Origin of the sequence: Amycolatopsis sp. lyj-23 (assembly GCF_046549135.1) — a bacterium.
Taxonomy (GTDB): Bacteria; Actinomycetota; Actinomycetes; order Mycobacteriales; family Pseudonocardiaceae; genus Amycolatopsis.
On sequence record NZ_JAJPWN010000004.1, the window covers coordinates 112,812 to 167,795 of the forward strand.

A 54,984-nucleotide genomic window follows, 5' to 3' on the forward strand; every position below is an offset into this window, starting at 1 on the left:
GGGTGAGGACCTGCTGTCGGCGCTGGTCGCGGTGTCCGACGCGGGCGACGTGCTGAGCGAGGGCGAACTGCTGGTGACGCTCACGCTCCTGCTCATCGCCGGCCACGAGACGACGACGAACCTGATCGGCAACGGCGCACTGGCGCTGCTGCGCGGCCCGGACGGCCTGAAGCCGCTGGGCACGGACGGCGAGAACGCGGCGCGGGTCGTGGAAGAGGTGCTGCGCTACGACTCACCGGCCCAGCTGACGGCCCGCACGGCCCTGCACGACACGGCGCTGGGCGAGCTGGCGGTGCCATCGGGCAGCCAGGTGATCGTGCTGCTCGGAGCGGCCAACCGCGACCCGGCAACGGGCCCGGCCCCGGACACGTTCGACCCGGCCCGCGAGCCGGGCCGCCACCTGGCGTTCGGCCAGGGCATCCACTTCTGCCTGGGCGCGCCGCTGGCGAGGCTGGAGGCCCGGATCGCGTTCCGCGAACTGGCCCGCCGCCGCCCGGACCTGTCCTTGGCGGGAACCCCGGAGTGGAACCCGACGACAACGCTGCGCGGCCTGTCGACGCTCCCGGTGACAAGCGGCGCGTAGACCCACCGACCTGCGGCGACGCGTCGAGGGGTGGGCGCGCCGGGGTCGGGCAGCGGCTTACCGCCATGCGAGAGCTGCCCCAGTTGACCGCGCACGCGCGGTCAACTGGGCCCCTGCAGCCCGGCGGCGCACGCGACCCGCGTCCGGCCTTCATGCCGCCCGCCCGGCCGACCAGCCGCGGGGCCGCCCGGAGCGAGCTGTGCGGGGGAGCCCGGCCCGCGGCAACGCACCGAGGGGTAGCTGCGGCCCGCCGCCCCGGCGAGTGCCGCCTCAGGGACCGCGCACCTGCCAGCCCAGGTGGGGCACGCGACCCGCGTCCCGCCTTCACGCCGCCCGCCGGTTCGGTTTCGCCGGCTGCTGTGGCTTCAACAGCGCGAACCGCTCGCACCGCCACCCCGTCGGCGTGCGGGTGAACCGGGCCGCCAGTGCGAACGAGCGGCCGTCCGCTTCCACCCGGGCGCACGCCTCCACCACCTCCGGTGCCGGCGTGCACGTGTGGACCGTTTGCGTCCGGTGCCGGGGCCGTGGCCGGCGGGGGCCGGCGAGACCCGCGTACACCTCCGGTGCCACCAGCGCCCGGATCTGCGCCGCCGGGCGGCGGCCGTCGTACGCCTCCAGGAGCGTGTTCAACAGGTGGCCCACCTCGTCCGCGTCCAGCTGCCTCGGCGCCGGGCAGCGCGACGCGCGGTGCTCGCGGGGTGTCCCCGCTTCCGGACGGTCCGCCGGGCGCGGCGTCTCCGCGTGGGCCAGCGTCCGCAACCGATGTTCCTCGATCAATTTCCCTTCCCTCCCTGACTCGGCTTTCGCTTAGAGGGGGGACGGGCCGAAAAGGACACCGGAATCGCACGATCCGGGGGACAACCACGGAATCCGTGGATTCCCGCCGTCGGATGCGGTACGCCGACCGTCTCATCGCCCGCACCGAGAGACGCCGTGTTGCCCTCCCGGCTATGGTGTGCCGGGTGCTGAAAGGGCTATTGGTCGATTTCGCCGGAGTTCTCACCGATCCCGACGCCGGGCGGCTCTACGATTACCTGGCAGCCGTGCGTGAGCGAGGCATCCGCACCGCGCTGCTGTCCGACGCCCCCGGGGCATCGGACGAGGTCAAGAACACCATGTTCGACTATTTCGACGCTCTGGTGTTTTCCGGTGAGGTCGGCGTGGCCAAACCGGACCCGGCGGTCTACTTGATCACCGCCGACCGGCTCGGGCTGTCCGCCGCGGTCTGCGCGTTCGTCGACGACTCGGCGACGAACATCCGCGGCGCCGTCCAGGCGGGCATGGTCGGGGTGCACCACCGGTCGGTGAGCGAAACCCTGGACGAGCTCGCCGTCCTGTTCCCGGCCGTGTGAGGGTCAGCGCCCGCGGCGGACCAGCTCGAACGACAGCACCGCGGCGGCGGCCGAGACGTTCAGCGATTCGACGTCACCCGGCATCGGGATCGACAGCCACTCGGTGACGAGCTCGCCGACCTCCGCGCCGACGCCGTCGGTCTCGCCGCCGAGGACGAACCCCGCGCGCTGCGGCAGGTCGACGTCGAACAGCGTCGTGCCCGCCGACGCGCCCAGCGCGTAGAGGCCGTAGCCGGCTTCGGTCAGCATCTCCGCGGCTTCGCGCGCCGAGCCGCAGCGCAGCACCGGTGCGCGGAACGCCACCCCGGCCGACGCCTTGACGACCAGCGGGTCCAGCGCCGCGACCCCGCGGCGGGGCACGATCACGCCGTCGAGGCCGGCCGCCGTCGCCGTCCGCAGGATCATGCCGACGTTCGCGGGCGTGGTGATGCCGTCCAGCAGCAGCACCCGCGACGGCGGGCGCCGGTCGGCCAGCGCCGCGGAAAGCGCTCGCATCCGCGGGGCGACGACGTCGGCGAGCACGCCCTGGTCCTGCTTGCCGTTGCCGGCGAGCACCTTGACCCGGTGCTCGCTGGCGCGCTGCACCGGCACGCCGGCGGCCTTCGCGGCGCGCAGGATCTCGGCGGCGCCCGGACCGCGGGCGGTGTCGGCGAGGATCACCTTGTCCACCCGCAGGCCGTCGTCCGCCAGTGCTTCGAGCACCGGCTTCCGGCCGTACACGGTCAGGAAGCGGTCCTTCGGCGAGATCGTCGACTCATCACCCACACCCCGCAGTCTCGCATCATGAAAGGATCGGCCCATGCCCGACCGCCTTTCCGCGCTGGACGCCTCGTTCCTCTACCTCGAGGACCACGCGACGCCGATGCACGTCGGCGGGGTGGCGATCTTCGAGCGGCCGCGGTCGGGGTTCGGGTACGCGCAGCTGGTCGACCTCATCGGCGGGCGGCTGGCGTTCCTGCCGCGGTACCGCCAGCGCGTGCTGGAGGTGCCGGGGCACCTGGCGCGGCCGGTGTGGGTGGACGACGCCGACTTCGACCTCAACTACCACGTCCGGCGCTCGGCGCTGCCCCAGCCGGGCAGCGACGAGCAGCTGTTCGACCTGGTCGCGCGGCTGATGTCGCGGCGGCTGGCGCCGGAACGGCCGCTCTGGGAGGCGTACTTCATCGAGGGGCTGGCCGGCGACCGGGTGGCGCTGGTGACGAAGACGCACCAGTCCGTTGTGGACGGTGTCGGCACGATCGACCTCGGCCAGCTGATCCTCGACCCGTCGCCGGCCGAGCCGGAGCCGTTCGAGGACACCTGGACGCCGCGCCGCGAGCCGAGCCGCGCGCAGCTGGTCATGGACGCGATCAGCGAGGGCGTCCAGCGGCCGGGCGAGGTCGTGGAGAACGTCCGGTCCGCGGCCAACGACGCGTTCGCGGCGGCGGGCAAGTTCGCCGAGACGGTCGGCGGGGTGGCCTCGACGCTGCGCACGCTGGTGAGCCCGGCCCCGCCGGGGCCGCTCAACGTCCGGGTGTCCGGCGGCCGCGTGTTCTCCGTGGTCCGCACGCGGCTGGAGGACTTCCGGAAGATCCGCGCGGCGCACGGCGGCACGGTCAACGACGTCGTCCTCGCGGCCATCACCGGCGCCCTGCGCGAATGGCTGCTTTCGCGCGAGGTGCAGCTGACGCCGGTCACGACGATCCGCGCGCTGGTGCCGCTGGCGGTCGGCGACGCCGAGACGCCCGGGTACTCGACTCCGGGGCTGGTCGGCAACCAGGTGGCGGCGTACCTGGTGGACCTGCCGGTCGGCGAGCCGAACCCGGTCCTGCGGCTGCAGCACATCGGGCACGCGATGGCCGAGCACCTGGATTCGGGCCGTTCGGTGGCGGCGCGCGGCCTGCTCAAGGTCGGCGGCTTCGCCCCGGCTACCCTGCATTCCCTCGGCGCGCGAGCGGCCGGGTCGTTGTCCGGGCGCATCTTCAACGTCATGGTGACCAATTCACCGGGCCCCCAGGTGCCGATGTACGCGGGAGAGGCCAAACTGGTCGAGATGTTCCCGGTGATGCCGTTGATGCGCACCCAGGCGCTGGCGATCGGGGTGACGTCCTACCACGGCGGCGTCTACTTCGGACTCAACGGCGACCGCAAGGCCGCGTTCGACGTCGATCTGGTGGCCGGGATGATCGAAGAGTCCTTGGAAGAGCTGAAGGGTGCGCACTGGTGAGGGTCTATCTGCCTGCGACCATCGCGATGCTTCGCGACCTCGAGTCATCGGGGGAGTTCCGCGCCCGCAGCGGGACGGCGTTCGCGCTGACACCGGCGTTGCGCGAGGCGTACGTGAGCGGGTCCGACGAGGAGCTGGAGTACGCGGCGCTGCTGGACGCGGCCCGTGCGTCGTTGAGGTTGATCGCGGCGGAGGAGAAGGGCGAGCCCCGCCGGGTGGTCGTGTCGGCGGACGTCGAGGGCGTGACCCTGCGCCCGGACCTCGACGCCCCGGTGGTCCGCATCGGCGGCCCGATCCCGCTGTCGGCGGTGGCGGCGATCCACGTGGACGCCCCGGAGGCGGCCGAGGCGGTAGCCGCGGCGGCCGCGGTGATCGACGCGGCCGACTTGGGTGACCCGGACGCGGAGTTCACGCTGGGCGACGCCGAGGACCACGAGCTGGCTTGGTACGCGCCGCAGGAGCTGCCGTTCCTGCTGGAGCTGCTCTGAGCGGTTTGCCGCTCTTGCTGCCGTGAGTGGCTTGGTGCGCGGCGCTTCGGGTGACTTGTCGCAGCGGCTGAAGTTGGTCTGAACGGCTTGGTGTGCGGCGCAGGAATTGGCGCTCGTGCTGGGGATGCTTTGAGTTGTCCTCAATGGCGGTCGCCTGTGGACAACCGGCCTTGAGCAGCGGTTTTGTCGGTGGGGGCCGGTAGACTGGACTCGGGGACGCCCCCCAGGGATGGGCGGGGGTTGGTTGTGAGGTGGGGTAGTGCCCACAGGTGCTCGCTGGGCGCGACCGGCACGTCGAAGCACGACCGGCGGCCCCACCCATACCTCCCCGGCCACCCCGATACGAAGCCAGAAACACGGACGGTGGTGCCGGGTCAAGGCACGCTTTCCCGCCTTGACCCGGTACCACCGTCCGTTGTCACAATCAGACTTCGGGGAGGCGACTCCGGCAACTACCCGACCTCACCAGCAGGCGGCGGTTGCACATCGACCGGGGAGCCCCACTCCGTGTACCGGGTCGTGATCCGCGCCTCCCCCTGCAGGATCGGCGACAGGTCCAACCCGATCTGCACCGGCCGATGCCCCTCGTCCAGCCACAGCTCCACCGGGAACTTCCCGCCCACCCGCCCCGCCGCGTCCGCGGGCAGCCCGGCCGGCAGGTCCGTGCCCAACCTCGCCAGGTCGAGGTCGACCCGGTAGTGCTCCGCCGCCACGCCGTTCAGCTGCCCGCGCTCCGCCGAGACGATCGTGCCCGCTGTGCGGATCTCGCCCAGTGTGTGCGCAGGGTCGTTCTGTGCCGCCAGCTGCGTCAAACTGCCGCCGAGGACCTGGGAAAACGGGTCCGTTCCGGCCGCCGTGACCACCACCCACGGCTTTCCGGTGCCGACCTCGTCGCGCGAGCCTTCCGGCACCTTCGCGTACAGCTTGCCGGCCACCTGCCGCAGCTCCAGCGGCTCGCCGAGGAAGTCCGTCGTCATCACCTGGGCCGTCCCGCCCGGGCCGAACCGCGCCGCGCCGTGGCCCTTCGAACGGACCGAGCCGACGGCGACGTCCGTGGTGAACTTCGCCGAGCCGCCGCTCGCTGTGGCCGTTGTGGCCGCGTCCGCCAGCGCGCGGGCGTCGTCGAACGACGGTCGCGGCGGTGGGGCGGAGCAAGCTCCGGCGAGCAGGGCGAACAGCAGCACCACGGCGGCTTTGCGCATGGCGCCAACAAAAACACAGCGGCTCCCCCGACCTCGTTCGGGGGAGCCGCTGCTACTCAGCGTCGTGCGGTCAGCGACCGGCCTTCTTCATCAGCTCGCCGAGGTCGACGACCTGGTCGGCCGCCGGGGCCGTCACGTCGACCTGCGTGCCCCAGTCGCTGTACTTCATCGTGAACTTCGCGTCGCCGGCCGGGGCACCCAGCGCCTGCATCAGCGGGCCCTGGTCCATCGTCATCTGCACCGGCAGGTTGTCCTTGTCCAGCCACAGCTCGACCGGGATCTTGACGTCCTTGCCCTTGAGCTTGTCGGTGACCTGGGCGCGCGCCGCGGCCGGGATCTGACCGGTGAACTGGTCGATGGCCTTGGCGATGTCGAGCTCGAGCTTGTAGTGGTTGACCTTCTGGCCGTTCAGCTCGGTCTGGTCGGACGAAACGATCCGGCCCGCCTTGGAGATCTGGTCGAGCGACTTGCTCGGGTCGCTCTGCTCCGCCGACTGCGACAGCGAGCTACCGAGCGCCTGCGACAGCGGGTCGTTGCCGTCGGCCGAGATCTTGGCCCACGACTTGTCCGTGCCCATCTGCTTCTGCTCGTCGGCGGGCAGCTTGATGTACATGACCTTGTCGACCATGCGCATCTCGGTGGTCTGGCCGGCCGCGGTCATCGTCATCGAGAACTTGGTGGCCGCGCCGTCGAACGCCATCGCGCCGTTCGCGGTCATCGTCTGGCCGCCGGCGGAGCCTTCCATAGTGAACTTCGCCGACTTCGACTTCTCGGTGCCCTGCTTGGACACCGACGCCAGCTGGACCGCGTCGGTGAACGGCGAAGCGAGGCCGTCGGACTGGCTCTGCCCGCTCGCGGCGGCCGGTTCGGCGGTGCCGGTGGCGGAGTTGCCGCTGCACGCGGTCAGCGTGAGCACCAGCGCGACGCCCGCGGCGACCAGAGTGGTCTTGCGCATTGAGTTCCCCTCGAAGTCGGATCTTCCGCTCGGCATATCGCCTGATCGGGTGATTGGTTACCGATATGACGGTGACGAACGGCGATCGGTTCCCGGTTGTCTCACGACTCTGTGACGCGGGTCACTTCGTGGCCGCCGCGGGAGGCGAGCAGGCGCCGCAGTGACGTCAGCCGCTCGGCGCTCGCCCGGCCTTCGGTGACGACGTCGTCGAGCGCGCAGTCCGGGTCCTCGGGGGCGCCCAGGTGCCCGCAGCCCGACGGGCACTCCTCGGCGGCTTCGGCGAACTCCTCGAAGGCGTCGACGATGTCGTCCGCGGTGACGTGGGCCAGCCCGAACGAGCGCACACCGGGCGTGTCGATCACCCAGCCGCCGCCCGGCAGCGGCAGCGCGGCCGCCGCGACGGACGTGTGGCGGCCCTTGCCGACCGCGCTCACCACGCCGGTGGCCAGCGCGGCGTCCGGGACCAGCCGGTTGACCAATGTCGACTTGCCGACCCCGGAGTGGCCGACCAGCGCCGTCACGCGATCCTTCAGCAGCTCGTCGAGGCCTTCGGGCTGTTCGTCGAAGCGGCTGACGATCACCGGGATGTCGAGGCCCGCGTACCCCGCCAGCAGCTCGTCCGGGCTGGCCAGGTCGGCCTTCGTCAGGCACAGGACCGGCTCGACGCCGCCGGCGTAGCAGGCGACCAGGCAGCGGTCGATGAAGCCGGTGCGCGGCGGCGGGTCGGCCAGCGCGGTGACGATCAGCAGGCGCTCGGCGTTGGCGACGACCAGGCGTTCGTACGGGTCGGTGTCGTCGGCCGTGCGCAGCAGGGAGCTGGTGCGGTCGTCGACCCGGACGATCCGGGCGAGGGTGTCCGGCTTGCCCGACACGTCGCCGACCACGGCGACGAGGTCGCCGACGACCACCGGTGTCCGGCCCATTTCGCGCGCCCGCATGGCGGTGATCACCCGAGCGGGGTCGGCGTCGATCGCGCACGTCCAGCGGCCGCGGTCCTTGCCGATGACCATGGCGGTGACGGCGTCGGCGTGCTCGGGACGGCGCTTGCTGCGGGGCCGGGTGCCCTTGCCCGGACGCACGCGGACGTCGGACTCGTCCAGCTTGCTCCAGTCGTTGCGCGCCAAACCCTCGTCCTCCCGTGCGCCGGTGCCCACCCGAATGATCCCACGCCGCTCGCCAGGGCCCTGGCCTGCGTGTAACGATGGCGTTCCCCGGCACGAGGAGGTTGGTCATGTGCGGCCGCTACGCCGCCACGAAGGACCCGGCGAAGCTGATCGAGGAGTTCGACGCGATCGACCTCACCGAGGGCCACGCGCGCGCCGACCACAACGTGGCGCCGACGAAGAACGTGGTCACGGTCGTGCAGCGGCACCCGCGTGACGAAGACGGCCAGGTCATCGAGGACGAGCCCGCCGAGCGTTCGCTGCGGATGATGAAGTGGGGCCTGGTGCCGTTCTGGGCCAAGGACCCGTCGGTCGGCTCGCGGATGATCAACACGCGCGCCGAGACGGCCGCGGAGAAGCCCGCCTTCCGCCGCGCGCTCGTGTCGCGCCGCTGCCTGGTGCCTGCCGACGGCTGGTTCGAGTGGCGCCGCACCGGCAAGGAGAAGGAACCGTTCTACATGACCCCGCCCGACGGTTCGTCGATCGCGTTCGGCGGGATCTGGGAGAGCTGGCGGCCGAAGGACGACGACAAGGCGTCGCCGCTGATCACGTTCTCGATCATCACGACCGACGCGTCCGGGCAGCTCACCGACGTCCACCACCGGATGCCGCTGATCGTGCCCCGCTCGCACTGGGACGGCTGGCTGGACCCGGACCGCGAAGACGTCACCGACCTGCTGGTGCCGACGCCGGAGGAGATCGTGGAGTCGCTGGAGCTGCGGCCGATCTCGACCCGGGTCAACAACGTCCGCAACAACGGGCCGGAACTGCTGGAGCGCGTCGACCCGGCCCACGAGGACACCCTCTTCTCATGACGGCCCTGGAGATCGACACCGCCTACGGCCCGGCGCGGGTGTACCTGCACTGCGCGGAGGAGGGCGCGGCGGTGCTCATGCTCGGCCACGGCGCCGGCGGCGGCCTCGGGGCGAAGGACCTCGTGGAGGTGACGCGCGCGGCACGGGCGGCGGGCGTGCACGTGGCGCTGGTGGAGCAGCCGTACCGGGTGGCGGGCCGCCGGGCCCCGGCCCCGGCGAACCAGCTGGACACGGCGTGGCTGACGGTGGCGGACGAGCTGTCCGAGCGGTTCGACGGCCTGCCGTTCGTCTTCGGCGGCCGCTCATCGGGTGCCCGGGTGGCTTGCCGGACGGCGGCGGCCGGGCAGGCGGTGGCGGTGCTGTGCCTGGCGTTCCCGGAGCACCCACCGGGCAAGCCGGAGAAGACGCGCCAGCCGGAGTTCGACGCGGTGGAGGTGCCGGTGCTGGCGATCCAGGGTGCGCGTGACCCGTTCGGGCGACCTTCGGCGGGACCGCACCACGAGGTGGTCGTGGTGGAGGGGGACCACAGCCTGTCGGCGGATTTGGAATCGGTGTCCCGGGCGGCGACGGAGTGGCTGTCGCGGGTGCTGCGGCCGCTGGCCTGAGTTGTCCACATGCGGGTCGGCTGTCCACAGATTTGCTGGGGGCCCGTTTTTTGCCCCTGCCGCCGATAGACTGGGACTGGGGACGCCCCCCGGAGAGGGTGGGGGCTGGATGGGTGTGGGCGTTGGTGGTTGGGCCTTGAAGATCCACCACCCCGAAGCCTGATTGTGACTACGGACGGTGGCGCCGCGTCAAGGCGGGAAAGCGTGCCTTGACCCGGCGCCACCGTCCGTGTTTTTGGCTTCGTATCGGGGTGGCGGGGGAGGGCTGGGTGGGGGTGCCGATCATGCTCTCGCGTCCCGTTTTCGCTGGTGAGCCACCTGCGGAAGGACCTCCGGGACTTCGGCCGGGATCATTTCCGAGACGGGTAAGCCCTCTGGGCGGGCCCTCTCGCGAGTACCGAGGCGATGTTGCCGGGCCATCCATGCTGGTCAGCGCCTTCGGCTCGCTGCTCCGTCGAGACCCGCAGACAGCTCAGGCCGCGATCCCCGCCACCACGGCCCCGGTCAGCCGGATCAGCTCACCCGGTGCCAGCTCCACCTCCAGCCCTCGCCGTCCGGCCGAGCAGAACACCGTCTCGAACCCTTCCGCCGACGCGTCGATCACCACCGGCAGTCGGCTCCGGTGGCCCAGCGGGGAGATCCCGCCCAGCACGTACCCCGTCGCCCGCTGAGCCGCCGCCGGGTCCGCCATCTTCGCCTTCTTGCCGCCCGCCGCGGCCGCCAACGCCTTCAGGTCCAGCTGGCCCGTGACCGGGACCACCCCCACCACCAGGCGGCCGTCCACCTCCGCCACCAGCGTCTTGAACACGCGCGCCCGGTCCAGGCCCAGTGCCTCCACCGCCTCCAGGCCGTACGACTCCGCGCGCGGGTCGTGGTCGTACGCGTGCAGCTCGTGGGTCACCTTCTGCTTCACCAGCAACGCCGTCGCCGGGGTGCCTTTGCCAGCCATGGCGGAAGTCTAGGGAATGCCCGATCCCCCCGATCGGTTGTACGGGACGTGACAACAACGCTCGCCACCACACGCTCACGCAGCCGCCGCAGTTCCCAGGCACCGGCGAACCGCGGCGTGCCCGGTCCCCGCGTAAACTCGGGTCCGCCGTATGCGCGCACGCGCATCGACGCCGAGCGGGAAGGGAACGGTTTGCCGAGCACGCAGAACTCAGCGCCGGAAGAAGCGACCGAGGCCGAGCGCGCCGAGCGTTTCGAGCGGGACGCGATGCCGCTGCTCGACCAGCTGTACTCGGCCGCGATGCGGATGACGCGCAACCCCGCCGATGCCGAGGACCTGGTCCAGGAGACCTACCTCAAGGCGTACGCCGCCTTCGCGTCCTTCAAGGCCGGCACCAACCTCAAGGCCTGGATGTACCGCATCCTGACCAACACCTACATCAACGGCTACCGCAAGCGCCAGCGGCAGCCGGTGCAGGCGCCCACCGAGGAGATCACCGACTGGCAGATCGCCAAGGCGGAGAGCCACACCTCCAGCGGGCTGCGGTCGGCCGAGGTCGAGGCGATGGACAACCTGCCCGACACCGACGTCAAGGCCGCCCTGCAGAAGCTGCCCGAGGAGTTCCGGCTGGCCGTCTACCTGGCCGACGTCGAGGGCTTCGCGTACAAGGAGATCGCCGAGATCATGGACACGCCCATCGGCACCGTGATGTCCCGTCTGCACCGCGGCCGCGCCCAGCTGCGCGACCTGCTCGCCGACGTGGCGCGGGAGCGCGGCTTCATCCGGGGTGCCCAGGAAGAGGTGGCGGGGCGATGAACGACATGTGCGAGGGCGCGTCGGACAAGGTGCGCTGCGAAGAGGCGCTCGCCGACATCTACCTGCTGCTCGACCGCGAGTGCAGCCCCGAGCGTGACGCGGCGTTGCGCGCCCACATCGAGGACTGCCCGCCGTGCCTCGAGGAGTACGGCATCGACGAGCACATCAAGCGGCTGCTGGCCCGCAAGTGCGGCGGCGACCACGCCCCGGCCGAGCTGAAGAGCCGGCTGCGCGCGTCGATCCGCCAGACCGTCGCCACGCGCGGCGGCGTCACCGTGGAGCGCACCGAGATCACCCTCGAGCAGCGCTCCGAATAACGCGTCCGAGCACGACAAAGGCCCCCGCACGATCGTGTGGGGGCCTTTTGCGTGCCGGCGCCGGCCTCAGGAGTTGGGCTTACCGCCGTGGTTCGCGGCGTTCTTCTTCCGGCTGCGACGCTTGCGGGCGCGCTTCGACATGTTCACTCCTCGTCGTCAAAGCTGGTCAACCTCTCAAGTGTGTCATGACGTCCCGCTCTGGTTGGATGGGGTGCGTGTCCACGCTCGCCGAACTGCTCGCCGACAACACCGGCCTCCCCGGGGAGGCCGCGGACCACCTGCAGACCGTCGTCGCCGAATGGCAGCTGCTGGCCGACCTGTCCTTCGCCGACTTCCTGCTCTGGGTCCCGGTGACCGAGGACCTGCAGCCGGACGGCGGCGACTTCGTCTGCGTCGCGCACGCGCGCCCGACGACGGCGCCCACCGCGCACCCCGAAGACGTCGTCGGCACGCGGTTCACGGTGGAGGAGCACCCGCAGCTGGCGAAGGCCATGCGCGAGGTGCGGATCTGCCGCGAAGAGGACCCGCACTGGTACCGCGACCTGCCGATGCGCCGCGAGGCGATCCCGGTGCGGTTCCACGACGAGGTCATCGCCGTGATGAGCCGCGAGACGAACCTGGCCGCGCCGCGCGTGCCGTCGCCGCTGGAGATCGCGTACCTGGGCAGCGCGGGCGACCTGTGCCAGATGATCGTGGACGGCACGTTCCCGCCGAGCGGCAGCAACGCGACCGACACGCACACGTCCCCGCGGGTCGGGGACGGGCTGATCCGGCTCGACTCGAGCGGCACGGTCGTGTTCGCCAGCCCGAACGGCCTGTCCGCCTACCACCGGATGGGGCACGAATCCGACCTGGTCGGGACGCGGCTGGCGCCCCTGACGCGGTCGCTGATCCGCGACCCGTTCGACGCGACCGAGGTGTCCCACCGGATCATCGAGGCCCTCGACGGGAAGCCGTCGAGCCGCACGGAGGCCGATTCGCGGCGGGGCGCCGTCGTGCTGTTCCGCGCGCTGCCGCTGCGGCCGGCCGGACAGGCGGCGGGCGCGTTGGTGCTGGTCCGCGACGTCACCGAGGTGAAGCGGCGGGACCGGGCGTTGCTGTCGAAGGACGCGACGATCCGGGAGATCCACCACCGGGTGAAGAACAACCTGCAGACGGTGGCGGCGCTGCTGCGGCTGCAGTCGCGGCGGACGACGTCGGAGGAGGCGCGGCTCGCCCTGGCGGAGTCCGTGCGCCGGGTGACGTCGATCGCGCTGGTGCACGAAGCGCTGTCGATTTCGGTGGACGAGCGCGTCGACCTCGACAAGCTGCTCGACAACGTGCTGCCGATGGTCGGCGAGGTCGCCACGGCGGAGTCGCAGGTCGGGCTGTCGCGGAAGGGCTCGTTCGGGGTGGTCGTCGCGGAGATCGCGACGCCGCTGGTGATGGTGCTGGCCGAGCTGGTGCAGAACGCCGTCGAGCACGCCTTCCCGGCCGGCCGGTCGGGGAAGGTCGAGCTGATCGTGGAGCGTTCGGCGCGCTGGCTGGACGTCGTGATCCGCGACAACGGGCGCGGCCTGCCGTCGGGCTTCTCGCTGGAGCGTTCGGACGGCCTGGGGCTGCAGATCGTGCGGACGCTGGTGGAGTCCGAGCTGCGGGGCTCGCTGTCGCTGCGGAAGGTGCGGCCGGAGACGGCCTCGACCCGCGCGTCGGGAACGGAAGCCGCGCTGCGCATCCCGCTGTCGCGCCGGCTCTGACCCGCCGGGGGTACCTCGACGGACGGCACGCGTACCCGGAGGGTCGGCGTGCGTATCTGGAGGGTCGGCTTGCGTGCCTGGGAGGGTCGGTTGGTGTGCGCGAACAGGCATTACGCGTGATTGAGCGGGCATCACGCGTGATTGGGGAGGCATCTCGCGTGATTGGTAGGGCATCACGTGGGATTGGTGGGGTGACACGTTGAAGGCCCGGCACCAGGTGCGTGGTGCCGGGCCGTTCAACGCTTCGCGGGAGGACTTGAAGTCCTCGTGAGGTTTCAGCGCACCCGTTGCCAGGTGGTTTCGCCTCGGTTGTTAAGCTCAGACCGGGTAGGTATCACCCCAGACGGCGTGGGCACGACAAATGCCCGCCGGGTGAAATTCCTGCCTGGCCTGGGTGGATCTCGAGAAACTTAGGCGTTGGTACGCGTGCCGATGTGCGTACGGCGGCGCTTGAGCGCGCGTCGCTCGTCCTCGCTCATGCCGCCCCACACGCCGGCGTCCTGACCGCTGGCCAAAGCCCAGGCCAAGCAGTCGGAAGCGGAGGGGCAGCGGTGGCACACGGCCTTCGCCTGAGCTACCTGCGACAGAGCAGGACCGCTGGTTCCCACCGGGAAGAACAGCTCGGGGTCCTCGTCTCGGCAGGCCGCGTCGTGGCGCCAGTCCATGTTCGTGAGCTCCTTCATATGGCGCGGGAAGGCCGCGCCATAGTCGTCAATGGCGGTCGTGTTCTTGGGTGCTTGTGAATGCTTTCACGAAGCACCGCTTTCGACAAGGGTTTCCGGAAGATCGGTGAGTCAGGTCACCCGGCCGAGCGACGCCTCTGACCTGCAGTTTCTCTCCGAAACAGCCACCGGCTGGGAAGCCCGATGCGCTGAGTGGAGCTTCTCCGTCGACGAACGGCACCTGGCACTTTGCCGCAGGCGATCAGCGGCGCCGGCATCACGTGATTACGGTGAGTGCGTTCGGGACGCTGAAGAATTCGACTCGGGTCCGCTGGCCGACGAGGTCGCCGTCCACCTGGAAGTTTACCGGTTCAGCTGCGTCGATGCGGATCATCGGCAGGTCATCGTGACGTACGAGACGCCGTCCCCGCTGGTTGCTCTTCGTAGCCAAAGCTTGGCGTACATGCTTGAACACGGTGGGCAACCCCAGACCGTTCAGCGCGAACAAACCCAATCCCGTCTCGAACGAGCAACCCGGGTTGAGGTGGACCGCGCGCTCGCCCAGGTAGCTCCACGGATCGGTGTTGGACACGAAAGCGGTCAACGCCTCGGCGGGTTCGTGGCCCGGGATGCGGATCGTGAGGGCCGGGCGGCCCAGCGGCGGCCGGAAGTAGGAGCGGACGGCGGCCCGCATGTACAGGCCGGCGGTCGTCTGCTTGCCGCGGCGCTTGGCGACCCGGCCGACGACGTCGGCGTCCCAGCCGAGGCCGGAGTTGAAGGTGAACCAGTGCCCGTCGGCCAGCCCGAGCCCGACGCGGCGCGAGCGGTCGTTCTCCAGCGCGTTGAGCAGCTGGTGGGTGGCCTCGAAGGAATCGGCGGAGATGCCGAGGGCGCGTGCGAAGACGTTGGCCGAGCCGCCGGGGACGACGCCCAGGGCGGGGACGTGGCCGAGTTCGGCCGGGTCGCTGTCGGCGTCGGCCAGCAGGCCGTTGACCACCTCGTTGACCGTGCCGTCGCCGCCGTGCGCCACGACCAGGTCGATGCCGTCCCGCGCGGCCGAGCGCGCGACGGCCATGGCGTGGCCGCGGTAGTCCGTCTCGACCACGTCCAGCTTGACCTGGCTGGCGAGCGCGTGCGCCAGCACGTCCCGGCCACCCGCGGTGGTCGAGGTGGCCTGGGGGTTCACGACGAGGATTGCGCGCATCACCGCAGGGTAAGTGACATCCGGCGGCCCGAGAACCTTCCGGCGCCGCATGGTGACGGGCGCAACCCCGGGGAACAGCACCTGCGAGACCCTGTGCCGGGCGGTCCTCCTTCGTGCGCGAGTGTCCGCTCGTCGTGACAAGTGCACCCGGGCCGACCGCCCGCTCATCGACGACACCTTGATTTTCGACGCGCGGGCGGCCCGGGGAAAACGGCCGACCGGGTGGCATACGATCGAAAGAGCTCACGCACGGTGACTCGCCCTGGTGGAGTCCACTGTGCTCCCGCAAAGGACCCCGGAAGGCCGCCGCAGTGAAGCTCTCGCCCGCTCCCCGTGAGGTCCGGCTGGCCGGTGCGGTCACCGCGGTGCCGTCGCTCGCCCTGCTGGTGTTCGGGGTGGTCGTGCTGGTGAACGGACTGGGTGCGCCCGCGCAGCCGGGCAACAACGTCTTCGTCGAGTCGGGCACGTTCATCGTGGTGGCGCTGGCGTTCCTGGCCGCGTCGGCGGGCCTGGTCCTCGGCCGGACGTGGGCGCGCTCGCCCGGCGTGGTGATCGCGCTGATCGTGATCGGCCTCGGCTGGTACCTGCTCGGCCCGTCCGGCGAGCCGGTGTGGGGCGTGCCGGTCGCGCTGCTGGGCATCGCGGCGCTGGTCCTGCTGTTCCGGCGGCCGTCCCGGGCCTGGGCGCTGGACCTGCGCGAAGGCGAGACGGAGACCGAGGCCGCCGAACGCGGCGGCCTGGCGGGCCGCCGCGCCGAGCGCGAAGGCCCCGAAGAAGACTGACGCGGGATCCGCGGGATCCGGGTTCGAGCACGCGGGTTAGGCCTGGGCGGCCAGGGCTTTCAGGGGCTTGTCGGTCAGGCGGTTGACCGTCCACTCGTCCATCGCCTCCGCGCCCAGGGCCTTGTAGAACTCCGTGGCCGGGTTCCAGTCCAGGACCGACCACTCGAGCCGGGCGTAGCCGTTCGCGACGCACTCGGCCGCCAGGGTCGCCAGGAGGGCCTTGCCGAGGCCGGAACCGCGGTGGGAGGCCCGCACGTACAGGTCCTCCAGGTAGATCCCGTGCACCCCGCGCCAGGTGGAGAAGTTCAGGAACCAGACCGCGAAGCCGACGACCTCGCCGTCCACTTCGGCCACGTGCCCGAACAGCTTCGGCGCCTCGCCGAACAGCGCCTCGTGCAGCTGCTCCGCAGTCAGGTGGCACTCGTCCGGCGCGCGCTCGTACTCGGCCAGGTCGTGCACCAGGCCGACCGCTGCTTCGACGTCCGAAGGGCGGATCCGGCGGATGCGGTCGTCGGGCACGTCAGTCCTCCGCGGGCAGCAGGTTGAGGTGTTCGATCTGGGGTTCGCCGCGCTCGTCGCCGAGCACCGCGATGCCGGCCGCGTCCAGTCCGAAGTGGACGCCGGCGGTGGCGGGCAGGCCGAGCCAGCGGGCCACCAGCACCCGGCTGAAGTGGCCGTGGCCCACCAGGATCACGTCGCCGGCTTCGATGTCGCGGCGGGCCCGGTCGAGCACGCGGTCCGCGCGGGCGGAGACGTCCGAAGCGCTTTCGCCGCCGGGACTCGGGTGGGTCCAGACCGTCCAGCCCGGCACGGTCTCGCGGATCTTCGGCGTGGTGACGCCTTCGTAGTCGCCGTAGTCCCATTCGGCGAGGTCCTCGGTGACTTCGTCGACGCGCAGCCCGGCCAGCGCGGCCGTGCGCAGCGCCCGGGCGCGCGGGCTCGAGAGCACCAGCGACGGGCCGCCCACCAGGCTGCGGAGGGTGCCGCCGGCGGCGCGCGCCTGGCCCTCGCCCGCCGGCGTCAGCGGGATGTCCGTGCGGCCGGTGTGCCGTCCGTTCAGCGACCATTCGGTCTGCCCGTGCCGGAGGAGGAAGAGACGGTTCGTCACGGGCCCGAATATATCCGGCGGTTTGCGCGGCGGCTGGCCGTCTGCTTAGCTACTGAACGGTAGCTTAGCTCGAGGAGAAACCATGTCCGAGACGCCGACGTTCGCGCTGTGGCACAAGCTGGCCGGGAAGCCGGGCGGGAAACAGCTGTTCAGCGCCGCGATGTGCGTGCGGGTGCCGTACTTCCGCACGGTGCTGCCGTCGGTGCGCGAGCTGCGCCCGGGTCACTGCGAGGTGACCGCCCCGAAGTGGTGGGGTGTTTACAACCACATCCGCACCTTCCACGCGATCGCGGCCTGCAACCTCGCCGAAATCGCGATGGGCATGCTCGCCGAGGCCACCGTCCCGACGACGCACCGCTGGCTGCCCAAGGGCATGAACGTCCAGTACGTCGCGAAGGCCGAGACGGGCCTGCGCGCGGTGGCCGCGCTGCCCGAACTGCCGGAGTTCGGCGCCGAGGGCTTCGACCTCGAAGTCCCGGTGACCATTTCGGACGCGAACGGCAAGCCCGTGGTCACCGGGATCATCACCACCTGGGTGACGCCGAAGAAGCGTTAAAGCTGCTTGTACTGCACGTACGTCGTCTGGTGGAACGCGTTCGCGCCGGACGGCGACGGCAGGCCGAGCCGCCGGTCGACGAGCGGGCCGAGCACGCCGCAGCCGTGCGTGGCCGGCAACGCGAGATCCGGGTCCACCACGCCGAAGTGCATGGTGGGCGGGTTCTTCGAAAGCACCGTCGGCGGCACCGCCGGGTCGTCGTGGACGACCGTGTGCAGCACGCCGAGCGTGCAGCCCTTGCGCAGCAACGGGTGCCGCAGTGTGGCGTAGACGTCCAGCTCGCCGCGCCGCTCGGCGTCGCTCTGGAAGTCCGAGTAGCCGCCGTAGTGCAGCTGGAGTGTCGTGCCCGCCAGGTCCGGGACGGTCACCGGCGCGTGCCGCAGCGCGCCGAACACCTGCGCGTACTGGCCGTTCACCTTGCCTTCGCTGAACGTCAGCCGGCTCTCGCCCAGCGGGACCTCGCGGCCGTCGATGGTCAGTTTTCCTTGTGAGACAAAGGCTTCGCAGCGCCAAGTACCCGGGTCGGCGTTCGTGGGCGGCGCCGGGCAGCCGGTGAAGTCGAACGCCGGGAGGTCGTCCGCGGACGCGGTTCCGGACGTCAGCGCCAGCGCCGCCACGGCGACCGCGGCCGCCCCCAGTGCGAGAAGTTTCATGGCGGTGAGCCTGCTCGGCCCGCGCATTCCGGACATCCGGGATCACCCCCAGGGGAGGCCCGGGATTTCCTCACGGGCCGAGCCGGGCCAGCGCGTCGACGAAGCCGTCGTCGGTGGCCGCGAAGAACTCGGCGTCCGCGGCCTCGACGTCCTTGAGCGCCTTCGCGACCAGCTCCAGGCCGGCCGGGGTGACTTCGAGGCGCTTCGCGCGGGCGTCGGCCGGGTCGTCGGCGCGCGCGAGCAGGCCGCGGTCGGCCAGCTTCCGGACGACCTGGCTGGTCATCATCGTGTCGGTGCCCGCCTGGTCCGCCAGCTGCCGCTGGGTGGGTGGCTCACCTGAGCGGGTGAGCCACCACGTCGTCGTCAGCAGCACGAACTGGACGTGCGTGAGGTCGTGCGGGGCCAGTGCGGCCCGCATCGCCCGCTGCCAGGCCAGTGTCACGCGCCACAGCAGGAAGCCGGGGCTGCGGTCGGGGCCGGGCAGGCGGGACTCCGGGGACGTCATACGCGCGAGCTTGCCTCAGCGAGCCTCGCCAGCGCGCGCATCGCGTCCGGGGTGTCCGAAGTGACCTGCGGGCCGAATCCCTCCGGGCCGTCGATGCTGACGCGGTACGTGATCCGCGTGCCGCCGTCGACGTCGGTGAGCACGTGCTCGAACCGCAGGTGCGCGTCCGGGAGCACGGTCTCGTCGGTGAAGCTGCGGCCCTCGGTGACCTCGGTGAGGGTGAACGGGATCGGCGGCATGCCGTCCATGGTCATCGTGCCGCTGGTCCCGACGGTGAACGGGCCTTCGATGACGACCGACCGGACGCCTTCGTCCCACTCCGGCCAGCGGGCGGTGTCGGCCCAGAGCGGCCAGATCGCGGCGGCGGGCGCGGTGGAGGTTTCGCTGTGTTCGTACTCGTAAAGTGCCATGCGAGCAGACTATATGCGCGCTTACTAAAAGCGCAAGCGGCTCGGCGGCCGGAGTGCGGGTCAGTTCGCCGAGCGCAGCTTGTCGTAGTAGGCGACGCAGTCCGCGTACGCCGGGAGAAGGCCCTGCTCGAGGGCTTCGGCCAGGGTCGGCGCCTCGCGGTCCTTCTCGGACAGGACCTGCTCGATGTCCGCGGGCCAGGGCAGGTCCAGCGCGGGGTCGAGCGGGGTGATGCCGTGCTCGCCCGCCGGGTTGTACGGCTCCGAGCAGAAGTACGTCATCACCGTGTCGTCTTCGAGGGCGACGAAACCGTGGCCGAGACCTTCGGCGAGGTACATCGCGCGGAACTCCCGGGAGTCCAGCACCACCGCGTCCCACCGGCCGAAGGTGGGCGATCCGACGCGGATGTCGATGACGACGTCGAGCAGCGACCCGCGCGGGCAGTAGATGTACTTGGCCTGGCCCGGCGGGGTGTCGGCGAAGTGGACGCCGCGGATGGTGCCGCGCCGGGACACGCTGTGGTTGGACTGGCCGAGCCGCAGCGGGTGGCCGACCGCTTCCAGGAAGACGTCTTCCTGGAAGGGGGCGACGAACAGGCCCCGGTCGTCGGGGAACGCCCGGGGCGAGAACTCGTAGGCGTCCGGGACGCTCAGCCGGCGGAATTGCATGGCGTCACCTTATCGGGCGCCCAACAAAACCGGACGGACGTCTTGGGAATTGCCGGGAAATCGCGTCCGGTGTGACATCAACCGCACCGAGGGGTCCTCGGCGGCGGGGTACCTGTCACAATGAACGGACCGCCGCGTCCGCGGCCATCGCCAGACCCACGGCACCGATGGCCGACGTGACGCCTCGCCGACAGGCCGGCGCTACCGCGCTGGGCTGCCGTGCCGGGATCCCCCACGGTTTCCCCTTGCCGACCGTGGTCCCAGCCGCATGCCCAGGAGAAATTCCAGTGACCCAAGTCCGATCCGCGAGTTCCGTCATTCCCACTGGGGGAATGACGGAAACGACGACAGGAAACCCCATGACCGACCCCACCGGCACCGTCGCGCCGGTCACCGACGAAGAGATCTTCACCGGGCACGAGGGCGGCAAGCTCTCGGTGGCGGCCACCCGCCCGATTTCCAGCCCGCGTGACCTTTCGATCGCCTACACCCCCGGTGTGGCGAAGGTGAGCCGGGCGATCGCCGAGGATGCCGCCAAGGCCAAGCGCTTCACGTGGGCGGACCGGCTGGTCGTCGTGGTCAGCGACGGGACGGCGGTGCTCGGCCTCGGCGACATCGGGGCCAGCGCGTCGCTGCCGGTCATGGAGGGCAAGTCGGTGCTCTTCAAGACCTTCGGCGGCCTCGACTCGATCCCGCTGGTGCTCGACACCACCGACGTCGACGAGATCGTCGAGACGCTGGTGCGGCTGCGGCCGTCGTTCGGGGCCGTCAACCTCGAGGACGTCTCCGCGCCGCGGTGCTTCGAGCTGGAGGACAAGCTCAAGGAAGCGCTGGACTGCCCGGTCATGCACGACGACCAGCACGGCACGGCGATCGTGACGCTGGCCGCGCTGCGCGGCGCCAACCTGGTGCTGGACCGCGCGATCGCCGACCAGCGCGTGGTCGTCTCCGGTGCCGGGGCGGCGGGCGTGGCCTGCGCGAAGATCCTCCAGGAAGCCGGCATCGGCGACGTCACGGTGCTCGACTCGCGCGGCATCATCCACTCCGGCCGCGAGGGCCTGAACCCGGTCAAGGAGCGGCTGGCCGCGACGACGAACAAGGCCGGCCTGAAGGGCGGGCTGGCGGAGGCGCTGGAAGGCGCCGACGTGTTCCTCGGCCTGTCCGGCGCGACGATCGACGAGTCGCTGCTCGGCCGGATGGCGGGCGGCGGCATCGTGTTCGCACTGTCCAACCCGGACCCCGAAGTCCACCCGGCTGCGGCCGCGCGGTACGCGTCCATCGTGGCCACCGGGCGGAGCGACTTCCCGAACCAGATCAACAACGTCCTGGCGTTCCCGGGCGTCTTCCGCGGTGCGCTGGACTCCGGCGCGCGGGCGATCACGGAGAACATGAAGCTGGCGGCGGCCGAGGCGATCGTCTCGGTGGCGATGGACGACCTGGGTCCGGACCGGATCGTCCCGTCGCCGCTCGACCCGCGCGTGGCCCCGGAGGTCGCGGCCGCGGTCGCCAAGGCGGCGGAAGCCGACGGCGTCACGGCCTGACTTCTCGGCACCAAAGCGGCACTTTCACGTGAAAGTGCCGCTTTGTGCTGCAAAGCGTAGCTTTCACGTGAAAGTGGCGGGTTCAGCCGAGGAGGTCGGGGAGGCGGTGGCGGGGGACGTCGACCAGGCGCAGGTCCTGCAGGTCTTCGGGGACGTCGAGGGCGACGTTCGCCAGGCGGGCGTGGGCGCGGGTCAGGACCTCGTCCTGGTGCGCCACCGCCTCCGCGACCACCACCGCGTGGCGGTTGTCCGGGGTGCTCCGCAGGTACCGCAGCGCGTACTTCCCCCGGACGAGTGACGCCAGCGCCTCCTGGGACGCCTGATCCGCGAGGTCCGGGTGGGCGTTCGGCAGCAGCAGCGCCAAGCGTCGAGCGTTCGTGCCCAGGAGCGTCCGCAGCAGCCACGGGCCCGGGTCGGCCGAGAGGTCCATCGCGACCGCGTCGCCCTCGGGGCCGGAGATCGACCAGTCCACCGGCCGCGACTCCAGCGCCAGACCGCCCGCGCCGGCGATCTCCTTCAGCTTCTCCAGCAGGGCCGGTTTCGTCCCCGCCGCCTCGACCGACTGCGGCCCGTGCGTGTAGATCGCCTTGCCGCTGCGCATCTTCTTGGCCTTCGCCGTCGGCTGGCAGACGTACAGGTCCGCCGCGCTGCCGATCGCCTGCGCCCCGAAGTACCGGTTGAAGCCCGGCAGGATCGCCTCGAACGTCAGCCCGAGCGTCGCCAGCGACCGCTGCACCTGCGCGCCCAGCGCCGGGTGGCGCGGGCTGTAGCCGTACGCCAGCAGCAGCCGTCCCTCGCTCGGCTCCCGCAGCGCCTGCACCCCGCGCGCCGCGAACAGCCCCATGCCTTCGGGCGTGTACGGCGGATCGCTGAACACGAGGTCGAACCGGCCCGAGAGCGCCGGCGGCAGGCCGACGCGCAGGTCCGCGTGCGCGGTCCGGATCTCGCGGCCGCTGCGGTCGTCGAGGTGCGCCAGCACGCGTTCGTCCAGGTCGACGACGGTCAGCGCCGCCGACGGGCAAACCGCCCGCACGGCCAGCGACGTCAGGTCGTGGTCGCCGAGGAACAGCAGGCGCGCCGACGCGAGGTCGTACTGGGCGGCCAGCCAGAGCGCGCGGCGCAGCACCGTCTCCGGCGTCGCCTGCACGTGGTCGAGCGCGGCCAGCGGCGACGGCACCTCGGCCACCCACTCCGCGACCTTCGGCAGCAGCTCGTGCGTCGCGACGGCCTCGTCGAGCGGGTCGGCGTAGCGGGGCGCGCGGTACTGCAGGTACGACGCCGCGACGCCGGGGGCGAGGCGCAGGCGGTCACCGCTGCGGTCCAGGTCGTCGCCGAGGGCGGCGAGGACGGCCTCCACGCTGCGCCGCGGCGCCGCCGACAGCCGCACCAGCTCGCCGAGGTCGTGGTCGCCGGTGCGCAGCAGGTCCAGGACGCGGTACAGCGGGCGGACGCCGACGCCGTGCGCGGCGAGGACGTCGTCGAGGGCGGTCACGGTGCCACAGCGTAGTGGCCACCTGCCGGAACACCGTGCCAACCGCCGCCGACTCGGCTACGGTCGGTGGCACCGGACATGGGGAGTGGCAGTGACCATCGAATTCCGCGACGTGACCAAGCAGTATCCGGATGGGACGGTCGCCGTCGACGAGCTGAACCTGACGGTCGAGGACGGCACGATCACCGTGTTCGTCGGCCCGTCCGGCTGCGGCAAGACGACGTCGCTGCGGATGATCAACCGGATGGTCGAGCCGACCGCCGGGCAGGTGCTGCTGGACGGCAAGGACGTCGCCGAGGGCGACCCGGCCCTGCTGCGCCGCGGCATCGGGTACGTCATCCAGCACGCCGGGCTCTTTCCACATCGGACGGTGCTGGACAACATCGCCACCGTGCCGCTGCTTTCCGGCTGGGACAAGGCGAAGGCGCGCAAGCGGGCCGCCGAGCTGCTGGAGATCATCGGCCTGCCGGTCGAGCTCGGCAAGCGGTACCCGGCCCAGCTCTCCGGCGGCCAGCAGCAGCGCGTCGGCGTCGCCCGCGCGCTCGCCGCGGACTCGCCGGTGCTGCTGATGGACGAGCCGTTCTCCGCGGTCGACCCCGTGGTCCGCGAAGGCCTGCAGGACGAGCTGCTGCGGCTGCAGTCGCAGCTGGGCAAGACGATCGTGTTCGTCACGCACGACATCGACGAGGCCGTCCGGCTCGGCGACAAGGTCGCGGTGATGCGGGTCGGCGGCAAGCTCGCCCAGTACGGCACGCCCGCCGACGTCCTGCGGCACCCGGTGGACGACTTCGTCGCCTCGTTCGTCGGCCGGGACCGCGGCTACCGCGGCCTGTCGTTCCTCTCCGCCGATGGCGTCGAGGTCAAGGAGCTCGAGCTGGTCGAGATCGGCTCCGCCGTCTCCCCGGGCGACGGCTGGCGGCTCGCGGTCAACGCCGACAAGCAGCCCCGCGGCTGGCTGCCCCCGAATTCCACTGTGGATGGACAGCTGAGCGAAGACGACCTGGTCGCCGGTGGCTCGCTCTGGGTGCGGGGGACGCCCATCCGGGGCGCGCTGGACGCGGCGCTGTCCTCGCCCGCCAGCCTCGGCGTGGTCGTCGACGAGGAGCACCGGGTGCTGGGCGCCGTGGTCGCGCGGCAGGTGCTGGATGTGATCGAGGCGACCCCGCAGGCGTCATGAGCTTCTTCGACGAGCTCGGCCGCTACCTCGGCAGCGCGAACAACCGCGGCCAGATCCTCGGTGATTTGGGCGACCACGTCTACCTCGCGCTGCTCCCGCTGGTGCTCGGCGTCGTGCTGGCGATCGCGGCGGGCTGGCTCGGCTACCGCTGGGCACCCGCCCGGCAGGTGCTGATGGTGCTGGCCAACCTGCTCTACACGATCCCGTCGCTCGCGCTGTTCGTCGTCATCCCGGGCCTGATCGGCACGAAGATCCTGGACAGCGTCAACGTCGTCGTCGCGCTGACCGTCTACACCACCGCGCTGCTGGTCCGCCCGGTGCTCGACGCCCTCGATGCGGTGCCACCGCCGGTCATCGCCGCCGCGACCGCCGTCGGGTACAAGCCGGTGCGGCGCTTCTTCGCCGTCGAGCTGCCGCTTTCGGTGCCGGTGCTGGCGGCCGGCGTGCGGGTCGCGTCGGTCAGCAACATCAGCCTGGTCAGCGTGGGCGCGCTGATCGGCACCGGCGGCCTCGGCGTGCTGTTCACCGACGGCTTCCAGCGCGAGTACTTCTCGCCGATCGTGGTCGGCATCGTGCTGACGCTGGTGCTGGCGCTGGTCGTCGACCTCGTGCTGGTGGGCGCGCGAAACCTGCTGACACCGTGGACCCGGGTGGGGGCGCCGTGATCACCGATCTCGTCCGCTGGTTCGGCGACCCGGCGCACTGGTCCGGGCCGGACGGCGTCCCGCAGCGGCTGCTGGAACACCTGGGGTACACCGCGTTGTCGCTGGTGATCGCGCTGTTCATCGCGGTGCCGCTGGGACTGTTCGTCGGCCACACCGGCCGCGGCGGCGTCGCGCTGGTGAGCGCCGGCAACGCCATCCGCGCGCTGCCGACACTGGGTCTGGTCACGTTCCTGTTCCTGCTCTTCACCGAGAGCGTCACCTCGACGATCATCGGGCTCGTCGTGCTGGCTGTGCCGCCGATCTTGGCCGGCACCTACGCCGGGCTGCAGGCGACCGACCACGGCGTGGTCGACGCCGCCGAAGGAGTGGGGATGACCGGCTGGCAGCGGCTGTGGCAGGTGGAAGTGCCGATCTCGCTGCCGCTGGTGCTCGGCGGCATCCGCAACGCCGTGCTCCAGCTGGTGGCGACCGCCGCGGTGGCCGCTTACGTCGGACTCGGTGGCCTGGGCCGCTTCCTGCTCGACGGACTGGCCATTTTGGACTACTCCGAGGTGATCGCGGGTGCGCTGCTGACGACGTTGCTCGCCATCGTCCTGGACGTGGTCTTCGCCCTGCTGAACCGGGCGCTGGTACCCCGGGGCGTCCGGCTCGCCGCGGCCACGAAGAAGGTGGCGGCGTGAAGCGGCTGGTTTCGCTGGTGGCCGTGCTGGTGCTGGCGGCCGGCTGCGGGAACCCCCTCTCCGGCGGCGGCGAGGGCGGCGCGTCGGGCGACATCATCATCGGCGCGTCCGACGTCGGGGAAAGCCTGCTGCTGGCCCAGATCTACGCCGGGGCGCTGCGGAACGCCGGCGCTTCGAACGTGACCGTCCGGCCGCCGGTCGGCAGCCGCGAGGTCGTCGTCAAGGCGCTGCAGGACAAGTCGCTGTCGGTGGTGCCCGACTACAGCGGGAACCTGTTGCGGTACTTCGACAAGGGCGCGACCGCGACGACGTCCCAGGACGTCTACGCGCAGCTGAAGCAGAAGATCCCGCCCGGCTTCGAGGTGCTGGACCAGGCGCCGGCCGAAGACAAGGACCTGCTCGTCGTCGGCCCGCAGCTGGCGTCCTCGGGGGTCAAGACGTTCTCGGACCTGGGGAAGCGCTGCCGCGAGCTCGTGTTCGGCGGCCCGGGCCAGTGGAGCAGCCGCTGGAAGGACAAGATCAAGGCGCTGTACGGCTGCGAGTTCAAGGAGATCCGCACGACGGACACGGGCGGCCCGGTGACGGTGGCGGCGCTGAAGTCCGGGGACGTGCAAGTGGCGGACCTGTTCAGCACGTCATCGACGATCGCGGCGAACGGGTTCGTGCCGCTGGTGGACGACAAGAACATGTTCCCGGCGCAGAACATCGTGCCGCTGGTCGCCCGGGGCACGCTCTCCCCGGCCGAAGTGGCCGCGCTGAACCGCGTCTCGGCGGCGCTGACCACCTCGGCCCTCACCCGGCTCAACGTCGAGTTCACCGAGGAGAAGCGGAACCCCCTGGACATCGCGGAGGAGTTCCTCGCGCGGGCTTAGCCCTGCCGGGTGGGCCGGATGGTGAGGTCGCCGATCTCGACGTCGTCCGGCTGCTCGATGGCGAAGGCGATCGCCCGCGCGACGGCATCGGGGCTGATGCCGAGCGCCGCCATCGCCTGCTGCGCCTGCTCGCGCTGCGCGGGGTCCTGGACGTAGTCGACCAGCTCGGTGCGCACGAACCCCGGTGAGATCGACGTCGTGCGCAGGACGCCGTCGGTCGACTCCTGCCGCAGCGCCTCCATCAGCGTGCGCACGGCGTTCTTGGTCCCGGCGTAGACGGCCTGCGTCGGCACGATCTTCAGCCCCGACGTCGAGACGGTCGTGACGAAGTGCCCGCGGCCCTGCGCGCGGAACACCGGCAGCGCGGCGGCGATGCCGTGCAGCACCCCGCGGAGGTTCACGTCGATCATCGCGTCCCAGTCGTCGACGTCGAGAGCGCTGATCGGCGCGATCCGGGCGACGCCGGCGTTGGCCACCAGGACGTCGAGGCGGCCGAAGCGGTCGACGGCGTGGGCGACGAGCCGCTCGAGATCGGCCCGGCGGGTCACGTCGACGTCCAGCAGTTCCGCGCGGCCGCCGTCGTCGCGGATCTTCCGCGCGAGCACTTCCAGCCGGTCGGTGCGCCGCGCGCCGAGCACGACGGCCGCGCCGCGGCTCGCCAGCTCCACGGCCGTCGCCTCGCCGATCCCGCTGCTCGCCCCCGTGATCGCGACGACCTTGTCCAGTTCGTTCGTCATGGCCTCTCCCGCTAAGCTGACAACTGTCCGTTTGAGTCTACCGGACACTTGTCCACTTATGCGAGGAGCAGGTCGTGCCCCGTTCGGATGCCGTCGCCAACCGCGACCGGATCGTCGAGGCCGCCCGGGCGGAGCTGAGCGAGTCCAACGGCGCGACCGACGAGCTGAAGCTGCACCGGGTCGCCAAGGCCGCGGGTGTCGGGCAGGGCACGCTCTACCGGCACTTCCCGACGCGCGAGCACCTGCTGGCGGAGGTGTACCGGGCCGAGCTGACCCAGCTCGTCGGCACGGTGGCGCCGCTGCTGGCGGAGCACTCCCCGCTGGCGGCACTGTCCCGCTGGCTGGACCGGCTGGTCGAGTACGCGCGCGTCAAACGCGGCGTCATGGCGGCGATCGAAGTGCCGACGTGGCAGGAGCTCTACTCCGGCCAGCACCACCGGCTCGACGAAGCGCTCGAAACGCTGCTGGACCGGGGGAAGGCAGCCGGGGAAATCCGCACCGGGGTCGACGCCGCCGACGTCATCCTGCTCCTCGGGGCGCTGTCGCGGATCCCGGAGGCCGAGTGGGACGAGCGTGCGCCCCGGATCGTGGCGGTGATCGTCGACGGCCTGCGTGCTTAGTCGAGGGCGAGCTTCACGCCGAGGCCGATGAAGATCCCGCCGGTGGCGACCTCGATGCGGCGCTGGTTCTTCCTCTTCCGGACCCACCCGCCGATGCGGCCGGCGAGGACGCCGACGGTGCCGTCGACGAGGAACTCGAACAGGATCATGATCGCGCCGAGGACGGCGAACTGCAGCCAGACGTGCCCGCGGGCCGGGTCGATGAACTGCGGCAGGAAGGCGATGGTGAAGGTCACCATCTTCGGGTTGAGCAGGTTCGTGAGCAGCCCGGACAGGTAGGCGCGGTCACTCCTGCGCTCGACGAGCGGCTTGCGGTTCCGGATGGCCTGGACGCCCAGGTAGACGAGGTAGGCGGCGCCCGCGATCCGCACCACGGTGAAGGCGACCGGAACGGCGGCGAAGAGCGCGGCCAGCCCGGCCGCGGCCACGGCGACGTGGATGGCCTCGCTGGTGGCGACCCCGGCGGTGGCGAGCAGACCGGCCTTCGGGCCGCCGCGCATGCCGCAGCCGAGGATGAAGAGCATGTCCGGACCCGGCGTCACCATCGCGATGGCCGTGGTGACGAGGAAGGCCAGGAGGAGGTGCTGGTCGACCGGCATGAGGCGATCCTGGCACGCCGGCCGTCCGGCACGAACTCCTTTTCGCTGCCGTCGTCAGCCGCGGACGGCCGCCGCCACGCGGCCGGCGTCTTCGATGCCCCGCTCCGGCGGCTCCTCCGGCAGCGGCAGCAGCACCACCGAGCCGCTGCCGGTTTCGTGGAGCGAGCGGACCGCGGCCGCGCAGGTGCCGAGGTCGCCGCAGATGGCCAGGCGGTCGATCCACTCCGGGCGCAGGCCGGCCGCCAGTTCGTCCACTGTGGACGTCGAATCCATTAGTGCCAGCAGTTCGGCGGCGAACGGCAGGCCTTCCACCTGCACGCGCGAGCCGGGGGTCAGGGACTCCGCAACCGTCGTGCGCGCCCGCTCGCGGTCGCCGAGGGCCAGCCAGTTGTACGTCACCACGGCGTGCGGGCCGGTCGCCGCGATGCCGGCCAGCGCGGTCCGGACGAACTCGGGCGGGGACGGCTCGGCCAGGATCGTCCCGTCCGCCGAGGATCCGGCCACGGCCAGCGACTTCGGCCGGCGGACGCCCGCCAGGACCGGCGGGACGGTCTTCGGCGGGAACACCAGCTCGACCTCGTCCAGGTGGACGTGCCGGCCGTCCAGCGAGACGCGCTCGCCCGCCAGCAGCCGCCGCACCGCCACCAGCGTTTCGTCCAGCGCCGCGACCGGCGACTGCGGGTACGCGCCGATCTGGCGCATCCACGACGCCACGCCGTGCCCGATCCCGCCGATCAGGCGGCCCGGGTGCAACTCGGCGAGCGCAGCCAGTTCCATCGCCGCGATCGCCGGGTTGCGCGCCACCGCCGGCAGGACGCCGATGCCGACCTTGATCGTCGACGTCACCGCCAGCGCGGTGGCGACCGTGGCGATGCCCGCCGCCCAGAAGCAGTCCTCGACCAGCCAGAGTTCGTCGAGTCCCGCGGCTTCGGCCTGCCGCGCGAGGTCGACCAGCTTGGCCGGCGGCTGTTCGCGGTTGATCCGGACGCCGACGGAGGAGGTCGGTGCGTACATGCCAGGCTCCTGTTCAGATGCGGGAGAACGCCGGCGCGTACTCGAACGCGCCCGCCTGTGCCGGGTGGTAGCGGGTGAGCGTGCGCGCCTGGAAGTGCGGGCCCCACGCCGGGTCGGGTGCGGTGATCGAGAGCGTGTCCGCGAGGACGAAGCCGAACCGGGAGTAGTAGGCCGGGTTGCCGAGCAGGACGACCAGTCCGTGGCCGAGGGCGTCGGCGGCACCGAGGACGGTGTGCACGAGGGCGGAGCCGACGCCGCTGCGCTGGTGCGCGGGGAGCACCCCGAGCGGCCCGAGCCCGACGGCTGCGGTGGTGTCCTCGCCGACTCGGGCCCGGCTGCAGCAGACGTGCCCGACGACTTCGCCGTCGCGGACGGCCACCAGGGAGAGGGCGTCGACCAGGTCGCCTTCGGCGCGGAGTTCGTCGACCAGCGGGGCTTCGACCGGGGGTTCGTTCCCTTCGCGCCGGAACGCTGCGCTGTGGACGGCGTGGATCGCCGCTCGGTCGGCGGGGGTTTCCCGGCGGATCAGCATGATCGCCACCTTGCCCCGAACCGGCTGCGGAGGGCAAACGGGTTTGGGCTGCGCCCCCGGTTGCCACGCTACCGGAGGGCACCGACAGTTTCGGGGCCCGGAACGGCGAAGGCCCCCGCACCAGGAGCGCGGGGGCCTTCGTCGTGGTCAGGCGGTCAGTCGAACGCCTTCGAGATCAGGGCCTTCTGCTCGACCTCGTGCACCTTCGACGAACCCGCCGACGGGGCCGCCATCGGGCGGCGCGAGACGACCTGCAGGCCCGAGAGCACCTCCGGGAACTTCCGGGGCAGGTTCAGGCCGAAGAACGGCCACGCACCCTGGTTCTCCGGCTCCTCCTGGACCCAGGCGACCTGCGACGCGTTCGTGTACCGCTCCAGCGCCGCCAGCAGCTTCTTCTTCGGCAGCGGGTAGTACTGCTCGATCCGCACGATCGCGACGTCGTCGGCCTCGCGCTTCGTCCGCTCCGCCACCAGCTCCCAGTACAGCTTCCCGGAGGTCAGCAGCACCTTGCGGATCTTCGCCGGGTCCGGCGTGACGTCGTCGATGACGGACATGAACCGGCTCTCGCCCGTGAAGTCCCCGACCGCCGAGGTCGCCGCCTTGTTGCGCAGCATCGACTTCGGCGTGAAGACCACCAGCGGGCGCTGGATGCCGTCGAGGGCGTGGCGGCGCAGCAGGTGGAAGTAGTTCGCCGGGGTGGACGGGACCGCCACCGTCATCGAGCCCTCCGCGCACAGCGAGAGGAACCGCTCGATGCGGCCGGACGTGTGGTCCGGGCCCTGACCCTCGTGGCCGTGCGGCAGCAGCAGCACGACGTCCGAACGCTGGCCCCACTTGGCCTCGCCCGAGGAGATGTACTCGTCGATGACGGTCTGCGCGCCGTTGACGAAGTCACCGAACTGCGCTTCCCACATCACCAGCGACTCGGGGTTGGCCACCGAGTAGCCGTACTCGAAGCCGACGGCCGCGTATTCCGACAGCGCCGAGTCGTAGATCATCACGCGGCCCTGGCCGTCGGCCAGGTTTTGCAGCGGCGCGTACTCCTGGCCGGTCTTGCGGTCGATGAACACCGAGTGCCGCTGGGTGAACGTGCCGCGCCGCGAGTCCTGGCCGGACAGCCGGACCAGCCGGCCCTCCATCGCCAGCGACCCGAAGGCCAGCAGCTCGCCGAACGCCCAGTCGATGTCGCCTTCGCGCGACATCTTGTGGCGGCGCTCCATCACCGGCTTGACGCGCGGGTGCGGCGTGAAGCCGTCGGGGACCTGGACGAACGCGTCGCCGATCCGCTCGATGACCTCGGTGGCGACCGACGTCTTCACCTTGGCCGGCACCTGCTGCTCCTCCTCGACGGAGGGGCTGGCCTTCGCCGGGTGCTTCTCCAGCTCGCGGACCTCGTTGAAGACGTGCTCCAGCTGGCTCGAGAAGTCGCGCAGCGCGGCCTCGGCCTCCTCGACGGAGATGTCGCCGCGGCCGATCAGCGACTCGGTGTAGGTCTTCCGGACCGAGCGCTTCGTGTCGATGATGTCGTACATCGCCGGCTGGGTCATCGACGGGTCGTCGCCCTCGTTGTGCCCGCGGCGGCGGTAGCAGATGAGGTCGATGACGACGTCCTTGTGGAACGCCTGGCGGTACTCGACGGCCAGCTTGGCCACCCAGTGCGCGGCCTCCGGGTCGTCGCCGTTGACGTGGAAGATCGGCGAGCCGATCATCTTCGCGACGTCGGTGGCGTACTGGCTCGAGCGCGAGTGCTCCGGCGCGGTGGTGAAGCCGACCTGGTTGTTGACGATGACGTGCACGGTGCCGCCGGTGCGGTAGCCGCGCAGCAGCGCGAGGTTCAGCGTCTCGGCCACGACGCCCTGGCCCGCGAAGGCCGCGTCGCCGTGCATCAGGACCGGCAGCACGGTGTAGCCCTCGCCGCCCTTGTCCAGGAGGTCCTGCTTCGCGCGGACGATGCCCTCGAGCACCGGGTCCACGGTCTCCAGGTGCGACGGGTTCGCCGTCAGCGACACCTTCGTCTCGCCGTCGCCGAACATGCGGAAGTACTTGCCCTCGGCGCCGAGGTGGTACTTCACGTCACCGGAGCCGTGCGCCTGGCCCGGGTCGAGGTTGCCCTCGAACTCCTGGAAGATCTGGCTGATCGGCTTGCCGACGATGTTGGCCAGCACGTTCAGCCGGCCGCGGTGCGGCATGCCGATGACGACCTCGTCGAGCTCGTGCTCGGCGGCCTTGTCCAGCAGCGTGTCGAGCAGCGGGATCGCCGTCTCGCCGCCTTCCAGCGAGAACCGCTTCTGGCCGACGTACTTGGTCTGCAGGAACGTCTCGAACGCCTCGGCGGCGTTGAGCTTCGAGAGCACGTACTTCTGGACCGCGGGGTCCGGCTTCTCGTGCGGGATCTCGACGCGCTCCTGGATCCAGCGGCGCTCCTCGGGGTCGAGGATGTGGGTGTACTCGATCCCGACCGTGCGGCAGTAGGAGTTGCGCAGCACGCCCAGGATGTCGCGCAGCTTCATCCGCTCCTGGCCGGCGAAGCCGCCGACCGGGAACTCGCGGTCGAGGTCCCAGAGCGTCAGGCCGTGGGACAGGACGTCCAGGTCGGCGTGGCTGCGCTGGCGGTAGTTCAGCGGGTCGGTGTCGGCCATCAGGTGGCCGCGCATCCGGAACGCGTCGATCAGCTCGATCACGCGGGCGGTCTTGTCGACCGGGCCGTCCGGGATGTCGGCGACCCAGCGGATCGGCTCGTACGGCAGGCGCAGGCTGGTGAAGACGTCGTCGTAGAAGCCGTCTTCGCCGAGCAGCAGCTGGTGGATGCGCTTGAGGAACTCGCCGGACTCCGCGCCCTGGATGATGCGGTGGTCGTAGGTCGAGGTCAGCGTCATGATCTTGCTGATGCCGAGGTCGACCAGGGTCTTCTCGCTGGTGCCCTCGAACGCGGCCGGGTACTGCATGGCGCCGACGCCGATGATGGCGCCCTGGCCGGCCTGCAGGCGCGGGACCGAGTGGTTGGTGCCGATGCCGCCCGGGTTGGTCAGCGAGATCGTGGTGCCGGAGAAGTCGTCCGCGGTGAGCTTGTTGTTGCGGGCCTTCTTGACGATGTCCTCGTAGGCCTGCCAGAACTGCAGGAACGTCATGTCTTCGACGTTCTTGACCGAGGCCACGACGAGGTTGCGCGACCCGTCCTTGCCCTTCATGTCGATGGCGAGCCCGAAGTTGACGTGCTCCGGCGTGATCGCGAACGGCTTGCCGTCGATCTGCTGGTAGTGCCGGTTCATGTTCGGGTAGTCCTTCAGCGCCCGCACCATGGCGTAGCCGATGAGGTGCGTGAAGGAGATCTTGCCGCCGCGGGTGCGCTTGAGGTGGTTGTTGATGACGATGCGGTTGTCCGCCATCAGCTTCGCCGGGACCGCGCGCACGCTGGTCGCGGTGGGGACGCTCAGCGAGGCGTCCATGTTCTTGGCGATGGCCGCCGCGGCGCCGCGCAGCTGCTTCGACTCCGGCTCTTCCTTCTTCGCCTCGGCCTTGGGCTCGGCCTTGGCCGCCGGCTTCGGGGCCGCCTTCGGCTCCGGCTTGGGGGCCGCCGCCTTCGCGGGGGCGGCCTGCTTGGCCGCCGACTCCGCGTTCTGCTTCGCCTTGGCCGACGGCTGGGCGGCCTGGCCGTTGGTGGCGGGCTTGACGTCGGCCTGCTGCCGGGCGGTGTCCGCCTTGGCCTGCGCGCTCTGCGTCGGCTTGAAGTCCGCGAAGAAGTCGTGCCATGCGGCATCGACTGAGGAAGGGTCTGCGAGGAACTGGTCGTACATCTCTTCGACCAGCCACTCGTTGGGGCCGAACTGTGACGCAGGGCTGCTGCTGGACACGGCTGGGGCTCGCCTCTATCCGTCTCGATCTCGATCTTGAATCCGCTGATGCGCCTACCAGGCTAACCCCCTCGGTGACCGCGATGTGATGGAACCGGCCTGTGTGAGGCGTGGCGCACTAGGGTATCGGTCACTGACTCGATCAAGATGTGCTAAGGGAACCTTAAGCGCTGGACCCGGTACAGGGTTCCCGGCGTCTTCCGCCCCGGTTCTCCTGGGCGGATGTGGCTGGTCGAATGTCCTTCGTTCTGGGACCAGGGCCTGGTGCGGCCGCTGGTGAGCCCGAGGAGCAGGATTGGCTGGTCGGGGCCGGGGTCCACGTCCGGCCGGGGACGGTCCGGTGGGCCTCGCGCCCCGACGTCGAGGCGGCCGGGCTGGGCGGGTTGGGCCGGCGGGCGCTGCCTTAGCCGGTCGCGTCGATCGCCCGGGCGAGGCCTTCGGGCAGCTCGTACGGCGGCTCGTGCGGCACCAGCTTGACCGCCAGGTGCAGCTGGTCGGTGGCGAGCAGCCCGGAGATGTCGCGCATCACGGGTGTGACGTCGGTGATGGCGGTGATCCACTCGTCGACGTAGTGGTCGACGGCTTCGCCGCTCAGGCCGATCTGGATGGCGCGGAAGTTCAGCGCGGTGTGGTCGAGGTCTCGCTCGGGATCCCACTGGATCCGGACCGGGCTGGTCTCGAGCTGCTGCTTCCACGCGGCCGTGTCCTGGTCGCGGCGCGGCGTGCTGAGCGCGGCGTGGCCGAGGGCCCACTCGAAGCCCGCACGGGTGATGTCGATCGCGAGGATGCGCTCCTGGCCCGGCTTGCGCCCGTAGCCGCAGCGGTAGGCCATCCACCGGAACGACGGTTTGATCCACGTCATCCGGTCCCGCTTGAACGGCGCGACGAAGGTCTGCTTCTCGAGCGCGGCGTCGGCGATCTGGGGCGAATAGGCCTGGTAGACGCGGACGGTGGTCTCGGTCTGCGCGGCCCGGATCTGCCGGTCAGGCACCCGGTTTTCTTCGAACATGCCCGTCATGCTCCCAGCGCGGGCCCGCCCCGGCCACGGACTTTCGTGCGCAAGGAGGCATCACCCGTGATTGGCGGGGCATCACGCGTGATTGGCGGGGCATCTCGCGTACCTGGAGGGTCGGCTTGCGTACCCAGGGGGTCGGCTTGCGTACCCAGGGGGTCGGCTTGCGTTCCTGGAGGGTCGGCTTGCCATCCGACCCTGTAGGTACGCGAACCGACCGTGCAGGTACGCGGGCCGACCGGTCCGGTACGTCAGCCGAGGGCCCAGAGGCGGGCGTAGAGGCCGTTGGCGGCCAGGAGTTCTTCGTGGGTTCCGGTTTCGGCGATGCGGCCGTGGTCCAGGACCACGATGCGGTCCGCGCGGGCCGCCGTGGCCAGGCGGTGGGCGACCACGAACGTCGTGCGGCGGCGGGCCACCGTCTCCGTCGCCCGCAGGACCGCGGCCTCCGTCGAGGGGTCCAGGGCCGCCGTGGCCTCGTCGAGCAGCAGGACGTCCGGGTCCACCAGCTCCGCCCGGGCCAGGGCCACCAGCTGGCGCTGGCCCGCCGACAGCGAGCGGCCGCGCTCGCCGACCGGCTGCAGGAAACCCGAGGGCAGGGCCGCGACGCCGTCGAGCGCGCCCACCGCACGGACCGCCGCCTCGACCTCCGCGTCGGTGGCCGACGGGCGGCCGTAGCGGACGTTGTCGGCCACCGTGCCCGAGAACAGGTGCGCCTCCTGCGGGACCACGCCCATCCGGCGGCGCAGCCCGGCGAGGTCGTACTCGCGGACGTCCGTGCCGTCGATCCGCAGCTCACCGCCGGTGACGTCGTAGTAGCGGGCCACCAGCTTCACCGCCGTCGACTTGCCCGCCCCGGTGGCGCCGACCAGCGCGATCGTCTCGCCGGCCGCGACGTCCAGCGAGAACTCCGCCAGCGCCGGGGCCTCGGTGCCGGCGTAGGCGAACTCGACCTCCTTGAACGAGACTTCGCCGCGCAGCCGGGCGGGCACCGCCACGGCGTTCTCCGCCGCCGGCACCGACGTCGGCGTCTTCAGCAGGTCGCCGATGCGGTTCAGGCCGACGCTCGCCTGCTGGTATCCGTCGAACACCGCCGACAGCTGCTGGATCGGCGAGAAGAACTGCTGCAGGTACAGCAGGAACGCCAGCAGCACCCCGGCCGACAGCGTGCCCGCCGAGACCCGGTTCGCGCCCGCCACCAGCACCGTCGTCGTCGCCAGGTCCGACAGCAGCGCTACCAGCGGGAAGTACGTCGCCACGTACCGCTGGGCCCGCAGCCGCGAGCGCCGGTAGTCGTCACTGCGCGAAGCGAACGCTTCGGCGGAGCGGTCTTCGCGCGTGTACGCCTGGGCAACGCGCAGCCCGCTGACGTTCTCCTGCATGTCCGCGTTCACGACGCTGACGCGCTCGCGGGCCTCGTTGTACGCCTTCGACGCCGACCGCCGGAAGATCACCGTGGCCACCGCCAGCACCGGCACCATCGCCAGCGCGTACAGCGCCAGCCCCGCGTCGGTGATCAGCAGCGCGGCCGTGATCCCCGCCAGCGTCAGCGCGCTGACCACCGCGGTGGCCAGGCCGGTCTGCAGGAACGTCGAGAGCGCGTCGACGTCCGTCGTCATCCGGGTCATGATCTTCCCGGACAGCTCCCGCTCGTAGTAGTCGAGCCCGAGCCGCTGCAGGTGCGCGTAGCTGCGGACGCGCAGCGCGTACAGGACCGTTTCGCCCACCCGGGACGTCAGCCGCGTCTGCGCGAACACCACCAGCCAGTCGGCCGCGATCACCACGGCGCCGATGCCGGCGGCCAGCCAGATCAGCCACTCGACGCCCGCGCGGACGCCGTGGTCGACGCCGAACTGGTACAGCCCCGGCAGCGCGATCGACGCCAGCGCGTCCGCCGCCACCAGCCCGATCACCAGGGCCAGCGGCCCGCGGACCGGCCGCAGCAGCGCGGCCAGCCGGAACTTCGGATCGGGCGCGGTGACGTCGACGCCGGGCAGCCGTGGCTCGTCGACGACGGCCGGCAGCCTGCGCACGCCCTCGATCAGCTCCGGGGTCGGCGGGACGTCGACGCTGCCGCCTCCGCCGGCGAACCCGCTGCTGTTCGGGTTGCCGCCGCGCATCCGCGCGGCTTCGGCCAGCTCGTCGACTTCGTCGCGGCTCTCGTCGCGCGGCCACAGCGACGGCGTGACGCCGTCCTGGCCGCGGTCGAGGCCCTCGCAGCGGTGCTTCTCTTCGACGTCGTCGCCCGGGCCCGCGACCAGCTCGCGGAACAGCGGGCAGCGCGCCATCAGCTCGTCCTCGGTGCCGACGTCGACGACGCGGCCTTCGTCCAGCACCGCGATCCGGTCGGCCAGCGCGAGGGTGGACCGCCGGTGCGCGATCAGCAGCGTGGTGCGGCTCGCGGTGACCGACCGCAGCGTGTCGTGGATCGCCGCTTCGGTGACGGTGTCGATGGCCGAGGTGGCGTCGTCGAGGACGAGGATCCGCGGGTCGGTGATCAGCGCCCTGGCCAGCCCGAGCCGCTGCCGCTGCCCGCCCGAAAGCGTGAGCCCGCGCTCGCCGACCAGCGTTTCGTAGCCATCCGGCAGCGCGCGGATGAAGCCGTCCGCCTCCGCCGCCTTGGCCGCCGCGACGACTTCTTCGTTGCTCGCGTCGGGGCGGCCGTAGGCGATGTTGTCCCGGATCGACGAGGAGAAGAGGAACGCCTCCTCGAACACCACGCCGATGGCCTGCCGCAGCTGCCGCAGCGGGACGTCGCGGACGTCGAGGCCGCCGACCCGCACCGCGCCCTCGTGGACGTCGTAGAACCGGGGCAGCAGCAACGAGATCGTCGACTTCCCCGAGCCCGCGGTGCCGACCAGCGCGAGGGTTTCGCCCGGGTTCGCGGTCACCGAAAGGCCGGCCAGCACCGGTTCGCTGCGGGTGTAGCCGAAGCGGACGGCGTCGAGCTCCACACCGAGGGGCCCCTCCGGCAGCGGCCGCGCGTCCGGCGCGTCGACGACGTCGGTCTGCGCGTCGATCAGCTCGTACACGCGCTCGGCGCCCGCGCGGGTCAGCTGGGCCTGCACCACCAGCCCGGACAGCATCCGGGCCGGGCCGATCAGCGTCGCGAGGTAGGTGGCGAAGGCCAGGAACGTGCCGAGGGTGATGGACCCGTTCAGCGCGAGGACACCGCCGATGCCGAGCACGGCGACCTGGCCTGCGGCGGGCAGGGCGGCGGTCGTCGCCGTCGGGACCGCCGAGAGCTTCGCCGCGCGGAGCCGCTCGCCGAACAGCTTGCGCGCGGTCGCCTCCAGCTTCGAGACTTCCCGCGTCTCCTGGCCGAACCCCTTGACCACCCGGACGCCGGTGACGGTCTCTTCGACCTGCTGTGCGACGTCCGCCGCGCGCTGCTGCGCCGACCACGTCGCCGGGAAGAGCCGCTTGCGGCTGCGCGCCACGATGACGCCGACGGCCGGCGTGACGACCAGCGCGATCAGCGTCAGCACCGGGGACAGCCACAGCATCGCGACGAACGACAGCACCGCGAAGACCACCGAACCGAACGACAGCGGGACCTGCATCAGGATTCCGGTCACCAGCTGCAGGTCGGAGATCGCGCGCGAGGCGACCTGGCCGGTGCGCAGGGCGTCCTGCTTGCCGCCGTCCAGCCGCGAAACGGCGTTGAAGACGCGCTGGCGCAGATCGTGCTGCACGTCGAGGGCGAGCTTCCCGCCCAGGTAGCGGCGCGCGAACGCGGTGCCGAAGGCGATCAGCTGCAGCGCGACGAGGAAGACGGCGATCCCGGTCAGCCCGCCGGTCCGCCCGGCCACCGCGTCGTCGACCGCTGTGCGCACCAGCAACGGGCTCGCGGCCTGGACGCCGACGCCGACGGCGGCGGCGAGCAGCGACAGCACGACGAGCACGCGGTGCTCCCACGCCGCGGCGGACAGCCGGCGGATCCAGCCTGCTGTCTCGGTGGGTGGGAGCTCTTGACGGGAGCGGGGCGGAGCGGTGGTCACGTTGTCACAGTAAGCGCCACCACCGACAAAATATTTCCCGGAATGCCGTGAAGGCCACCTCGAGCAGCTCGAGGTGGCCTTCACGGGACGTGCGGGGACTACGTGATGTCGCGCTTCTGGTTGCCCGCCCAGCCGAGGCCGAAGAAGAGCATCGTCCACCCGAAGAAGATCAGCGCCGACGCCCACCACGAGATCACGCCCGGCGCGCCCGCCGCGAGCTGCAGGCCGAGCGCCGACCAGTGGTCGACGCCGCCCGGCAGGTTCAGCGAGTTGATCCCGAAGGCGTCCGCCGCGATCCCGCCCACGATCCCGTTGGCGGTGCCGTTCGGCAGGATGCCGCCCAGGATGTCGGCTGGCCCCCAGAGGGCGATGACCAGGACGTTCTCCACGATCAGGAACCACACCAGGAACAGCACGACGGCCAGCGGCACGCTGCGCAGCACCGCGCCGAACCCGATGCCGAACAGCGTCACCAGCACCGAGGCCAGCACCGTCCCGCCGAGCGCGGCCAGCCACTGCCCGGCGGACGGCCAGCGGCCCGAATCGACCGACGCCATCACGGCGATCGCCGAGACACCGAAGCTCACCAGGCCGTAGATCGCGCCCCACGCCACGTACGTGAGCATCTTCGCGGTCAGCGCCGTGACCCGGTTCGGTGCCGTGAGGAACGTCGTCGTGATCGTCTTGCTGCGGTATTCGCCGGCCAGTGCGAAAACGCCGAAGAGGCCCGGGATCAGCTGCGCGATGTTGACGCCGTGCGCGAACGCCAGCAGCCCGACCGGCAGCTTGCTCGCGTCCAAGCCGACCGCACCCGCGACCTCGCGGGCGTCGCTGGAGCCGATGAAGTCCGCGAAGTCGTTCGTGATCTTGCCCCACACGAACGTCAGCCAGAACGCCACCAGCGCGAGCGGGATCAGCAGCACCCACCACGTGTTCAGCGTGAGCGTCTTGCGGAACTCCGCCTTGATCAGGTTGCCCATCACTGCTGCGGTCCTCCCCAGTACTGCTGCTGCTGCGGACCCGACGGCGGGCCCTGCTGGTAGTGCTGCTGCGGCGGGTAACCGGGCGGCGGCGGCCCCTGGTACTGCGGCTGCGGCGGGTAGCCGGGCGCGCCGCCGGTGTACTGACCCTGGGTCAGCTGGAAGAACATCCGCTCCAGGTCGGCGTGCTCCTCCTGCATCCCGTAGACCGCGATCCCGGCCTTGGCGGCCAGGTCACCGATCTGCTGGACACTCGACCCGGCGACCGCGACCCGGCCGTCCGGCGTCGGCGACACCTGGTGGATGCCGTTGTCCTGCAACGCCTTCACGAGCGCGGCCGGGTCCGCGGGCTGCACCAGCACCCGCGACTGCTGGCCCTTGCGCAGCTGCTCCAGCGGGCCGTAGTACCGCGTGACGCCCTGGCTGATGATGACGACCTGGTCGATCAGCTGCTCGACCTCGTTGAGCAGGTGGCTCGACACCAGCACCGTCCGCCGCTGCTCCCGCGCGTACGCACGCAGGAAGTTGCGCAGCCACAGGATGCCTTCCGGGTCCAGGCCGTTCGTCGGCTCGTCGAGCACCAGCACCTGCGGATCGCCCAGCAACGCCGTCGCCAGCGCCAGCCGCTGCCGCATGCCGAGCGAGAACCCGCCCGCCTTCCGGTCCGCGGCGCTGCCCAGACCCACCAGGCCGAGCACCTCGTCCGCGCGCCGGTCCGGCACCCCGATGGCCGCGGCGTACACCCGGAGGTGGTTGCGCGCCGTCCGGCCCGGGTGGAACCCCTCGTTCTCCAGCACCGAACCCACCACCCGCGCCGGGTTCCCCAGCTGCGAGTGCGGCCGCCCGTTGATCGTCGCCGTCCCCGATGTGGGTGTCACCAACCCGAGCAACATGCGCAACGTCGTCGTCTTGCCGGCACCGTTCGGGCCGAGGAACCCCGTCACCGAACCCGGTTCGACCGTGAAGCTCAGGTTCTGCACGGCGTTCACCGCACCGAACTGCTTGCTCAGGTTCTGCACCACAATCCGGCCACTGCCGTCGTGCATACCGTCCCCTAACGTTCCCCGCTGATGCGGCGTCATCCTGCCCTACCGGCGCCGCGCGCGCGCACGGAACGGCCGGGAGCGACCTTCATCACTTTTCGCTACCGGCCGGTAGGGTCGGCGTCGCTCTGACCAGAGGGTTTCGATCACCCGGCAGATCATCTTGGTAAAGAATTCGTGCGACTTGCCGACCCGGTGCAGCGAAGTCGCCTGCCGCCCTCTAAGCTGGGTATCGGCGGCCCGCTCCCAGTGACCCCCAGGCTGGTTGAGCGGGTCGCCCCTTCGTCTCCTTCTTCGCGGCTTCGCCGCTCATGTCGACTTTGTCCTTTTGCCCGGGGGCCGAGCCCCCCGGACCCCCCACGGTGCCTCTCGCGCGGCTTTCGGGGGCTGCCGGGCATTGCTTTGTGCGCGGGTGGGTGTGCTGCCGTGGGGAACGGGGTTGGGTGAAAGGTGAAAAAGAGGAACGGGTCCCTGTCGTTGTGCGACAGGGACCCGCTCGGGTTAGGTGGCTATGCGAGGACGTTGGTCAGGGGGGTGTGGTCCAGGTTGTGGGCCAGGGCTACTGGGGCGTTTGTCAGGGCTCCGTTGTGGGTGTTGAGGCCCTTTGCCAGGGCTGGGTCTGCCTGGAGGGCCTGCTTCCAACCGTGGTCGGCCAGTTGGACTGCGTACGGGAGCGTGACGTTGGTGAGGCCGTACGTTGAGGTGCGGGGGACCGCTCCTGGCATGTTGGCCACGCAGTAGAACACCGATTCGTGGACCGTGTACGTCGGGTTGTCGTGTGTCGTGGGGCGCGAGTCGGCGAAGCAGCCGCCCTGGTCGATTGCGATGTCCACCAGGACGCTGCCCGGCTTCATGCGGGCGACGAGGTCGTTCGAGACCAGCTTTGGTGCCTTGGCGCCTGGTACCAGTACTGCGCCGATCACCAGGTCGGCCTGGAGCACCGCTTCCTCGACCGACAGGCGGTTCGACGTCACCGTGCGGATGCGGCCGCCGAAGTCGTTGTCGATCTGGCGGAGGCGGTCGACGTTCGTGTCCAGGATTTCCACGTCCGAGCCGAGGCCCAGCGCGACGCGGGCGGCGTTGAGGCCCGCGACTCCGCCGCCGATGACGACGACGCGCGCCGGGTGGACGCCGGGGATGCCGCCGGGCAGCACACCGCGGCCGCCGCTGGGCTTCATCAGCGAGAACGCGCCGACCTGCGGGGCCAGCCGGCCCGCGACCTCGGACATCGGGGCGAGCAGCGGCAGTGCGCCGCTCGCGGTCTGCACCGTCTCGTACGCGATCGCGGTGGTGCCGGCGGCCAGCAGCGCGTCGGTCAGCGGGCGGTCCGCGGCGATGTGCAGGTAGGTGAAGAGGACCTGGTCGCGCTTGAGGCGCCCGTACTCCTCGGCGATCGGCTCCTTGACCTTCAGGACGAGCTCGCCTTCGGCCCAGGTCTCCTCGGCCGTGGCGAGGATCTTCGCGCCGGCGGCGACGTACTCCTCGTCGGTGATGGACGAGCCCACCCCGGCGCCGGTCTCGACGAAGACGTCGTGCCCGCGCCCGACCAGCTCGTGCACCCCGGCGGGGGTCAGCGCGACCCGGTATTCGTGCTTCTTGATCTCACGGGGAACGGCGATACGCACGGTCGGCCTCCTGGGTCGGTCTGCGTCCGGATTCGGGTGCGGTGTTGCCACTCACGGTGAACCACCCGGACGGCGGTGTCATCGTGCTGTCCGGACAGTTCTGGGCGGTATTCGTGGTGCTGCGCGGACAAGGTGCTTGACCTCGACTTCACTTGAAGTTGCAGCGTGGTGGCATGCGTGCGGTGTGGATGAAGGAGTTCGGCGGTCCGGAGGTCCTGGTGCCGGGGGAGGCGCCGGACCCGGTGCCCGGGCCGGGCCAGGTGCTGGTGGAGGTGGCGTTCGCGAACACCACGTTCGTCGAGACGCAGTTCCGGGCCGGGGCGCCGGGGCCCTTCCGGCCTTCGCTGCCGGTGATCCCGGGCAACGGCGTCGGCGGGGTGATCAGCGCGGTCGGCGCGGGGGTGGACCCGGGGCTCGCGGGGCAGCGGGTGGTCACGTCGACGGGCGGCTCGGGCGGGTACGCCCAGCGCGTCGCGGTCGACGCGGCGGCGGTGTTCGAGGTGCCGCCCGCGCTCTCGCTCGACGCGGCGGTGGCGCTGCTCGCGGACGGCCGGACGGCGACCGGCCTGGTGCACGCGACGGGGGTGCGCCCGGGCGATCGGGTCCTCGTCGAGGCGGCGGCCGGCGGGGTCGGCGGCCTGCTCGTCCAGCTCGCGAAGGCGGCGGGTGCGACGGTGATCGGCGCGGCGGGCGGGCCGGCGAAGGTGGCGCGCGTGCTCGGGGCGGACTCGGTGGTCGACTACCTGCGGCCGGACTGGACGTCCGCGGTGGGCCCGGTGGACGTCGTGTTCGACGGCGTGGGCGGGCCGATCGGCACGGCGGCGTTCGGCCTGCTGCGCCCGGGCGGCCGGATGGCGGTCTACGGCCTGGCGGGCGGTTCGTGGGCCGAAGTGTCCGAAGAGGACGCCGCGGCGCGGGGCGTTTCGCTGGTGCGGTCGATCGGTTCGCCCGGACAGCTGCGGGCGTTCACGGAATCGGCGCTGGCCGAGGCGGCGGCGGGGCGGCTGGAACCGGTGATCGGGCAGCGCTTCCCGTTGGAGAAGGCCGCCGACGCCCACGCGGCGATCGAGTCGCGCACGACGGTGGGGAAGACGTTGCTGGTCGCCTGAACGGCGGCCGCGCACCGGGGAAGCCCGTGAAGGCCACCTCGAGCCGAGGTGGCCTTCACGGTTTCCGCCGCGGGATGCGGGGACTCAGGCGCGGTAGGCCGACCAGGCGCTCTGCATCCGCGAGGTCTGCCCCGCGGTGAACTCGTACATGCAGCTGTCGTAGCTGTAGTCCATGAAGTTGTGCACCGGGTCCTTGCCCGCCGAACTGCAGGTGTCCTTGTTCGTGGGGCAGCCCGACGTCGCCGTCGCTTCGGCCGGGGTGTCCGACACGTAGTCGCCCGAACCGGAGCAGCCGCCCTGGAACGTGTGGTACAGGCCCATCCAGTGGCCCACCTCGTGGGTGGCCGTGTCGCCTTCGTTGTAGTTCGTCGCCGAACGGCCCGGGAGGGACTCGTCGAGGATGACCACGCCGTCGAGCTTCGGCTGGCTGTTGTAGCTGGACGGGAAGGTCGCCCAGCCGAGGAGGCTGTCGCCGAGGTTGGCCGTGTAGATGTTCAGCGCGTTCTTGCCGCCCTTGCGCAGCGCGTTCTTCATGTTGCGCTCGGCCGAGGTGCCGTCGGTGATGCCGTTGTACCAGGTCGAGTTGTTCGTGTAGTCGGTGCTGACGAGCGAGAAGCTGAAGCCGCTCGACGCGTACGCGTTGTTCAGGACCGAGATCTGCTTGGTGATCGTCGCCGCCGGGAGGTTCCCGGTCGAACCGCTGGTGATCACGTGGAAGTACACCGGGATCGAAACCGCCGCCGCCTGCGCCGTGACCGCCGTGCGCTTGCCGGCCAGCTTGCTCTGCAGGTCCGCTTCCATGCGGGCCGCTTCGGCCGGGGACACCGTGTCGGCGTGGCCGTCCTTGCTGCGGTCCGCGGCGTGCGCGGGGGTGAAGCAGTCGCCGCTGGGCGCCGCGACGGCGCTGCCGGCTCCCGCCGCCGGGACGACCAGCGCGACCAGGGAAAGCGCGGAGACCGCACCCAGCTTGACGGCCCGACCGAACCGCTCCGAACTGCTCATGGACGAACTCCTCTGCCACGACCCGGCTACCCCGGGTGGTGAAGAGAAGGTGCGGCACCCGATCCGGGTGAATCCACCATCTTTCGGTGGGAAAAGACAATCGGAACGATCGGCGCGATCCATGCGGAGTAGTGCATAAGTCGCGCGTTGCGCCGAACGGCCCATCAGCTCCAGCGCAACGCGACCAGCTGGGTCAGCAGGGCCAGCCGGACGTCGGGGTCGTCGAGGTCCAGCGGCACGAGCTCGAGCAGCTTCCGCATCCGGTACCGCAGGGTGTTCGGGTGGATCCGCAGCTCGCGCGCGGCCGCCCGCGGGTCGCCGGGGTGCCGCAGCCACGCGTACAGCGTCTCGACGTGCCCCGCCTTGCCCGTGCCGTCGTGCGCGCGCAGGGTGTGCAGCGGACCGAGGTCGGTGACCCGCGCCGCGACCGCCGCCGTGGCCCCGCGGTGCAGCGTCAACGCCGTCCAGGCTTCGTCGAAGGCGATCACGCGATCGGTGAGGATTTCGGCGCGCAGCAGGCCGAGGGCCTCGTCGGCCTGGGCGCGTGACGTCGAAAGGTCGCCGATCCCGCCGGGGGAGCCGGCCGCCGCGCGCGGGGCGCCGCCGCGCCGGGTCGCCGGCTGCACGGCCAGGGCCTGCCGCAGCTCGGCCCAGCCGCCCGGGCCCGGCCGGTCCGGCACCACGGCGTAGAGCAGGCCGGCGAGCTCGGTCGCCACCGGGCGGCTGCCGATGCCCTGGGAAATCCGCTCGAGCAGGGCGAGCCGCAGGCCCTCGGTGTCGCGCCCGTCGCCGCCGGTGACCTCGATGACGACCACGCGGTGCGGCTCGTCGGACAGGTCCAGCTCGGCCATCGCCTTCCGCGGGTTCGCGCTGCCCTCCAGCACCGCGCGCAGGAGCTCGGCCGACGCGCGGCGCTGCGCGTCGGTGTGCGCGCGGCGGCGCAGCAGGTGCAGCGCGACGACCGGGGCGGCGTCGGCGAAGGCCGCCGCCCGCTCGTCGGACACCGGCCCGGCGACCACCGCCCACATCGAGCCGAGCAGCTCGCCGCCCATCCGGATCGGCACGATCAGCCGCGGCAGCGTGCCGTCGCGCTGGGCCGGGACGAAGATCGTCTGCCGCCCGCGCGACAGCTCCCGGAACACCCCGCGCGACCGGAACCGCGCGAGGACGTCGTCGGGGATGCGCCGGCCCATGATCGTGGCGACGCGGGCGGGGTCGGTCAGGTCCTGGCGCGCGGAGTAGGCGAGCACGCGCGAGTTGGTGTCCTCGATGGTCACCGGCGCGTCGACGACGCTCGCGACGGCGTCGGCCAGCCGGAACAGGTCGCCGGAACCGGGGTCGAGGTCCTCCGACTCGTCGGCGAGGGCGTCGAGCACGGTCCGCAGCAGCCAGACCAGCTGCGCCCACGACGTCGCGGCGTGCACCTGGACCAGCGCGATCCCGCTGGCCTTCGCGGCCCGCTTCACCGCCGGTTTCGCGGCCAGCGGCGGCTTGAGCAGCACGGCGGCGGCGCCCTGGGCGGCGCTCTGCTTCACCAGCTCGGCGGCGTCTTCGGGGCCGGTCGTGGCGACGCCGAGCACGAGGTCGCCCGCCGAGAGCGTGAGGGTCCCGCCCGGTTCGGCGATGACGACGTCGGCGACCGCGGGCGAGTCTTCGGGCACCTGGAGCGCGTGGAGCAGCGTCGGCCCCACCCGGTCGACCACGCTGCGCACCGAAACCACGAGAGCATTCTCGCCGAGAAAGCCGGGAAAGGCTCGGTAGGGTCGGCGGGGTGAGCGATGCCCGGCGGATCGTGGAAAGCGGTTACGACAGCGTGGCCGAGCGGTACCTCGAGTGGAGCGCGCGCATCCCGGACGACCCGCGGCGGCGGTTCGCCGCGGAGCTGCTCGCCCGGCTCGACGACGGCGCCCCGGTCCTCGACCTCGGCTGCGGTGCCGGGGTACCCAGCACCGCAGCGCTCGCGGAACGGCACGACGTCCTCGGCGTCGACGTCTCGGAGGCGCAGCTGGCACTGGCGCGGCGGAACGTCCCGGGCGCGCGGTTCGAGCGGGGCGACATGACCGGGCTGTCCTTTCCGGACGGCAGTTTCGCGGCCGTGACGGCGTTCTACTCGGTGCTGCACGTGCCCCGCGAGGAGCAGGGCGCGCTCTTCGCGCGGATCGCCGCCTGGCTGCGCCCCGGCGGGTGGTTCCTGGCCGCGCTCGGGTCCAGCGAGGCGAACGGCGTCGAGGACGCCTGGCTCGGCGCGCCGATGTTCTTCAGCAGCCACGCCCCGGCGGAAAACCGGCGCCTGCTCGAAGCGGCCGGGTTCACGCTCGAGCTGGACGAAACCGTGACGATGCAGGAGCCGGAGGGCCCGGCGACCTTCCACTGGGTGCTCGGCAGGCGCTGAGCGGCGCGGCTAGCGGGACAGGACCGCCGTCAGGACCCGCCACAGCTCGCCGGCCGGGTCCTCGGCCGGTTCCGGGGACCGCCACGCGACGACGCCGTCGGGACGCACCAGCGAAGCGCCGCCGTCCGAAAGGCCGTAGCGGGCGGCGAAGACGTCATCGTCGATCGTGTGGCAGTCGAGGCGGACGCCGAGCTCGGCCGCGATGTCCGCGGCGGCCGGCTGCCAGCGCGTGCCGTCGGCGGCGCACAGCAGCACCCACGAGTGCCCGAACAGGTCCACAGTGGACTCCAGGCCGGGTGCCCGGAAGCCCGGCCGCCCGGTCGGGGCGTGCACGTCCTCGACGCGCTCGCCGTCGTCCGGCTCCTCCGCGAGCACCGCGGCCGAGCGGTAGCGGAAGCCGAGCACGATACCGAGCTGGTCCTCGGCCTTCGTCAGGCCGGAGACGTCGAGGTCGGGGTGCATGCGCTGCTTCATGTTGTGCAGCGACGTGTCGATGACCATCCGCGCGATCGGCTTCCGCTCGGCTTCGTAGGTGTCGAGCAGGGCCGGGCCCGCTTCGCCGCGCAACACCGCGGCGAGCTTCCACGCGATGTCCGCCGCGTCGCCGACCGCCGTGTTGCCGCCCATCCCGCCGGTCGGCGGCGTCACCTTCGCGGCGTCGCCGATCAGGAAGACCCGCCCCGCGCGGAACCGGTCCGCCAGCCGCGCGGCCACTTCCCACGAGCCCGTCCAGACGATCTCCGGCTCGAGTTCCGGCAGGTCGGTGGCGGTGCGGAGCATCGCGACGAGCCGGTCGTGGGTGAAGTCGGCGGGGCTCTCCCCGCGGTCCGGGAAGTAGTCCGGGGCGAAGACGTACCGGTTCGGCAGGTCCGTGGTGACGAACGCGGCGGTGAAGTCCGGGTGCTGCAGGTAGCACAGGTCCGACAGGCCGGGGTGGACGCGGTCGCCGAGGTCGGCGTCGAACACGACGCCGAGGCAGTGGCTCAGCGCGTCCAGCCCGGTGGTCCCGATGCCGAGCCGCTGCCGGATGCCGCTGCGCCCGCCGTCGGCGGCGACGACGTAGTCCGCGCGCACCACGGTCTCCTCGCCGGAATCGCGGTGGCGCAGCGTCGCGGTGACGCCGTCTTCGTCCGGCGCCAGGCCGGTGAGCTCGGTCCGGAACCGCACCCGCGCGCCGGCCTTCTCCGCGTGCGCGAGCAGGATCGGCTCCACGACGTCCTGGCCCGCGAGGCCGGCGGGCAGCGTCGTCGACGCCGAGACGTCGAACTCGCTGCCGTCCTGGACCAGCCGGTGCAGCACCCGGCCGGCCAGGCTGGTCGCGACGGTGATCCGCAGGCCCTGAGACGCCCGCGGGCTCGCCGTCCGCACTTCACGGTCGATTCCCGCCCAGTGGAACAACTCCATCGTGCGCCAGTTCTGCCCGGCGGCGCGCGAGTGGACCGACGTCCCCGCGTGCCGCTCGACCGTCAGCACGTCCACTCCGGCCTGCGCCAGGAACAGCGACGCCGACAACCCGCCCAGCCCGGCCCCCACGACCAGCACCTGTACTCGCTCAGACACAACTATCTCCCCACCTGTGAGTCTCCCTTGCTCAATATCTTAGACACAAAGAGATCTGTCGGGCAAGGCGATTCGGCTCCCAGGACGTGGGAAAGGTTGGGTAGGCCGTTCGGCCCAAGTAGCTTCGTTCCGGCAGCCCTGACGAACCCTTGAGCCGCAAGGAGAAAACCGATGACCGAGACTTCGGCGTGGTCCTTCGAGACCAGGCAGATCCACGCGGGTGCCGCGCCGGACCCGGCCACGGGGGCCCGCGCGACGCCGATCTACCAGACGACGTCGTACGTCTTCCGCGACAGCCAGCACGGCGCCGACCTGTTCAGCCTCGCCGAGCCCGGCAACATCTACACGCGGATCATGAACCCGACCCAGGACGTGCTGGAGCAGCGCGTCGCTTCGCTCGAAGGCGGCGTCGCGGCGCTGGCGTTCGCGTCCGGTTCGGCCGCGACCACGGCGGCGATCCTGAACCTCGTCGGGGCGGGCGACCACTTCGTCTCGAGCCCGTCGCTCTACGGCGGCACCTACAACCTCTTCCACTACACGCTGCCGAAGCTCGGCATCGAGGTCACCTTCATCGAGGACCAGGACGACCTCGAGCAGTGGCGCGCTGCGGTCCGGCCGAACACGAAGTTCTTCTTCGCCGAGACGCTCGCCAACCCGGGCAGCAACGTCCTCGACATCCGCGGTGTCTCCGACGTCGCGCACGAGGCCGGTGTCCCGCTGCTGGTCGACAACACCATCCCGACGCCGTACCTGGTGCGCCCGATCGAGCACGGCGCCGACGTCGTGATCCACTCGGCCACCAAGTACCTCGGCGGCCACGGCACGACGATCGCCGGTGTCCTGGTCGACGGCGGCACGTTCGACTTCGGCAAGAACCCGGAGAAGTTCCCCGGCTTCAACGAGCCGGACCCGAGCTACCACGGCCTGAAGTACTGGGAGGCGCTCGGCCCGGGCGCGTACGCGGCCAAGGCGCGCGTGCAGCTCCTGCGCGACACCGGTGCGGCCATCGCGCCGCTGAACAGCTTCCTGATCCTGCAGGGCATCGAGACGCTGTCGCTGCGCATCGAGCGGCACGTCTCGAACGCGCAAGCGCTTGCGGAGTGGCTCGAGCAGCGGGACGAGGTCGAGAAGGTCTACTACGCCGGCCTGCCGTCGAGCCCGTTCCACGCCGCCGCGCAGAAGTACCTGCCACGCGGCGCGGGCGCGGTGCTGTCGTTCGAGCTGCGCGGCGGGGTCGAGGCGGGCCGGAAGTTCGTCGACGGGACGGAACTGCACAGCCAGCTGGTGAACCTCGGTGACGTGCGCAGCCTGATCGTGCACCCGGCGTCGACCACCCACAGCCAGCTGACGCCGGAGGAGCAGCTCGCCAGCGGGGTGAAGCCGGGCCTGGTCCGGCTGGCCGTCGGGCTGGAGGGCATCGAGGACCTGAAGGCCGACCTCGAAGCCGGATTCCGGGCGGCCAAGGCGGAACTGTGACCGTTACCGGCGCCTGGCGGGTCGGTGACCCGCCGGGCCGCCGGGAGTTCGTCACCGGCCCGGGTGCGCTCGCGCTCGAGGCCGGTGGCGTGCTGCCGTCGTTCACCCTCGCGTACGAGACGTGGGGGACGCTGGACTCCGACGCGTCCAACGCGATCCTCGTCGAGCACGCGCTGACCGGGGACAGCCACGCGGCCGGCCCCGCCGGGCCCGGGCACCCGAACGCGGGCTGGTGGGACGGGCTGATCGGGCCGGGGAAGGCCGTCGACACGAACGAGTTCTTCGTCGTCGTCCCGAACGTGCTGGGCGGCTGCCAGGGCTCGACCGGGCCGTCGTCACCCGATGCCGGCGGGACGCCGTGGGGCAGCCGGTTCCCGGCGGTGACGGTCCGGGACCAGGTGGCGTCGGAGGCGGTGCTGGCCGACCACCTCGGCGTCGACCGCTGGGCGGCCGTCATCGGCGGCTCGATGGGCGGGATGCGGGCGCTGGAGTGGGCGGTCACGCTGCCCGCCCGGGTCGCTTCGGTGCTGGTGCTGGCGTCGACCGCGCGGGCGTCGGCCGACCAGATCGCCTGGGCCGCCCCGCAGCTGCACGCGATCCGCAGCGACCCGTGCTTCCACGGCGGCGACTACTACTCGGCGCCGGCGGGCCCGGTGGCCGGGCTCGGCATCGCGCGGCGGATCGCGCACGTCACCTACCGCAGCGAACCCGAGCTGGCCGAGCGGTTCGGCCGCCTCCCGCAGGACGGCGAGGACCCGCTGCGCGGTGGCCGGTTCGCCGTCGAGTCCTATTTGGACCACCACGCGGAGAAGCTGGCGCACCGCTTCGACGCCAACAGCTACCTGGTGCTGACCGAGTCGATGAACACCCACGACGTCGGCCGCGACCGCGGCGGCGTGGCGGCGGCGCTGGGCCGCGTGACGGCCCGGGCGGTGATCGGCGGCGTCGACAGCGACCGGCTGTACCCGCTCTACCAGTCGGCGGAGATCGCGGCCGGCATCCCCGGAGCACCGGAGTCGTCGGTGGTGACGTCGCCGTACGGGCACGACTCGTTCCTCATCGAGACCGGTCAGATCGCGGCCCTGGTGAAGCACCTGCTCGGGTGACCCCGCTTGAGGGCCCTAGTCCGAGACGGCCTCGGAGATCCAGGGCGCCACCGGCAGGTCGCGGTCCAGGCACTCCACCGACAGCCGGATGGTCCAGCGCAGCGCCTGCAGGACGAGGCTGTCGACCTCGTCCGGCGCCGCGTTGGCGAGGGCGATCTCGACCTGCTCCTGTGCGGCTTCGGTGTTGCCGTGGACCTCGGCGAGCAGCGTCCGGACCGCCGTCCGGACCGGTGGGTCGGCCTGGTCGATCGAGACCTCTTCGCCGTCCTCGTCGAACACCTGGACCTTCACCGGGGCGCTGCCGCCGTCGCCGAGGGTGGCGACCATCGCGCTGCACTCGCCGAAGAGCAGCAGCATGAGGGCCTTCGTCTCGTCCGCGCGGGCCTGCGGCTCGGCGGCCGACGGGGCGACCTCGCCCAGTGCTTCGGCGTCGTCACCGAGGCTCAGCGCGGTCAACGCGCGCTGAGCCTTCTCGACGAGCCGGCGCTCCTGCTCGCTCCAATCCGGGTCCACGTGCCCCATCAAACACCACCCGGGCGCTCGTGGGGATACCTTGATCCGTTGAGGGCCATCAGGCCGCGCGAAGGGCACCCAGCGCGAGGCGGCAGAGCAGTTCGGCGAGTTCGACGTCACCGAGATGGCGGTTGTACGGCGTCGAGTTGATCAGTCCGAACACGGCGTGTGCCGCCGACCGCGCCTGCCGTTCACCCAGGTCCGGAACGGCTTCGCGGATCACCCGCACCCACACCTCGACGTACTGGCGCTGGAGCGCGCGCACCTGCTTGCGGTCGGCGTCGGTGAGGTTGGCGAGGTTCCGCTCCTGAACGGTGATCAACGCGGGGTGCGCGAGCGCGAAGTCGACGTGGAACCGCACGAGACCGGTCAGCGTGTCGTCGGGCTCACCGGGCCGGGCGGCCCGCGCGGTGCCGCCGTCGAGCAGGTAGCGGCTGATCGAGTTCAGCATCTCGCCGAGGATGGCGTCCTTGCTGCGGAAGTGCCGGTAGAGCGCCGGGCCGGAGATGCCGACGGCGGCCCCGATGTCGTCGATGCCGACACCGTGGAAGCCGTGGTGGGCGAACAGCTCGGCGGCCGCGGACAGGATCTGTTCGCGCCTGCTCGCCTTCTCGCCGTTCACGAGAGGGGTGGGGTTGGCCGGCATCCGGTCAGTTTAGAGCGACAGGTTAGCGAGCGCTAACGTCCGCCGTTCCGGACCGGCTGCCGGCCGCCCTGTCACACGTTCGGTGACGTCCCCAGGGCCACGCCCTTGGCGAAGCCCATCGAGTTCACCGGGCTGCTCTGGGCGAGCGTCCGCCCGAAGCACACCGACCACGAGTTCGCCGCGACGCCCGACGACGCGCACGTCCAGACACCCAGCGCGGTCCCGGACGAGGTGTACAGGTCAGCGGACGCGTCCACGGAGAAAAGGGCGGTCCGGTTGTTGCGCACGATCACCGCCGCCTGGACGGCGCCCCCGCCCACGGACCTGATGGCGCACACCTGGGCGGCCACGCTGGTGGCGACCGTCTTCGAGCCGGCGCAGTGCCAGGTGGCGGAGCTGGAGGTGATCGGGTTCGTGTTGCCGTAGGGGTGCCAGGAACCGGTCTCCGCGGCCGCGGCGGTGCCCGTGGTCGTCAGGACCAGCCCGAGGCCGGCGGCGATGGTGGTCAAGCCGGCGAAGGCCTTGCGTGCGAACGCCATCGGAAGTTCCCCTCTCGTCGAGCCCCGGTCGTTTCCGGAGGCTTCCGCGGGTACTCGCCTGAGGGGGGCGCCCGGTTTAGCCGGAAAACCGGCCGGTTCGCTCGAGACCCGCTGACGAACCGCTGGGGTTTCACACTTCCGGTGTGGGCCGAGTGGGTACCTACCGGTAACCAGGGGTTCCTTGGCAGGCTTTCACCTGCTGTCCTATTCGGGTCGGCCCTGTCACAGAGGAGTGACCCATGGCTGTTCCCACCCGTAATTTCCGGCGATCCCTCCTACGGTTGAGCACGGCCCTGGGGGCCGTTGTCGTTGCCACTCTCGGTGTCACGGGCCTCGCCCACGCCGCCGGGACCGTCTACGCCGCACTCGGCGACTCCTACTCCTCCGGGGTCGGGGCCGGCAGCTACGGCAGTTCCGGGAGCTGTTACCGCAGTTCCAAGGCCTATCCGCAGCTGTGGGCCAACGCCCACAGCGGAACCTCCTTCACGTTCCTCGCCTGCTCCGGTGCGAAGACCGGGGACGTGATCAACCAGGCGAACTCGATCCCTTCGTCGGCCACGCTCGTCACGGTGACCGTCGGCGGGAACGACGCCGGGTTCAGCGACGTGATCACCACCTGCACCCTGGGCAGTGACTCCGACTGCGTGAACCGCGTCAACACGGCCAAGACGTACGTCAACAACACGCTGCCGCCGCTGTTGGCCAACACCTACAACGCGATCAAGGCCAAGGCGCCGGGCGCGCAGCTCGTCGTCCTGTCCTACCCGCGCTTCTACACCGTGCCCGGCTCCTGCTGGGTCGGGCTGAGCGACACCAAGCGGACCGCGATCAACTCCGGCGCCGACACGCTGGCGTCGGTGATCCAGTCGCAGGCGGCTTCGGCGGGGGCGACCTTCGTCGACGTCCGGCCGTCGTTCGTGGGGCACAACATCTGCTCCTCGGCCGACGACTACCTGCACAGCCTCACCTGGCCGGTGATCGAGTCCTACCACCCGACCGCGGCCGGGCAGTCGGGCGGCTACTACGCCCCGCTGCGGGCGGCGATCGGCTGAGCGCACCCACCGACGGCCACCCCGGTCCGCCGGGGTGGCCGTTCGCGCGTTGCGGCGACTGGACACCCACGTTAGCGGTCGCTAACATCGGAGCGGAGGTTAACGACGGCTAACTTCGAGGGAGCCCATGGACACGCCGGCACTGGGGACTACGGCTGCCCCGGACAGCGAGGCCTACGCCCGCAACGCCACATCGCACGCGGAGCTGGTCGAGGACCTCCGCAAACGCTTGGCGAGCGCCCGGCTCGGCGGGCCGGAGAAGGCCCGCACCCGGCACGTCGAGCGCGGCAAGCTGCTGCCCCGCGACCGCGTCGACACGCTGCTGGACCCGGGTTCGCCGTTCCTGGAGCTGTCCCCGCTGGCGGCGAACGGCCTCTACGACGACGAGGCGCCCTCGGCGGGCATCATCACCGGCGTCGGCCGGGTCTCGGGCCGGGAGTGCGTGGTCGTCGCCAACGACGCCACCGTCAAGGGCGGCACGTACTACCCGATGACGGTGAAGAAGCACCTGCGTGCCCAGGAGGTCGCCCTCCACAACAACCTGCCGTGCGTCTACCTGGTGGACTCCGGCGGCGCGTTCCTGCCCCGGCAGGACGAGGTCTTCCCGGATCGTGAGCACTTCGGCCGGATCTTCTACAACCAGGCCACGATGTCGGCGCGCGGGATCCCGCAGATCGCCGCCGTGCTCGGATCCTGCACCGCCGGCGGCGCGTACGTCCCGGCGATGAGCGACGAAGCCGTGATCGTCCGGAACCAGGGCACGATCTTCCTCGGCGGCCCGCCGCTGGTGAAGGCGGCGACCGGCGAGGTCGTGACGGCGGAGGAGCTCGGCGGCGGTGACGTCCACGCCCGCCAGTCCGGCGTCACCGACCACCTGGCCGACGACGACGCGCACGCGCTGCGGATCGTCCGCTCGATCGTGTCGACGCTCGGGCCGCGCGCCCCGCGGCCGTGGGACGTCCTGCCGACCGAGCCGCCCGCCGTCGACCCGGCCGAGCTGTACGGTGTCGTGCCGACCGACCCCCGGGTGCCCTACGACGTCCGCGAGGTGATCGCCCGGATCGTCGACGGCAGCCGGTTCGGCGAGTTCAAGAAGGAGTACGGGTCGACGCTGGTCACCGGGTTCGCCCGGATCCACGGCCACCCGGTCGGCATCATCGCGAACAACGGCGTGCTCTTCGCCGAGTCGGCGATGAAGGGCGCGCACTTCATCGAGCTCTGCGACAAGCGCTCGATCCCGCTGCTGTTCCTGCAGAACATCACCGGCTTCATGGTCGGGCGCGCGTACGAGGCCGGCGGCATCGCCAAGCACGGCGCGAAGATGGTCACCGCGGTGGCCTGCGCGCGGGTGCCGAAGCTGACCGTCGTCATCGGCGGCTCCTTCGGGGCGGGCAACTACTCGATGTGCGGCCGGGCGT

At 71.4% G+C, this 54,984-nt stretch carries 55 protein-coding genes (2 of these 55 running past the window's edge); 23 read left to right on the plus strand and 32 right to left on the minus strand.

What is annotated here, in order from left to right; all coding sequences use genetic code 11:
• Positions 1-583, plus strand: the final stretch of a protein-coding gene (locus tag ACLJPY_RS09860) for a cytochrome P450 (RefSeq protein WP_410587720.1). The gene continues 629 nt to the left of window position 1, outside the view; 583 of the gene's 1,212 nt are visible here — the last part of the coding sequence; its start codon lies off the left edge, out of view; its stop codon occupies positions 581-583.
• A 324-nt stretch (positions 584-907) separates the two neighbouring features.
• On the opposite strand, the gene ACLJPY_RS09865 is transcribed toward ACLJPY_RS09860, so the two are convergent.
• Positions 908-1,360 (minus strand): Rv3235 family protein, encoded by a 453-nt coding sequence (locus ACLJPY_RS09865; RefSeq protein WP_410587721.1) that lies wholly within the window; start codon positions 1,358-1,360, stop codon positions 908-910.
• Between the two features lie 200 nt (positions 1,361-1,560).
• Here ACLJPY_RS09865 and ACLJPY_RS09870 point away from each other — a divergent pair, with 200 nt between their 5' ends.
• Positions 1,561-1,935: an HAD-IA family hydrolase gene (locus tag ACLJPY_RS09870; protein ID WP_410588269.1), complete on the plus strand. Its 375-nt coding sequence runs from the start codon at positions 1,561-1,563 to the stop codon at positions 1,933-1,935.
• 3 nt (positions 1,936-1,938) lie between these two features.
• On the opposite strand, the gene ACLJPY_RS09875 is transcribed toward ACLJPY_RS09870, so the two are convergent.
• Positions 1,939-2,700: a TrmH family RNA methyltransferase gene (locus tag ACLJPY_RS09875; protein WP_410587722.1), complete on the minus strand. Its 762-nt coding sequence runs from the start codon at positions 2,698-2,700 to the stop codon at positions 1,939-1,941.
• A gap of 34 nt (positions 2,701-2,734) precedes the next feature.
• Between ACLJPY_RS09875 and ACLJPY_RS09880 the strand changes: the two genes are divergently transcribed.
• Positions 2,735-4,141, plus strand: a complete 1,407-nt coding sequence (locus ACLJPY_RS09880) for a WS/DGAT/MGAT family O-acyltransferase (protein WP_410587723.1) — start codon at positions 2,735-2,737, stop codon at positions 4,139-4,141.
• A complete protein-coding gene (locus ACLJPY_RS09885) occupies positions 4,138-4,629 on the plus strand; it encodes a DUF6912 family protein (RefSeq protein WP_410587724.1) in 492 nt (163 codons plus the stop codon). Before ACLJPY_RS09880 ends, ACLJPY_RS09885 begins: the two co-directional genes overlap by 4 nt.
• Positions 4,630-5,081: 452 nt before the next feature.
• Here the strand turns inward: ACLJPY_RS09885 and ACLJPY_RS09890 are convergent, their stop codons facing one another.
• From ACLJPY_RS09890 to rsgA, 3 genes are all read right to left on the minus strand, one after another.
• Positions 5,082-5,831 carry a hypothetical protein gene (locus ACLJPY_RS09890; RefSeq protein ID WP_410587725.1) on the minus strand — a complete coding sequence of 250 codons (750 nt, stop codon included), beginning with the start codon at positions 5,829-5,831 and terminating at the stop codon, positions 5,082-5,084.
• Between the two features lie 70 nt (positions 5,832-5,901).
• On the minus strand, positions 5,902-6,786 hold the full coding sequence (locus ACLJPY_RS09895) for a hypothetical protein (RefSeq protein WP_410587726.1): 885 nt from the start codon (positions 6,784-6,786) through the stop codon (positions 5,902-5,904).
• A gap of 101 nt (positions 6,787-6,887) precedes the next feature.
• Entirely contained in the window at positions 6,888-7,910 is a 1,023-nt protein-coding gene (gene rsgA / locus ACLJPY_RS09900; RefSeq protein WP_410588270.1) for a ribosome small subunit-dependent GTPase A, read from the minus strand.
• A 107-nt stretch (positions 7,911-8,017) separates the two neighbouring features.
• Here rsgA and ACLJPY_RS09905 point away from each other — a divergent pair, with 107 nt between their 5' ends.
• Together ACLJPY_RS09905 and ACLJPY_RS09910 are read left to right on the plus strand one after the other, a co-directional pair.
• Positions 8,018-8,764 (plus strand): SOS response-associated peptidase, encoded by a 747-nt coding sequence (locus ACLJPY_RS09905; RefSeq protein ID WP_410587727.1) that lies wholly within the window; start codon positions 8,018-8,020, stop codon positions 8,762-8,764.
• Positions 8,761-9,369 carry an alpha/beta family hydrolase gene (locus tag ACLJPY_RS09910; protein ID WP_410587728.1) on the plus strand — a complete coding sequence of 203 codons (609 nt, stop codon included), beginning with the start codon at positions 8,761-8,763 and terminating at the stop codon, positions 9,367-9,369. The genes ACLJPY_RS09905 and ACLJPY_RS09910 overlap by 4 nt, the downstream gene beginning before the upstream one ends.
• Before the next feature lie 472 nt (positions 9,370-9,841).
• On the opposite strand, the gene ybaK is transcribed toward ACLJPY_RS09910, so the two are convergent.
• Complete coding sequence (gene ybaK / locus ACLJPY_RS09915; RefSeq protein ID WP_410587729.1) at positions 9,842-10,318, minus strand: Cys-tRNA(Pro) deacylase; 477 nt, start codon at positions 10,316-10,318, stop codon at positions 9,842-9,844.
• Between the two features lie 192 nt (positions 10,319-10,510).
• On the opposite strand from ybaK, the gene ACLJPY_RS09920 reads away from it, so the two are divergent.
• Together ACLJPY_RS09920 and rsrA are read left to right on the plus strand one after the other, a co-directional pair.
• Positions 10,511-11,134 carry a sigma-70 family RNA polymerase sigma factor gene (locus ACLJPY_RS09920; protein ID WP_364275426.1) on the plus strand — a complete coding sequence of 208 codons (624 nt, stop codon included), beginning with the start codon at positions 10,511-10,513 and terminating at the stop codon, positions 11,132-11,134.
• The gene (gene rsrA / locus ACLJPY_RS09925; protein ID WP_410572536.1) at positions 11,131-11,451 is read left to right on the plus strand and encodes a mycothiol system anti-sigma-R factor; all 321 of its coding nucleotides are present in this window, start codon (positions 11,131-11,133) and stop codon (positions 11,449-11,451) included. Before ACLJPY_RS09920 ends, rsrA begins: the two co-directional genes overlap by 4 nt.
• A 66-nt stretch (positions 11,452-11,517) precedes the next feature.
• Here rsrA and ACLJPY_RS09930 read toward each other — a convergent pair whose 3' ends face one another.
• Positions 11,518-11,592 (minus strand): 50S ribosomal protein bL37, encoded by a 75-nt coding sequence (locus ACLJPY_RS09930; protein WP_370444718.1) that lies wholly within the window; start codon positions 11,590-11,592, stop codon positions 11,518-11,520.
• 74 nt (positions 11,593-11,666) lie between these two features.
• Between ACLJPY_RS09930 and ACLJPY_RS09935 the strand changes: the two genes are divergently transcribed.
• Positions 11,667-13,187, plus strand: coding sequence for a sensor histidine kinase (locus ACLJPY_RS09935; RefSeq protein ID WP_410587730.1), 1,521 nt, complete (start codon positions 11,667-11,669; stop codon positions 13,185-13,187).
• Positions 13,188-13,597: 410 nt separating this feature from the next.
• Here ACLJPY_RS09935 and ACLJPY_RS09940 read toward each other — a convergent pair whose 3' ends face one another.
• The gene (locus ACLJPY_RS09940) at positions 13,598-13,852 is read right to left on the minus strand and encodes a WhiB family transcriptional regulator (protein ID WP_043777259.1); all 255 of its coding nucleotides are present in this window, start codon (positions 13,850-13,852) and stop codon (positions 13,598-13,600) included.
• Between the two features lie 274 nt (positions 13,853-14,126).
• Complete coding sequence (locus tag ACLJPY_RS09945; protein ID WP_410587731.1) at positions 14,127-15,053, minus strand: diacylglycerol/lipid kinase family protein; 927 nt, start codon at positions 15,051-15,053, stop codon at positions 14,127-14,129.
• A 311-nt stretch (positions 15,054-15,364) separates the two neighbouring features.
• Here ACLJPY_RS09945 and ACLJPY_RS09950 point away from each other — a divergent pair, with 311 nt between their 5' ends.
• Positions 15,365-15,835: a hypothetical protein gene (locus ACLJPY_RS09950; RefSeq protein ID WP_410587732.1), complete on the plus strand. Its 471-nt coding sequence runs from the start codon at positions 15,365-15,367 to the stop codon at positions 15,833-15,835.
• Between the two features lie 36 nt (positions 15,836-15,871).
• Here ACLJPY_RS09950 and ACLJPY_RS09955 read toward each other — a convergent pair whose 3' ends face one another.
• Both ACLJPY_RS09955 and ACLJPY_RS09960 read right to left on the minus strand, forming a co-directional pair.
• The gene (locus tag ACLJPY_RS09955; protein WP_410587733.1) at positions 15,872-16,354 is read right to left on the minus strand and encodes a GNAT family N-acetyltransferase; all 483 of its coding nucleotides are present in this window, start codon (positions 16,352-16,354) and stop codon (positions 15,872-15,874) included.
• A gap of 1 nt (position 16,355) precedes the next feature.
• A complete protein-coding gene (locus ACLJPY_RS09960; protein WP_410587734.1) occupies positions 16,356-16,943 on the minus strand; it encodes an acid phosphatase in 588 nt (195 codons plus the stop codon).
• A gap of 82 nt (positions 16,944-17,025) precedes the next feature.
• Between ACLJPY_RS09960 and ACLJPY_RS09965 the strand changes: the two genes are divergently transcribed.
• A complete protein-coding gene (locus ACLJPY_RS09965; RefSeq protein ID WP_410587735.1) occupies positions 17,026-17,499 on the plus strand; it encodes a hotdog fold domain-containing protein in 474 nt (157 codons plus the stop codon).
• Here the strand turns inward: ACLJPY_RS09965 and ACLJPY_RS09970 are convergent.
• From ACLJPY_RS09970 to ACLJPY_RS09985, 4 genes are all read right to left on the minus strand, one after another.
• Positions 17,496-18,152 carry a hypothetical protein gene (locus ACLJPY_RS09970; RefSeq protein ID WP_410587736.1) on the minus strand — a complete coding sequence of 219 codons (657 nt, stop codon included), beginning with the start codon at positions 18,150-18,152 and terminating at the stop codon, positions 17,496-17,498. The two genes, ACLJPY_RS09965 and ACLJPY_RS09970, sit on opposite strands and share 4 nt — an antisense overlap.
• 70 nt (positions 18,153-18,222) lie before the next feature.
• Positions 18,223-18,657: a MarR family winged helix-turn-helix transcriptional regulator gene (locus ACLJPY_RS09975; protein ID WP_410587737.1), complete on the minus strand. Its 435-nt coding sequence runs from the start codon at positions 18,655-18,657 to the stop codon at positions 18,223-18,225.
• Positions 18,654-19,067, minus strand: a complete 414-nt coding sequence (locus tag ACLJPY_RS09980) for an SRPBCC family protein (RefSeq protein ID WP_410587738.1) — start codon at positions 19,065-19,067, stop codon at positions 18,654-18,656. The genes ACLJPY_RS09975 and ACLJPY_RS09980 overlap by 4 nt, the downstream gene beginning before the upstream one ends.
• A gap of 60 nt (positions 19,068-19,127) precedes the next feature.
• A complete protein-coding gene (locus ACLJPY_RS09985; RefSeq protein WP_410587739.1) occupies positions 19,128-19,733 on the minus strand; it encodes a dTDP-4-dehydrorhamnose 3,5-epimerase family protein in 606 nt (201 codons plus the stop codon).
• A 359-nt stretch (positions 19,734-20,092) separates the two neighbouring features.
• Here ACLJPY_RS09985 and ACLJPY_RS09990 point away from each other — a divergent pair, with 359 nt between their 5' ends.
• Positions 20,093-21,274 carry an NADP-dependent malic enzyme gene (locus ACLJPY_RS09990; protein ID WP_410587740.1) on the plus strand — a complete coding sequence of 394 codons (1,182 nt, stop codon included), beginning with the start codon at positions 20,093-20,095 and terminating at the stop codon, positions 21,272-21,274.
• 82 nt (positions 21,275-21,356) lie between these two features.
• Here ACLJPY_RS09990 and ACLJPY_RS09995 read toward each other — a convergent pair whose 3' ends face one another.
• Positions 21,357-22,766 carry a bis-aminopropyl spermidine synthase family protein gene (locus ACLJPY_RS09995; RefSeq protein WP_410587741.1) on the minus strand — a complete coding sequence of 470 codons (1,410 nt, stop codon included), beginning with the start codon at positions 22,764-22,766 and terminating at the stop codon, positions 21,357-21,359.
• Between the two features lie 91 nt (positions 22,767-22,857).
• On the opposite strand from ACLJPY_RS09995, the gene ACLJPY_RS10000 reads away from it, so the two are divergent.
• The 4 genes from ACLJPY_RS10000 to ACLJPY_RS10015 are packed head-to-tail and all read left to right on the plus strand — an operon-like array spanning position 22,858 to position 26,160.
• A complete protein-coding gene (locus ACLJPY_RS10000; RefSeq protein WP_410587742.1) occupies positions 22,858-23,943 on the plus strand; it encodes an ABC transporter ATP-binding protein in 1,086 nt (361 codons plus the stop codon).
• Positions 23,940-24,608, plus strand: coding sequence for an ABC transporter permease (locus tag ACLJPY_RS10005; protein WP_410587743.1), 669 nt, complete (start codon positions 23,940-23,942; stop codon positions 24,606-24,608). The genes ACLJPY_RS10000 and ACLJPY_RS10005 overlap by 4 nt, the downstream gene beginning before the upstream one ends.
• Positions 24,605-25,288, plus strand: a complete 684-nt coding sequence (locus ACLJPY_RS10010; RefSeq protein ID WP_410587744.1) for an ABC transporter permease — start codon at positions 24,605-24,607, stop codon at positions 25,286-25,288. Before ACLJPY_RS10005 ends, ACLJPY_RS10010 begins: the two co-directional genes overlap by 4 nt.
• Positions 25,285-26,160 carry an ABC transporter substrate-binding protein gene (locus ACLJPY_RS10015; RefSeq protein ID WP_410587745.1) on the plus strand — a complete coding sequence of 292 codons (876 nt, stop codon included), beginning with the start codon at positions 25,285-25,287 and terminating at the stop codon, positions 26,158-26,160. The genes ACLJPY_RS10010 and ACLJPY_RS10015 overlap by 4 nt, the downstream gene beginning before the upstream one ends.
• Here the strand turns inward: ACLJPY_RS10015 and ACLJPY_RS10020 are convergent.
• Positions 26,157-26,897 carry an SDR family oxidoreductase gene (locus tag ACLJPY_RS10020; protein WP_410587746.1) on the minus strand — a complete coding sequence of 247 codons (741 nt, stop codon included), beginning with the start codon at positions 26,895-26,897 and terminating at the stop codon, positions 26,157-26,159. The two genes, ACLJPY_RS10015 and ACLJPY_RS10020, sit on opposite strands and share 4 nt — an antisense overlap.
• Before the next feature lie 74 nt (positions 26,898-26,971).
• Here ACLJPY_RS10020 and ACLJPY_RS10025 point away from each other — a divergent pair, with 74 nt between their 5' ends.
• Complete coding sequence (locus ACLJPY_RS10025; RefSeq protein WP_410587747.1) at positions 26,972-27,517, plus strand: TetR/AcrR family transcriptional regulator; 546 nt, start codon at positions 26,972-26,974, stop codon at positions 27,515-27,517.
• On the opposite strand, the gene ACLJPY_RS10030 is transcribed toward ACLJPY_RS10025, so the two are convergent.
• The 9 genes from ACLJPY_RS10030 to ald form a co-directional block, all read right to left on the minus strand.
• The gene (locus ACLJPY_RS10030) at positions 27,514-28,116 is read right to left on the minus strand and encodes a LysE family translocator (RefSeq protein WP_410587748.1); all 603 of its coding nucleotides are present in this window, start codon (positions 28,114-28,116) and stop codon (positions 27,514-27,516) included. The two genes, ACLJPY_RS10025 and ACLJPY_RS10030, sit on opposite strands and share 4 nt — an antisense overlap.
• A gap of 54 nt (positions 28,117-28,170) precedes the next feature.
• Positions 28,171-29,130, minus strand: a complete 960-nt coding sequence (locus ACLJPY_RS10035) for an LLM class flavin-dependent oxidoreductase (protein WP_410587749.1) — start codon at positions 29,128-29,130, stop codon at positions 28,171-28,173.
• 13 nt (positions 29,131-29,143) lie between these two features.
• Positions 29,144-29,662, minus strand: a complete 519-nt coding sequence (locus ACLJPY_RS10040) for a GNAT family N-acetyltransferase (RefSeq protein ID WP_410587750.1) — start codon at positions 29,660-29,662, stop codon at positions 29,144-29,146.
• A 155-nt stretch (positions 29,663-29,817) separates the two neighbouring features.
• Positions 29,818-33,513: a multifunctional oxoglutarate decarboxylase/oxoglutarate dehydrogenase thiamine pyrophosphate-binding subunit/dihydrolipoyllysine-residue succinyltransferase subunit gene (locus ACLJPY_RS10045; protein ID WP_410587751.1), complete on the minus strand. Its 3,696-nt coding sequence runs from the start codon at positions 33,511-33,513 to the stop codon at positions 29,818-29,820.
• 403 nt (positions 33,514-33,916) lie between these two features.
• Entirely contained in the window at positions 33,917-34,522 is a 606-nt protein-coding gene (locus ACLJPY_RS10050) for a DUF4291 domain-containing protein (protein WP_410587752.1), read from the minus strand.
• A gap of 254 nt (positions 34,523-34,776) precedes the next feature.
• Entirely contained in the window at positions 34,777-38,523 is a 3,747-nt protein-coding gene (locus ACLJPY_RS10055; RefSeq protein WP_410587753.1) for an ABC transporter ATP-binding protein, read from the minus strand.
• Between the two features lie 98 nt (positions 38,524-38,621).
• Positions 38,622-39,503, minus strand: coding sequence for an ABC transporter permease subunit (locus tag ACLJPY_RS10060; protein WP_410587754.1), 882 nt, complete (start codon positions 39,501-39,503; stop codon positions 38,622-38,624).
• The gene (locus ACLJPY_RS10065) at positions 39,503-40,549 is read right to left on the minus strand and encodes an ABC transporter ATP-binding protein (protein WP_410587755.1); all 1,047 of its coding nucleotides are present in this window, start codon (positions 40,547-40,549) and stop codon (positions 39,503-39,505) included. Before ACLJPY_RS10065 ends, ACLJPY_RS10060 begins: the two co-directional genes overlap by 1 nt.
• Before the next feature lie 506 nt (positions 40,550-41,055).
• Positions 41,056-42,171 (minus strand): alanine dehydrogenase, encoded by a 1,116-nt coding sequence (gene ald, locus ACLJPY_RS10070; RefSeq protein ID WP_410587756.1) that lies wholly within the window; start codon positions 42,169-42,171, stop codon positions 41,056-41,058.
• A gap of 173 nt (positions 42,172-42,344) precedes the next feature.
• Between ald and ACLJPY_RS10075 the strand changes: the two genes are divergently transcribed.
• Complete coding sequence (locus ACLJPY_RS10075) at positions 42,345-43,280, plus strand: zinc-binding dehydrogenase (RefSeq protein WP_410587757.1); 936 nt, start codon at positions 42,345-42,347, stop codon at positions 43,278-43,280.
• An 84-nt stretch (positions 43,281-43,364) separates the two neighbouring features.
• Here ACLJPY_RS10075 and ACLJPY_RS10080 read toward each other — a convergent pair whose 3' ends face one another.
• Both ACLJPY_RS10080 and ACLJPY_RS10085 read right to left on the minus strand, forming a co-directional pair.
• Entirely contained in the window at positions 43,365-44,282 is a 918-nt protein-coding gene (locus ACLJPY_RS10080; RefSeq protein WP_410587758.1) for a zinc metalloprotease, read from the minus strand.
• A 164-nt stretch (positions 44,283-44,446) separates the two neighbouring features.
• Positions 44,447-46,003: a PucR family transcriptional regulator gene (locus tag ACLJPY_RS10085; protein WP_410587759.1), complete on the minus strand. Its 1,557-nt coding sequence runs from the start codon at positions 46,001-46,003 to the stop codon at positions 44,447-44,449.
• Between the two features lie 50 nt (positions 46,004-46,053).
• Here ACLJPY_RS10085 and ACLJPY_RS10090 point away from each other — a divergent pair, with 50 nt between their 5' ends.
• On the plus strand, positions 46,054-46,674 hold the full coding sequence (locus ACLJPY_RS10090) for a class I SAM-dependent DNA methyltransferase (RefSeq protein WP_410587760.1): 621 nt from the start codon (positions 46,054-46,056) through the stop codon (positions 46,672-46,674).
• Between the two features lie 9 nt (positions 46,675-46,683).
• Here the strand turns inward: ACLJPY_RS10090 and rdmE are convergent, their stop codons facing one another.
• Positions 46,684-48,234 (minus strand): aklavinone 12-hydroxylase RdmE, encoded by a 1,551-nt coding sequence (rdmE, locus tag ACLJPY_RS10095; protein WP_410587761.1) that lies wholly within the window; start codon positions 48,232-48,234, stop codon positions 46,684-46,686.
• Between the two features lie 171 nt (positions 48,235-48,405).
• Here rdmE and ACLJPY_RS10100 point away from each other — a divergent pair, with 171 nt between their 5' ends.
• Both ACLJPY_RS10100 and ACLJPY_RS10105 read left to right on the plus strand, forming a co-directional pair.
• Positions 48,406-49,710, plus strand: a complete 1,305-nt coding sequence (locus ACLJPY_RS10100) for a bifunctional o-acetylhomoserine/o-acetylserine sulfhydrylase (RefSeq protein ID WP_410587762.1) — start codon at positions 48,406-48,408, stop codon at positions 49,708-49,710.
• The gene (locus tag ACLJPY_RS10105) at positions 49,707-50,816 is read left to right on the plus strand and encodes a homoserine O-acetyltransferase (RefSeq protein WP_410587763.1); all 1,110 of its coding nucleotides are present in this window, start codon (positions 49,707-49,709) and stop codon (positions 50,814-50,816) included. Before ACLJPY_RS10100 ends, ACLJPY_RS10105 begins: the two co-directional genes overlap by 4 nt.
• 15 nt (positions 50,817-50,831) lie before the next feature.
• Here ACLJPY_RS10105 and ACLJPY_RS10110 read toward each other — a convergent pair whose 3' ends face one another.
• The 3 genes from ACLJPY_RS10110 to ACLJPY_RS10120 all read right to left on the minus strand — a co-directional run bounded on the left by ACLJPY_RS10110 (position 50,832) and on the right by ACLJPY_RS10120 (position 52,514).
• Positions 50,832-51,338 carry a hypothetical protein gene (locus tag ACLJPY_RS10110; protein ID WP_176175072.1) on the minus strand — a complete coding sequence of 169 codons (507 nt, stop codon included), beginning with the start codon at positions 51,336-51,338 and terminating at the stop codon, positions 50,832-50,834.
• A gap of 49 nt (positions 51,339-51,387) precedes the next feature.
• The gene (locus ACLJPY_RS10115) at positions 51,388-51,975 is read right to left on the minus strand and encodes a TetR/AcrR family transcriptional regulator (RefSeq protein ID WP_410587764.1); all 588 of its coding nucleotides are present in this window, start codon (positions 51,973-51,975) and stop codon (positions 51,388-51,390) included.
• 71 nt (positions 51,976-52,046) lie between these two features.
• Positions 52,047-52,514 (minus strand): hypothetical protein, encoded by a 468-nt coding sequence (locus ACLJPY_RS10120; protein ID WP_410587765.1) that lies wholly within the window; start codon positions 52,512-52,514, stop codon positions 52,047-52,049.
• A 281-nt stretch (positions 52,515-52,795) separates the two neighbouring features.
• On the opposite strand from ACLJPY_RS10120, the gene ACLJPY_RS10125 reads away from it, so the two are divergent.
• Positions 52,796-53,566 (plus strand): SGNH/GDSL hydrolase family protein, encoded by a 771-nt coding sequence (locus ACLJPY_RS10125; RefSeq protein WP_410587766.1) that lies wholly within the window; start codon positions 52,796-52,798, stop codon positions 53,564-53,566.
• A 127-nt stretch (positions 53,567-53,693) separates the two neighbouring features.
• A protein-coding gene (locus tag ACLJPY_RS10130) for a carboxyl transferase domain-containing protein (RefSeq protein WP_410587767.1) crosses the window boundary here: on the plus strand, positions 53,694-54,984 show its 5' portion. 323 nt of this gene lie beyond the right edge of the window; the window shows 1,291 of its 1,614 coding nt (coding positions 1-1,291); its start codon is at positions 53,694-53,696; its stop codon lies off the right edge, out of view.

Bases quoted from the DNA above. Each gene is read 5' to 3' on its own strand.
- ACLJPY_RS09880 (WP_410587723.1), top strand. From the start codon at position 2,735: ATGCCCGACCGCCTTTCCGCGCTGGACGCCTCGTTCCTCTACCTCGAG.
- ACLJPY_RS09890 (WP_410587725.1), bottom strand. From the start codon at position 5,831: ATGCGCAAAGCCGCCGTGGTGCTGCTGTTCGCCCTGCTCGCCGGAGCT.
- ACLJPY_RS09895 (WP_410587726.1), bottom strand. From the start codon at position 6,786: ATGCGCAAGACCACTCTGGTCGCCGCGGGCGTCGCGCTGGTGCTCACG.
- ACLJPY_RS09905 (WP_410587727.1), top strand. From the start codon at position 8,018: ATGTGCGGCCGCTACGCCGCCACGAAGGACCCGGCGAAGCTGATCGAG.
- ACLJPY_RS09910 (WP_410587728.1), top strand. From the start codon at position 8,761: ATGACGGCCCTGGAGATCGACACCGCCTACGGCCCGGCGCGGGTGTAC.
- ybaK (WP_410587729.1), bottom strand. From the start codon at position 10,318: ATGGCTGGCAAAGGCACCCCGGCGACGGCGTTGCTGGTGAAGCAGAAG.
- rsrA (WP_410572536.1), top strand. From the start codon at position 11,131: ATGAACGACATGTGCGAGGGCGCGTCGGACAAGGTGCGCTGCGAAGAG.
- ACLJPY_RS09940 (WP_043777259.1), bottom strand. From the start codon at position 13,852: ATGGACTGGCGCCACGACGCGGCCTGCCGAGACGAGGACCCCGAGCTG.
- ACLJPY_RS09945 (WP_410587731.1), bottom strand. From the start codon at position 15,053: ATGCGCGCAATCCTCGTCGTGAACCCCCAGGCCACCTCGACCACCGCG.
- ACLJPY_RS09965 (WP_410587735.1), top strand. From the start codon at position 17,026: ATGTCCGAGACGCCGACGTTCGCGCTGTGGCACAAGCTGGCCGGGAAG.
- ACLJPY_RS09970 (WP_410587736.1), bottom strand. From the start codon at position 18,152: ATGAAACTTCTCGCACTGGGGGCGGCCGCGGTCGCCGTGGCGGCGCTG.
- ACLJPY_RS09975 (WP_410587737.1), bottom strand. From the start codon at position 18,657: ATGACGTCCCCGGAGTCCCGCCTGCCCGGCCCCGACCGCAGCCCCGGC.
- ACLJPY_RS09980 (WP_410587738.1), bottom strand. From the start codon at position 19,067: ATGGCACTTTACGAGTACGAACACAGCGAAACCTCCACCGCGCCCGCC.
- ACLJPY_RS09985 (WP_410587739.1), bottom strand. From the start codon at position 19,733: ATGCAATTCCGCCGGCTGAGCGTCCCGGACGCCTACGAGTTCTCGCCC.
- ACLJPY_RS09990 (WP_410587740.1), top strand. From the start codon at position 20,093: ATGACCGACCCCACCGGCACCGTCGCGCCGGTCACCGACGAAGAGATC.
- ACLJPY_RS10005 (WP_410587743.1), top strand. From the start codon at position 23,940: ATGAGCTTCTTCGACGAGCTCGGCCGCTACCTCGGCAGCGCGAACAAC.
- ACLJPY_RS10020 (WP_410587746.1), bottom strand. From the start codon at position 26,897: ATGACGAACGAACTGGACAAGGTCGTCGCGATCACGGGGGCGAGCAGC.
- ACLJPY_RS10030 (WP_410587748.1), bottom strand. From the start codon at position 28,116: ATGCCGGTCGACCAGCACCTCCTCCTGGCCTTCCTCGTCACCACGGCC.
- ACLJPY_RS10035 (WP_410587749.1), bottom strand. From the start codon at position 29,130: ATGTACGCACCGACCTCCTCCGTCGGCGTCCGGATCAACCGCGAACAG.
- ACLJPY_RS10040 (WP_410587750.1), bottom strand. From the start codon at position 29,662: ATGCTGATCCGCCGGGAAACCCCCGCCGACCGAGCGGCGATCCACGCC.
- ACLJPY_RS10050 (WP_410587752.1), bottom strand. From the start codon at position 34,522: ATGTTCGAAGAAAACCGGGTGCCTGACCGGCAGATCCGGGCCGCGCAG.
- ACLJPY_RS10060 (WP_410587754.1), bottom strand. From the start codon at position 39,503: ATGGGCAACCTGATCAAGGCGGAGTTCCGCAAGACGCTCACGCTGAAC.
- ACLJPY_RS10065 (WP_410587755.1), bottom strand. From the start codon at position 40,549: ATGCACGACGGCAGTGGCCGGATTGTGGTGCAGAACCTGAGCAAGCAG.
- ACLJPY_RS10075 (WP_410587757.1), top strand. From the start codon at position 42,345: ATGCGTGCGGTGTGGATGAAGGAGTTCGGCGGTCCGGAGGTCCTGGTG.
- ACLJPY_RS10080 (WP_410587758.1), bottom strand. From the start codon at position 44,282: ATGAGCAGTTCGGAGCGGTTCGGTCGGGCCGTCAAGCTGGGTGCGGTC.
- ACLJPY_RS10100 (WP_410587762.1), top strand. From the start codon at position 48,406: ATGACCGAGACTTCGGCGTGGTCCTTCGAGACCAGGCAGATCCACGCG.
- ACLJPY_RS10110 (WP_176175072.1), bottom strand. From the start codon at position 51,338: ATGGGGCACGTGGACCCGGATTGGAGCGAGCAGGAGCGCCGGCTCGTC.
- ACLJPY_RS10115 (WP_410587764.1), bottom strand. From the start codon at position 51,975: ATGCCGGCCAACCCCACCCCTCTCGTGAACGGCGAGAAGGCGAGCAGG.
- ACLJPY_RS10120 (WP_410587765.1), bottom strand. From the start codon at position 52,514: ATGGCGTTCGCACGCAAGGCCTTCGCCGGCTTGACCACCATCGCCGCC.